The sequence below is a fragment of the Aeromicrobium sp. UC242_57 genome, from assembly GCF_044452305.1.
Lineage (GTDB): Bacteria > Actinomycetota > Actinomycetes > Propionibacteriales > Nocardioidaceae > Aeromicrobium.
On record NZ_JBIOAM010000001.1, the window covers coordinates 598,198 to 645,451 of the forward strand.

Here is a 47,254-nt window from a genome sequence, read left to right on the forward strand (position 1 = left end):
GCATCCTCCGTCAATGCGATGCACTCGCCGCACGCCGGCATGTCGCCACGAGGTTCGATCGGCGGGTGATGACCGGTTGCCGACACGCCATCGATTAGGACGCCACAGATGGAACGGATGCTGTGGTGATCAGGGGAGACGGCATGGATGATCAGACTCATGATGCGATCGCTTTCTGGGTGAGGCGACGGAGATAGTCGAGGGCTGTAGGGACGGGCTTGTCGGCGTGGGATGTGCAGGTCGACGACGGGAGCCACCTGCTGCGATAACGCCAGACACGACAGCCGCACGGATGGTTGAAGGAGTTGAGGCGGCGGGTCATGCTGGGATCGGGATTCTGATGTGACCGCCAGCACGGGAGACTGCGGGGAGTCGGATCAGGTCGCGACCCTCACGCCACGCGTTCCATGCCCGGAAGACGAGCGACACCTGAGCCTCTGCGTCGAGCTTGCTTGCGCAAAGTGCCGTTGCCCGATCGCACCAGCAACCGCTTGTGCAGCGCCATGATCGGCGAGCCTTCGGGGAGCGCGGTCAATTCCTTGAGCGAGGTGAAGAACTGCGTGGCGTCGGCCTCGTCGATCTCAGTCAGGCGCCAGGTGCAGTAGTCGTAGACGCGCGGCGTCATCCCCGTGCCGTTCCACCGAGCGCCGTTGGACTCGACGCACTTGAGGATCAACGGATTCTTGTCGAGGTACTCGAACAGCTCAGCGGTCGAGACCTTCTCGTTGTCGACCTTGTCTTCGATGATGAGGGCGAAGCGAGCAACGGCGGTTGCTCGGCCAGCATGGTTGCCGCGACCCGCGAGCGAGTAGGCATCTGCCGCCGATCTGCGAGAGCCGGTGTCCATCGTGTGCTGCGACTCGGCAGACACTCCTCGGATGACGAGGAACGGGATCGCGCACTTCGCCTTCGCGATCGCAGCGAGACGGTGCTGCCCGTCCAGAAGAGTTCCGTCTGCTGCGAACACGATCGGCGCTCCATTGAACGTCCACCGACCAGCCGCCATGTCGCGAGCAAGGGAGGTGACGTGCGGGGCGCGGATGTTGCGGTTGTGGGTGTTGAACTCGTCGAGCCACGCCTGAGCGGTCTTGGCGTCGATCTTGACCATCTGCGTGTCGATCGTCTTCTTGGCGTTCTTCGTGATCGGGGTAGCCATTGGTATTCTCCTTGTGAGTTGTGAAGCGACGTCTGGTTTGGTGACTAGGGCGTCGCTTCGCTTTTGAGGGCCGTGCTGAATTGCGCGATCAACTCCATAGACCGGTTGATCTGTCCGCCCGCCTGTTGCGAGATGGCGGTGCGGTTGTCCTTGAAGCGGTCGTCGGCGAGTACGCGTGACAGCCGCTCGGCGACCTTGAGTAGGTCGGTGCTGGCGTCGAACGCGAAGTCCGTCAGCGGTGCGCGTCGGGTGGCGCGCTGGGGCGCTGGCTCCTTGCGGTAGTCGCCGGAACCGGCGCTTGTCGCTGTGCGCGACCTGCCGCCCGTTTCGATGATCTGGTCCGGAAGGTCGTAGCCCCGAGCTTCCAAAACTGGAAGGTCGTTGTGGACCGTGCTCTTGGAGACGCCGATCCCCGACGCGATGGTCGTCGTACTCATTCCCGCCTGCCGCATCTCGGCGACGATCTCCAGTCGCTGTTCGCGGTCGAGGCGCACCATGCGGGCTTCGTTGAACTCGCCAGCGCAATAGGCGTCCCATGTCGCGTAGCCGAGAGCGGACCAAGCCCTACCCTGGAAGGCTCGGATGATCAGGTCGTGGCCGACTCGAAGTGTCTGACGGATCTGATCGGTCAGGATGCGGGCATCCTCGGCGCTCAGGCTCTCGTCGAACTCGGCGTCCAGAATCTCGCCAGTTGCGAGGTTGACGCTCATGCCGACCGCCTCGTCGTGCGACCCCACGAGTCCTGGGCCATCTGACGGACGCGGATGCGCTGCTCGATGGTCTCGATGTCCTCGTCAGAAAAGCGCCAAGTGTCGGCCTTGCGGCTGACAGGTCTCATGTGCGGCCACGGCGAGATCGAGCTGGAGCATTTTCTGACGACTTGCTCACGAGTGAGGCCGAAATGCTCCGCAACGTCCTCGATGGTGTGCAGCTTGTTCATGCGGCTCTCCTTGTCCTTGCGGCAGCGACTTGCTCGCGGTGGCAGGTCCGGCAATCGCGCCCGCCCTGTCGGCGCTTTCGGATGTACGTGTTCTCCGGCGTGAACTCGTGGCCATTTTACGCAGTGCGAGATCCCCGTAAAGCGGCAGCCGCGCGAACTGTTCTCTTCGCGGGTGACGGCCTCAAGATGTTCCGGATTGACGCATCGCGTGACTCGGCACAGGTGGTCGATTGTCAGTTCATCTGGGATGGGGCCATGAAGCGCCTCCCATGCCCATCGGTGCGCTAGCACCCGTTGACCGCGCCGAGCGAATAGGCCGTACCGCTTTGCTCGCCCGCTCCCGGTTCCGGTCCAGAGCCAACAGGATGCGGTCTTCTGGACCTGCGGCCAGAACAGATCAGCGTCGGTGACGCTCATGCTGACATCCTCCGCGTTTCGCTGACGGACTGTACGCGAACTGCGGACGGCGACTCGACGAAAAGAATCGACAAGGGGACCTCGAGTGCCTCCGCGATGTTCTCGGCGAGCAAGGGCGAGCAGCTCGCCTTCCGCCCTGAGGTGAGGTGGCTGATGAACGATTTAGAGCATCCGGCGTATCGGGCCATGCGCTCGTAGCTGAAGTTCTTCTGATCCATCAGCGCCTTGAGTGTGTCGGGCGACGTGAGTTTCATCCAGGCTCCTTGGGGCCAGCGCTTGCGGCGAGCGGCCATTTCTGGTTCTCCTATCTTTGTTGGTAGACGTCTTGGTGTCAACCATCTGCGGACAACAATGCCGCGCATGGTAGACGACTGTCAACCCCCAAAATGGAATTGCCGCTCACCTATTCGGGGGAATCGGGGGATTGCAGTAACTTTCTGGTAGACGATTTCTTCTGACAGAACGTCTGCGGCTGATAGACGACAGGGTTTACGGGGTGGTTGCCTGCCCCGAGCCGCCTCGGGAAGGTTGTCCATGTGAGTGAACTCAAGAAGATCGTCAGGGCCTTCATGGCTGCTGACGATCGCCCAGAGGCGTGGGTGGCAAGGGAGATGGGAATCTCTCGTTCGGCCCTCAATGGGTGGTGGACTCGGGGCCGAACCTCGGCGCCATCCTCCGACCTCTTGCGAGCGATGGCGCGAGTCACAAGGACTCCGTATCGCAGCGTTCTTGATGCAGCTCTTCTGGATTTTGGATACCTACCGGAAGAAGGTCAGGCGCATGGTCAACCGCCAGCTGAGAAGAGTCCCGACGATGGGGAGGGTGGCTCGGTCACCGAACTGAAGCCGAGGGAGGCGACGCCCCCCACCGCCCCAGCCTCAACCAAGAAGGCCGCCCGCAAGGGCAAGTCCCAGGGTCGCGCGCTTCGCAAGGAGCTCGACAAGGTCGGCGAAGAGTCCCAGGAGCATCCCAACGCGGATCCGGGTGGGGCATGAGCCTTATGCCTAGGGGGAATCCTCAGATACCCTTTGGGCATGAAGTGGCAGCCGGCATGGATGATCGCGATGGGACTGTTCGCCATCGCGACGCCGCCGCTCGCCCCGCTGTACATGGCGGGCGCCATCGCCGCCCTCGTATCGGGCATAGTCGACGAATACGACAGGCGCACTGATGGGCAAGGGTGGCAGGCTGCGTCGCAAGCGCGAGGAAAAGTACCGCCAGAGAGGTGAGCCTGCAAGCATGGCGGCCTACTGTGCGACATGCAACCTCATATCCTCGGCACCCTGGACGGCCGCAGTACTGCAACTCGAGTACGCCGATATCGAGACGGGCGAGAAGTCGAAGGTCGCGGTGCCGGTCCAGGAGGCGGCCCTAGAGTGTGCGGGCTGCGGGGTTATCGTCCCGGTGATCAACGCGTTCGACGTTCCGAACGCGGTGGGTGCCGTCACAGTCTTTGGGATCAGCCCCTACGAGCGAGAGGCCGCGATCGAGCTCGCTAACGAGATAGCGGCATCTTCGGGTATGACGGCCTCCGAGGTTGCCGACGAAATCGAGAGGCGCGCGCCCTGGCTATCTCGCTTAGCCCGACAGATCCGGGATGACCCCAGTGCTGGAATGGCGACAGGGATTAGCGTCGCGGGGCTTGCGGCTACCGTGATCTTCGGCATCATCACCACCATTGATCCCGGCAGTGGAATCACGCCGGAGCAATTGGACGAGATCCTGGAGCGACACACACCTGCCGATCCAACAGGCCTGCCTAAGCCTGCACGTGTCACCGATCCTGGGGATTCTGTCAGCCCGCCCCGCTAGCGTCGCGGGATCATGTCATTCCACCCCTGGCGCTTGTTGCGCAGCCTCCCGCAGATTGATCTGCAGTGGCAGGACTCCGACGAGGAGATGGGATGCTACGACTTCGCTTGCCAGCGAGTCACGATCACGACAGGCATGACCCAGGCCGAGCGACGGTCGACACTCACGCACGAGTTGATCCACCACGAGCGCGGACCGTGCTCGCCGGGATCTGAGGATCGCGAAGAGTTGATCGTGGATCGCGAGGCCGCGCGTCGGCTCATCGACATCCGCAAGCTCGGCGAGACGTTGGCATGGGCTGGCAGCCACGAGGAAGCCGCTGACGAGCTCTGGGTGGACGTACCGACACTGATGACCCGCCTGGCTGCGCTGCATCCTGCCGAGCGCGCCTACCTGAAGCAGCGGCTCGCGCATCTCGGCGACGATTCGCAGTGACCCGACCACCCGCACTAGAAGGAGATTCTCAGCATGGCTGACGATGACGAGATCCTGGCAGGACTTTCCGAGCAGCACCCCGACCTGACCTTCACGAAAGTCCCAGGAGTCGATTCCTGGATCGGGGTCGACGCTGACGGCAACTTCAGAATGAGAGCCTGTGGGCGCTACGAGCCCGACCCGGTGACGGCCGCCCAGGATGCGATCGAGACTGGATCTCAGGTTGTCGGCGCTGACGACGAGTGGGCCTAGTCGCTCGGTTGGGGCGCGATCGCCAGGCCGCCCATGTCGTCGCCAGCAAGCAGGCCCTCGAAGGACTCAAGCCCTTTGTCGGAGACGTCGGCGATCAGTGAGCCGTAGACGCGGATCGTAGTAGTGATGTCTTCGTGCCCCATGCGCTTCTGCACGGCTGCCATGGTCTCGCCGGACAAGAGCATGAGGACCGCGTGTGTATGTCGCAGCATGTGGAGCTCGACGTCACGCGCCAGGCCGAGTCGCTTGGCGACCTCGGGAATCCGCTCGCGATTGGGTGCCGCATCTCGGCCATTGACGGGGCGAGACCAGTAGCGCGAGAGGAAGCCGGTGTAGTACCACTTGCGCCCCGCGTCGTTGGTGAACAGTAGATCGTCGGGGGGAGAGGTTGGCGCGGCGTCTGCGGATCATTGCGGCTGCGTCGGACGGCATCTTGATCCGTCGCATTCCGGCGATCGATTTGGCCTCGTCTTCGACTATCTCAAAGCGCCCGCCGGCTCCACGTCGCATGACACGTCCCATCGTGACCCAGACGCCTGCATCACCGTAGTCATCGACGTCGATTGAACGAACGGCAGCGGCTTCGGACCAACGCCATCCAGACGAGACGAAGAACAGCAATAGGTCGGCGGCGTTGGAGCTCACCTCGGTGGCGGCTTGATGCAGGATCTTCCATTCGGAAGGGCGCAAACCTTTGGCGACGTTCTTCTTTCGCTTCGGTAGCACCGTCTCGGTGCAAGGATCCGTGATCGCGAGCCCTTGCGCTTTCATGCCAGCCCACTTGTAGATGCCGTGGAGAACGGAGTGAGCATCGGCGACGGTCTTGGCAGCGAGCGTGTCGGAGAGAAGGTCAACCCATTCCTGCACGTCGCTGTGGCTGATGAGGTTCAGTGGATGCTTGCCGAGATGTGGAAGGATCTGGTTGCGGACGAGCTGGCCGTACCTGTCGGTCGTGTACGTGGACGAGTGGCGCAGGGGGGTGCCATCCGGTCTCGTCGCACCCTTCCACGCGAGCCACTTGGCGGCCACGTCGCGGAGGAGGATGTCGGTGACGGCGGATGCCTCTGTTTCGTTCATGATCGCGCGCGCCTTGCCGCCCCCGTGCGGCTTCGATCATCTTGCAGAAGCGGTCTGCGTCGCGCTTCGTAGCGAAAGTCTCGGTAGTGCCTGCGGTTCCGATGCGAAAACGCACTCGCCAGGTGGTCGTTCCATCTTTGGCGACGTGCGGCTTAGGCGTGGGCATGACATCAGTCTAAGCGAGACATTGGTGTACACCGTGTGTAAACGGTGTCACTCCTCGTGTTTCACCCTTGGAATCACGGTCAAATCTGGGTGCCGAGTGCGGGACTCGAACCCGCACGCCCTTTCGGACAATGGTTTTTGAGACCATCGCGTCTACCATTCCGCCAACTCGGCATGCTCAAAGCGAGCCGTATAACCTTCTCATGTGAATGTTGTGGAGTCGTCATCGGGATCCCGTCCAGCACCGCGTGTCGTGATCGCCGAGGACGAGGCGTTGATCCGACTGGATCTCGCCGAGATGCTCCAGGACGAGGGCTATGACGTCGTGGCCCAGGCCTCCGACGGGCAGGCTGCTGTCGAGCCGTCATGAAGCACCGCCCCGACCTGGTCGTGATGGACATCAAGATGCCCAAGCTTGACGGGATCGCCGCCGCCGCACAGATCGCGCAGGCACGCATCGCACCCGTGGTGATGCTCACGGCGTTCAGCCAGCGCGACCTGGTCGAACGAGCCCGAGAGGCCGGAGCGATGGCCTACCTCGTCAAGCCGTTCTCCCAGTCCGACCTGGTGCCGGCGATCGAGATGGCGCGAAGCCGCTTCGCCGAGATCGTCGCGCTCGAGCAGGAGGTCGGCGACCTGACGGGGCAGCGGCCACCCGCAAGGTCATCGAGCGGGCCAAGGGACTGCTCCAGGAGGCGCTCGACATCAACGAGGCCGAGGCGTTCGGCTGGATCCAGCGCACGGCCATGGACCTGCGGCTCACGATGCAGCAGGTCGCCCAGGCCGTCATAGATCATGGTCCGGCGCTCGGAAAACAGGGCGAATAACGCCACCATCGTGGCTGGGGCGCGTCAACTGGGTTACAAAACGGCTACTTAACCAGTCCGCCACAGAACCTTGACCCATTTGACGCCGCAAAAGACTAAGTTCGGTCCTACGCAAGAACTGTGGCCTGAGCCACAGTCTCTCGACCCATCCGGAGGATTGATGAAACGCAGTTCCACAACGATTCGCCTGGCCGCTGTCGCGGCCGCGAGTGCACTCGTTCTCGCTGCCTGTGGTGGTAGCGACAGCGACGGCGGCGGCGACAAGGACTCGGACGCCCCGCCCGCAGCCAAGGGTGACGGCACGCTGACCATCGGTTCACTCCTGCCGGCCACCGGCAGCCTCGCCTTCCTCGGCCCGCCGGAGTTCGCAGGTGTCGACCTGGCCATCAAGGACATCAACGCCGCTGGTGGCGTCAACGGCAAGGACGTCGTCGGCGTCAAGGCCGACTCGGGTGACACCGACTCGGGCATCGCCCCGGCCGAGACCGACAAGCTGCTCAAGGCCAAGGCCGACGTCATCGTCGGTGCAGCGTCCTCGGGTGTCTCGTTCACCGTCATCGACAAGATCATGTCGGCTGGCACGGTCATGTACTCGCCGGCCAACACGTCGACCGACTTCGACCTGAAGGCGCCGTACGACAAGCCCGATCTCTACTTCCGCACGGCACCGTCCGACATCCTGCAGGGCGCGGTGCTCGCCAACCTGCTGGTCAAGGACGGACGTCAGAACGTCGCGATCCTGGCCCGCCAGGATGCTTACGGCGAGACGCTGGCCAAGGAGGTGACCAAGAACCTCGAGAACGCCGGTTCGAAGGTTGCCGCCTCGGTGCTGTACAGCGAGAAGGCCGGACCGGGCGACTCGCAGATCACCGAGATCGCCAACGCCAAGGCCGACGCCGTGGTCCTGATCGCGTTCGAAGAGACCACGACGATCGTTCCCAAGCTGATCCAGGCTGGCGCCGGCCCGACCGACGTCCCGACGTACTTCGTCGACGGCAACACGGCCAACTACGACAAGGACGCCACCGCGTCCCTGCCGGCAGGCAGCCTGACCGGCACCAAGGGCACGATCCCGGGTGCTGACGCCGGCGACGCGTTCAAGAAGCGTCTGCTCGAGGTCGATCCCGAGCTGAAGGACTACACCTACTCGGCTGAGTCCTACGACGCAGTGGTCACCTCGGCGCTCGCAGCGATCGTCGCTGCGGACGACTCGGGAGCGGCTATCGCCAAGGCACTGCCCGACGTCACCCGTGGTGGCGAGAAGTGCGACTCGTTCGAGAAGTGCGCCGAGCTGCTCAAGGCTGATCCCAAGGCCGACATCGACTACGACGGTGTCTCCGGTCCGATCGAGCTGAGCGACCTTGGCAGCCCGACGGCCGCGTCGATCGGTATCTACGAGTACGACAAGGACAACAAGATCTCGCCGATCGAGTTCATCGCCGGCAACATCTGACAGCTCCACATGACGACGCCCCCGGCCAGCTGGCCGGGGGCGTCGCCGTCTGTCGGTGGCCCTGCCTAGTGGCGGTGCGAACCGAGCTTCAGCACCTGCAGCTGCCGATCGGCTGCGGTCCTTCTGCGCCGAGCACGAACGCATCCGTCGTGACGTACAGCTTGCTGTGATGCCGCGAACCCACCCACTCGAGTGCGCCCGGCGACGTCAGCGCCAGTGACTTGCGGTACGACGACCACGGCTTGATCAGCGTCACCTGGCCGGCTCCGGTCGCTCCGCCGAACATCTCGGCGACGGCGATCGTCCCGTCCGGGCCCAGCGCCAGGTTGGTGGCACCCACGAACCCGCCTGCGACGAGCCGCACCTTGCCGCTGTCAGGGTTGATCTTGTAGACGGCACCGCGTGCGCCCCAGGCTCGCGTCCTCGGGACCGCCGGGCAATGACGTGACGTACAGCTTCCCGTCACCGCCCTTCTCGACGTCGGTCGGCACGAACTCGAAGCGGTACTTGTAGCCCGCCGCGCACGCCGGCAGTCCCTGTGCGGCGAGCGCCTCGGCGCTGACCGTGGTGCTGACTGCTGGCAGCGTCGCCACGACCTTGGGCTTGGCGTGACGCTTGTCGGTGCGCACCGACAAGATCGCGTTCGCGCCCGCATCGGCCACGAACACCTTGTTCCGTGCCGCGTACGAGGCATACGGGTGGCTGTCGACGAGACCCGTGTACGAGGCTGGGTTGTCGGCCGGGAACTGGTCGGCGCACGACTGCGGCAGGTTCTTGAATCCGTAGGTCGTGCGCTGGTCGGGGTTCTTGGCCTCCTCGAATGCCCGCAGGTCCGCGATCTGCCGAGGCTGTCCTCCCTTGCGTTGCGACCACAGCGCAGCCGCTGGCGCCGCGGGATCCTGGCCTGTCGTGGCCCAGTAGATCGTCTTGCCGCGGTTGGACACCGCCCCGACCTCCTGGCCCGGTGAGGTCACGAGCGTGGTCCTCGTGCCGTCGGGTCCGATACGGAGCAACTCGCCCCAGGAAGTTCTGCGAGACCAGTGCGCGTCCGTGGTCGTCGATCGACAGGCTCAACGGAGTGAACAAGCCGTCGGCGAGCGTTCGCGGTGTCGCGGAGACGGATCCTCGCCACCTGCGGTGGCGGGACCCGACGTGACGACGCCGCCGATCAGCAAAGTTGCTGCTGCGGCGACGAGTAGCTTCGGAGTTCGATTCATGACAGTGCCTTTCACGTGCTCGAAGTGATCGTCCTCTTTCCTCCCCCTCGGCGAAACTAACGCCGCAGGTCGCCGAAAGTCGCCGCGATGCGGAAAGCGTGCGGCAGCCCGCAAGGCCTGTGGGCGCGGCACGGACCACGAAGGCTCCGGCTGCTGGTGCAGCCCGGAGCCTTCGTGGTTGGTCCCGCTGGGGGACCTGGTGTCAGTCGGTGTTCTGGCCCAAGGTGCCGAGGTAGAGCTCGATGACCTTGGGATCGTTCGACAGCGAGCGACCGGTGCCGGAGTAGGCCGTCGTGCCGTGGTCGAGCACGTAGCCACGATCACAGATCTGCAGGCAGCGGCGAGCGTTCTGCTCGACCATGATGACCGAGACGCCGGCCTTGTTGATGTTGCGGGTCTGCACGAAGACCTCGTCCTGCAGGACGGGGACAGGCCGGCGGACGGCTCGTCGAGCAGCAGCACCGACGGGTCCATCATGAGTGCCCGGCCCATCGCGACCATCTGCCGCTCACCACCGGACAGCTGTCCGGCCCGCTTGCGCCGTTCGCCGAGACGCGGGAACAGGTCGGTGACGAACTGGAACCGCTCGGCGAACCGCTTGGGGTCTTGGTAGCAGCCCGATCTCGAGGTTCTCCTCGATCGTCAGGCTCGGGAAGACGTTCTCGGTCTGCGGAACGAACCCGATGCCCTTCGACAGACGGCTGATCGGCTCGCTGGTTGGTGATCTCGTCACCTTTGAGCCGCACGGTGCCCTCGTGGATCTTGACCAGGCCGAACAGCGACTTGAGCAGCGTCGACTTGCCGGCGCCGTTGGGCCCGATGATCCCGACGAGCTCACCTGGCTGGCAGTACAGGTCGGCGCCGTTGAGGATGTTGACCCCGGGCAGGTAGCCCGCGATCAGGCTGTCGGCCCTCAGCACAGCCCCGTCGGCGTTGGCGAGATGCTTCTCGCGCTCGGACTGGATCGGCGTCTCGGTCATGACTGTGTCTCCTCAGCCTCGGCGTCGAGCTCGGCCTCGGCGGCCTGCTCGAGCTGTTCGAGATCGATCTCGCTGATGTCCTCGTCGTGGTGCGCGCCGAGATAGGCGTCGATGACCCGCTGGTCGGCCATGACCGACTGGGGCGTGCCTTCGGCGACGATCTGTCCTTGGGCCATGACGATGACCCAGTCGGAGATGTCGCGCACCATGTCCATGTCGTGCTCGACGAACAGGACGGTGCGTCCCTCGTCTCGCAGCGACTTGACGTGCCCGAGCAGTGACTGCTTGAGCGCCGGGTTGACGCCTGCCATGGGCTCGTCGAGCATGATCAGCTCGGGGTCGACCATCAGGGCGCGTGCCATCTCGAGCAGCTTGCGCTGGCCGCCTGACATCGTGCCGGCGAAGTCCTCGCGCTTGGCGTCGAGCTTGAACCGGGCCAGCAGCTCGTCGGCGCGGGCCGTGTTGGCGTCCTCCTGCGACTTCCACAACGACTTGAAGATCGCTGACCAGAACTTCTCGCCCTTCTGGCCTGTGGCGCCGAGGCGCATGTTCTCGATCACCGTGAGCTTGGACAGCACCTTGGTGAGCTGGAACGTGCGGACCATGCCGAGGCGGGCGACCTTGTAGGCCGGCACCTTGCCGAGCGACTTGCCGTTGAAGGACCAGTCGCCTTCATCGGGCTCGTCGAATCCGGTCAGCAGGTTGAACAGCGTCGTCTTGCCGGCGCCGTCGGGACCGATCAGCGCGGTGATGACACCACGCTGGATCTCGATGTGCTCGACATCGACGGCCTTGAGTCCGCCGAAGGTCCGGGTGATGTTGCTTCCCTTGACGATCGGGTCGGGCTTGGCGGCACCTGGTTCGTTGGAGACTCCTGCGAGTGCTGCGCGGGCGTCACTGAGTTCAGCGGCCATCGATTGCAATCTCCCTTCGGTCTCCGAAGATTCCTTGTGGTCTGAAGATCATCAGCAGCATGAGCCCGAGTCCGAGCAGGATCAGGCGCACCAGGCTGGACTGGGTCTGGGTCATGATCCAGTCGGGGATCAGCGGATCGGTTCCCTTGGTCGCCTCGCCGAAGAACGATCCGATTCCGGCGATGAGGAACCAGAAGATCATCGAGCCGACGACGGGTCCGAGGACTCGTGCGGCTCCACCGATCAGCAGTGCGGCGTAGGCGTAGAACGTGAACGTCGTGTTGAAGTCGGACGGCACGGCTGATGCCTGCTTGAGGATGTGGAAGACGCCGGCCAGACCGCCGAAGATGCCACCCAGGACGAGTGCCTGCATCTTGTAGGCGAAGACGTTCTTGCCCAGCGAGCGGACGGCGTCCTCGTCCTCACGGATCGAGCGCAGCACGCGTCCCCAGGGGCTGCGCATCAGCGCCCACACCAGCAGGCAGCTGAGTGCGACGAGCGTCCATCCGACGGTGATCGACCACAGGTCGTTGCGGCTGAACGAGACGACGCCGAGGTCGAGGCCGCTGTTGAACGGGTTGAGGTCCTGGTAGGGCCGGGCGAAGCCGGTCAGACCGTTGGATCCGCCGAAGGTGTCCTTGAACTCGACGGCGCCGAAGACGAGGCGCAGGATCTCTGAGGTCGCGATCGTCGCGATGGCCAGGTAGTCGGCGCGCAGACGTAGCGTCGGGACGCCGAGCACGAGCGCGAGCAGCACCGCCGCGAGCATCGAGATGACCAGTCCGGCCCAGAACGGCAGGTCCCAGGTGACGACGCTGACCGCGAGCCCGAAGGCTGCGATCGACATGAATCCGGCCTGGCCGAAGTTCGAGCAGCCCGGTGTAGCCGAAGTGGACGTTGAGTCCGATCGCGGCGAGCGCGAACACGATGGCCTGGGGGCCGAGGGCCGCTGAGAGCGCGGCGTCGATGACTGTTCCGAAGTCCATGATTCCCCCTTAACCGATCCGTTGGGCTCGGCCGAGCAGGCCTTGCGGTCTGATGAGCAGGATCAGGATCAGCACGATGAGAGCACCGACCTCCTTGATCGAGGCGGGAACGCCGAAGACGGGACCGAGCTCGACCATCAGGCCGATGACGAGTGAGCCGAGCAGTGCGCCCCAGATCGTGCCGAGGCCGCCGAGGGTCACACCGGCGAACACGAGCAGCAGCAAGCTTGAAGCCCATCTGGAAGTTCACTTGGTCTTGGAGGGCCAGCAGGACACCGGCCAGGCCGGTCAACGCGGTGCCGAGGATCCAGACCGACGAGATGACGCCGTCGACGCGCATGCCGGACGATGCCGACAGTGCGGGGTTGTCGGACACGGCGCGCATCGCCTTGCCGAGCCTGGTGCGCATCAGGGCGATGCAGGTGATGGCGATCGTGAGGATCGAGATCACGAAGATCGCGATCTCCTTGTTCGACAGGTCGACCGGCCCGTAGCTGTGACGCGCTTGGGGCGACGTACTCGGGACAGGGTCTTGGTCGAGCCGCCGAAGAAGTACTGGAAGATGCTGCGCAGCAGCAGGGCGAAGCCGATCGAGACGATCATCATCGCGATCAGGCCGGTGCCGCGGTGCCGCAGAGGCCGCCACAGCCCACGGTCCTGCACCCCAGCCGAAGATCGCTGCGGCGATGACCGCCAGGATGCCGGCGACGACGACGGGAAGGCCGAAGGTCTGGTTGAAGACGTAGGTCGCGATGCCGCCGAACGTGATCAGCTCGCCGTGCGCGAAGTTGGTCAGGCCCGTCGTGCCGAAGATCAGCGACAGGCCCAACGCGGCGAGCGCGATGATGAGGCCGTACTTGAGGCCGTCGCGGGTGCCGTCGATGACCTTGCTCGCAAGGGACGCCTCCTGCACCACGACCGCGCCGATCTGGAACTGCACGAACGTGGGGCCGGCGATCTTGACCTGGACGGTCTTGGTCGTCTCGGCGCCGCCGCTCAGCTTGACGCCGTCGGGCAACGTGTCGGGGTCGAGGCTCGACGACGAAGGTGCCGTTGCCGGGGATGCCGATGCTGACCCGACCATTGGCGTCGGTGACCTGGCTGCCGAGCCGGTGCCGGTCTTGCTGTCCTGGAGCACCGTCGGCTTGACCCCGGGGACCGGAGCCGCTTGCCCTTGCCGCCTTTGAGGTCGTTCAGGGGGACCGTGATGTTCGGTCCGTCGACCAACGGATTCTCTGCTGGGGCCGTGCTACCCGTGGCGGGAGTGGGGGTTGGAGTGGTCTGGGCCGTTGCTGTGCCTGGGGCGATGAGGACCAGTGTCCCCAGCGCCACGGCAAGTAGGGCCGCGATTCGCAATCGCACGCATGTACTCCTGTCGGCATACCGCTAGGTGGTCTTCGGACTATAGCCACAGGAAGGTTCGTTGTGCGCGCTCGACGAACCCTCATCAGGTAACAGTTGGGTTTCGGCCGCGTGGGGGTCAGTGGATCGCGATGGCGAGCTGGCACAGCAGCGGCGCGAGGATCAGCGCCGGCAGGAGGTCGGCCACCGCGACGACCTTCAGGTCCAGCAACCGCAGGGCCACGCCGACCAGGATGAGTCCGCCCGTCGCGGTCAGCGCGAGCAGGTGCGCCTCGGGCAGGAAGGAGCCGAGCAGCGCGCCGAGCAGTGTCAGGGAGCCTTGGATGACGCCCACCGAGACGGCGGAGGCCATGACGCCGATGCCGAACGAGGCGGCGAACGCGAGTGCGGCGAACCCGTCCAGCGTGGCTTTCAGGAGCAGCTGGTCGGCGCCGTTGCCGAGACCTTCGTTGATCGACCCGAGGATCGTCAGGGGGCCGACGCAGAACACCAGCGGCTGATGACGAACCCTTCGATGAACCGGTCGCGGCTGACGTCTGCACTGTCGCCGCGGGTCAGCCGGCTCTGGAGCCAGCCGCCGAACGTCTCGATCCGCTGCTCGAGGTGCAGCAGCGATCCGATGATTCCGCCCAGGACCAGCGCACCCAGCACGATCAGCATGGGTGCACTGTCGCCGACCGCGGCACTCAGGGTGTCGTCGGAGACCGCCATCGCGCCTTGGGCGGCGATCAGCAGGGTCACGAGCCCCAGGGCCGCGGTCACGGTGGTGCGCACGTTCAGGGCCAGACGATGTCCGATCAGCAGGCCGAGACCTGAGCCGACGACCACGGTCAGCACGTTGGTGACAGTGCCGATACCGACGAACATGTAAAGTCTCCTTGGACGATTGACCGTTCAACTGGACTCTAGACTCGGGCCCAGCGCGTAGTGTGTCATCTGGATTCTCCCGGTTCTGCGGGGCATCCCGTACCAGAGAGCAGGACCGGCATGTCAGCCCGACCCCACGTCACCCTCCGGGACGCCACCCGCGAGGACGCAGCGGCCCTCGTGGTGCTGTGGGCCGAGTGCGCCGGTGCGAGCAAGGACGAAGGCTCCGAGGCCTTCACGCAGCAGTCGCTGTGGCGCGAGCCCGGACTGGCCGAGGCGGAGTCCGCGCTCGAGCCGACCTTGAGCCGTCCCGACCGCCGGGTCATCGTCGCTGTCGTCGATGACGAGATCGTCGGAGCGACGGTGTGCGACATCAGCACCATCACCCCGATCAACCTGACCCGCATCCTGCTCGTCACCGAGATCCAGGTGTCGCCGAGGTTCCGCCGCAAGTCGGTCGCGTCCACGTTGTTGTCGGCGGCCGCCAGCCATGGCGAGGACCACAACTGCGAGATCGTCGTCGCTGCCATCCCGGTGCACTCGAAAGAGCCTCATCGCTACCTGACGAAGATCGGGTTCAACCAGATCGCGGTGCTGCGGGCCATCCAGTCCAGCAAGCTGCGGGCCCGCCTGACGACCAAGGCGACCAACTCGCGCGACACCGGCAAGCTCATCGCGGTGCGCCGCACCTTGCGACGTCGCCAGGCCGACCCGCGCGCCCTGCGGCCCTGAGCATCTGGTCCTGACGATTCGGTCCGACTCGCCGACTAGAGTCGTACCCGTGGACCGCCTCTTGCTGATCGATGGCCATTCTGTGGCCTATCGCGCCTTCTCGCCCTGCCCGTCGACAACTTCGCGACGACCACCGGACAGCACACGAACGCTGTGTTCGGCTTCACGTCGATGCTCATCAACGTGCTGCGCGACGAGCAGCCGACCCACGTCGCGGTGGCCTTCGACGTCTCACGGCAGACGTTCCGGCTCGACCAGTACCCCGAGTACAAGGGCAACCGGTCCAAGTCTCCGGCCGAGTTCACGGGTCAGATCCCGTTGATCAAGCAGGTGCTCGACGCCCTCAACATCCAGACGTTCGAGAAGGACGGCTTCGAGGCCGACGACATCATCGGCACCTTGGCGACACAGGCCGAGGCGGCGGGCATGGAGGTCCTGATCTGCACAGGCGATCGTGACGCCCTGCGGCTCGTGACCGAGACGACCACGGTGCTGTACCCGCGCAAGGGCGTGTCCGACCTGGCGCGCATGACCCCCACCGCGGTGCACGACAAGTACGGCGTGATGCCGGTCAACTATCCCGACATCGCCGCGATGGTCGGCGAGACCAGCGACAACTTGCCGGGCGTGCCGGGCGTCGGCCCCAAGACCGCTGCCAAGTGGCTGGGCCAGTTCGGCTCGCTCGACGAGATCATCGCCAAGGTCGACCAGATTCCCGGCAAGGCCGGCGAGTCGATGCGAGCCCACCTCGATGACGTCATCCGCAACCGCAGCATCAACGCGCTGATCCGCGACCTCGACCTGCCCGCAGGTCCGACCGACCTGGCCTTCAGCACCGAGTGGGACCGCGATGCGATCCACTCGGTGTTCGACGCGCTGGAGTTCGCGGCACTGCGCACTCGGCTGTTCGAGTACCTCGGCGGCGGTGACGAGCACATCGAGGCTGGAGCGGGCGTGGCCGTCGAGATCGCGCTGGTTCCCCACGACGGGCTGGCGGCCTGGTTGGCCGACGTCGCCGGCACCGATCTGGTGGGTCTCGAGGTCACGGGCGTCACCTCCCCGGTCAACGCCCGGGCCGACGAGATCACGATCGCGACGGCGGCAGGCCCGGCGGCCTACATCAGCGTCGAGGGCCTGAGCGCAGCCGATGACGCGGCTCTGGCGAGCTGGCTGAGCGACACCGACCGGCCGAAGGTGCTGCACGACTCCAAGGGGCAGTCGCACGCCTTGGCAGCCCACGGGTGGACCCTGGCCGGTGTCGTCGCCGACACCGCGCTCGCGACCTACTTGCTCAAGCCCGATCAGCGTTCCTACGACCTGGGCGATCTGGCGATGCGGTACCTCAAGCGCGAGATCGCGGTCACCGACAGCTCCGGACAGCTGGCCTTCGACGACGACTCCGCGGGTGCCGAGGGCGCCGCTCAACGAGCACGCGCGACGCTCGACCTGTGGGCCGTGCTCGAGGGTGAGCTGACCCAGCTGGAGTCGCTCGACCTGATGCGCGACCTCGAGCTTCCGCTCATCGACGTGCTGGCCCGCATGGAGGCTCGGGGCATCGCCGTCGACGGCGAGCACCTCGACGCCTTGCACGCCGAGTTCACCGAGCGGATGCTGGCGGCTGCGCAGGAGGCCTACGACGCGATTGGCCGTGAGGTCAACCTCGGTTCGCCCAAGCAGCTGCAAGAAGTGCTGTTCGACCAGCTCGAGATGCCCAAGACCAAGAAGACCAAGACCGGGTACACGACCGACGCCGAAGCCCTGCAACAGCTGTTCGCCAAGACCGAGCACCCCTTCCTCGCGGCGCTGCTGGCTCACCGCGACGTCACCCGGCTGCGCCAGACCGTCGAGGGCCTGCAGAAGACCGTGCAGCCCGATGGCCGCATCCACACGACATACGCGCAGACCATCGCAGCCACGGGCCGACTCAGCTCGGCCGATCCGAACCTGCAGAACATCCCGATCCGTACCGCATCGGGTCGTCGCATCCGCGAGGCCTTCTGCGTCGGCGAGGGCTTCGAGACCCTCGTGACCGCCGACTACAGCCAGATCGAGATGCGCATCATGGCGCACATGTCCGAAGACGCCGACCTGATCGCGGCCTTCAACTCGGGGCGAAGACTTCCACACCGTCATGGCGGCGAAGGTCTTCGCCAAGGCTCCCGACGAGATCACCGGTGAGCTGCGAGCCAAGATCAAGGCCATGAACTACGGCCTGGCGTACGGCCTGTCGCCGTACGGTCTGGGCCAGCAGCTCAACATCTCGCCGGGCGAGGCGCAGGTGCTCATGGACGACTACTTCCAGCGCTTCGGCGGGGTGCGCGACTACCTGCGCGGGCTCGTCGACGAAGCTCGCCAGACGGGCTTCACCGAGACGATCCTGGGCCGCCGACGCTATCTGCCCGATCTGCAGAGCGACAACCGTCAGCGCCGCGAGATGGCCGAGCGGATGGCTCTCAATGCGCCGATCCAGGGCTCGGCAGCCGACATCATCAAGGTCGCGATGCTGGGTGTCGAGCGAGCAGTCGACGAGGCCGGACTCGGCTCACGCATGCTGCTGCAGGTGCACGACGAGCTCGTGCTCGAAGTGACGGCTGGCGAGAAGGAGCAGGTCATCGAGCTGCTGAAGACCGAGATGGCCCGTGCGGCCGATCTGTCGGTTCCTCTCGACGTCTCTGTCGGCGTCGGTCGCACGTGGCACGAGGCCGGCCACTAGCAGCACGGCTCGTCGGTCAGGTGGGTTCGGTCGACGGCCGAGGGGCCAGGTAGACGACGATGGCCAGCACGGCGGCGACGATCGCCACGGTCACGACCAAGCCGGTGATCCCCACGCCGAGGCCGTAGGCCGACGCGGCGACCGCCACGACGGCCGCCCAGATCATCACGACGATGCCGTGGGCATGACGGGCCAGCGCGTCGAACACGAGCAGGTGCACGATGGCCAGCGCTGACCCAGCCACGGCGAAGAGCCACAGCCGGTCGGTGATCTCGGCGTAGTCGTCGCCTCCGACCAGGATCAGCGCAAGCTGCCGGGAGGGCCGCTGTGGCAGCTACGGCGAGTGCGCCGAAGGCAGCCACGAGCGACACCGCGCGCAGCCTGGCGTGGTGAGTCGTGGCCCGAGCGAGATGGGGGAACAGCACGACGCTGACGAACTGGGGGAAGAACAGCGCCGCCTTGGCCAGGATCAGGCCGGAGGCGTACAGGCCGCTGTCATGCTCGTCGAACCGGTTGCGGGCGATCAGCGAGTCCATGTTGCTCAGCACGAAGTAGGCAAGAAGGGCGTGGGTCGACAGCAGCGCCTCGCGCAGCAGTGGACGTCGGCTGACCGGGTGCTCGCCGTGCGTGTGTCCACGAGCAGCTTGGCACCGGCGAGAACGGGCAGCCACGACCCGATGGCCAGCCCGATCATGGCCGAGGTCGGGGTGGCGGAGATCGCGAGCGCCGTGGTGCCGCCGATCAGGCGTCCGAAGCCGTTGCCGAGGTAGATCGCCGTGAGGGAGCCCCAGCGTTCTTGTCCTTGGGCTATGCCGCACTGCGCTCCCATGATCGTCAGCGGCACCAGCGCAGCGCCGCACAGGACCACGGGCCAGTAGGAGCCGAGCTTGAGAGCCGGGGTCAGCACGACCGTCGAGGCCGCGACGGCGAGGCCGACGGCGACAGCCACCATGACGGTGACCCGTACGGTCGCACTGATGATCTCGTCGGCGTGCTCGGGATCGACGGCGAGGCGTCTGGCGGTGACGGCCTGGAGGCCCAAGGCGGTCACGGTGCCGACCAAGATGATGCCGAACAACGCGGTGAGGGCGCCGAACTCCTTCGGCACGAGCATCCGGGCCGCCAGGACGTTGAAGCCGTAGATGGCGATGTTGGTGCCCATCATGCCGGCCGCCACGAGGGTTCCGCCGGTCATGGTCGTACGTGCGGTCCTCACCACGGCACAATAGCCGGGAGCAAGGTCCGACACGATCAGGGGGCGAACATCAGGCGGTGGGCACAGATCGATCTGCGTCGATTCGCGGTGCCTGCCTGGTCCGCCTTCCTGGTGCTGCTGATCGGCGCGCCGTGGCTCGGCGGCGGTTACCTGCTGTCGTACGACATGGTCTGGGTGCCGCTGCTCGACCTCTCCCGACCGGAGCTGTGGGGACTCGGCTCCGGCCTGCCCCGTGCGGTCCCGTCGGATGCTGTCGTGGCTCTGGCGGGAAGCGTCCTGCCCGCAGCCGTGGTGCAGCGCATCGTCCTGCTGGGAGCCTTGTTCCTGCTGCCGCTGGGGGTAGCGAGGCTGCTTCGCTCCCGCACGCTGCCGGCGCAGCTCGCGGCTGCGACCTTCGCGGTGTGGAACCCGTACGTCGCCGAGCGGCTCGTCCTGGGGCAGTGGCCCGTCCTGGTGGCGATAGCAGCCTTCCCCTGGCTCGTCGGAGCACTGTGCTCGGATCGAGACCCGCGGTGGGCGGTCGTGACGTTGACGCTCGCTGCCACGGCGTTGTCACCAGTCACCGGGATCATGGGTCTGGTGCTCGCCTTGTGCGTGGGTTGGCGCTCGGGCGCAATGCGACTGATCCTGCTCGCTGGCCTCGTCAACGCGCCATGGATTGTCTCAGGCCTGCTGCATGCATCGATCGCCAAGACCGATCCCACGGCTGTCAGCTTCTTCGAGCTCCAGGGCGAGGGGGCGTTCGGTCGTCTCGGGTCGGCGTTGACACTGGGCGGGATCTGGAACACCGAGGTGGTTCCGACGTCCCGCACCCTGGTGCTGGCACTGGTGTTCGCCGTCGCGATGGCGGCGGTCATGCTGCTCGGGCTCGTCCGCTTGCGGCGCGAAGGACCGTGACCTCCTGGTCGCGGCTCGCCGTCACCGGTGGCGTGGGGCTGCTCATCGCCCTGGCGGGCTGGCTGGCGCCCCGATCTGGTCGCGCGTGTCGTGCAGGACGTGCCGGCCGGCGGCATGGTGCGCGACGGCACCCGCTGGCTGGCTCTGCTGCTGCCGCTGGAGGCCGTCGCGTTCGGTGTCGGTGTCGGTGTGGTGCACGAGCGGGCCACGCTCACCTCGTGGCCGGACCCACCGTGGTGCTGGCGATGCTCGTGCCGATCGCCGCCCTGCCGGATCTCACGTGGGGAGTCGCGGGTCGGGTCGTGCCGGCGAGCGCCCGGCCGTGTGCGGCCGACGCCCGCCGGGTCATCGACAAGACGACGGTCGCTGGCGACATCGTGGTGCTGCCCTTCTCGTCGTACCGTGCGCCGGAGTGGAACGGCGATCAGGCCGGTGCTCGATCCGGCCGGCCGGTTCTTCGGCCGCACGACCGTCACCAACGACGCGCTCATCGTGTCCGGCACCGAGATCGCTGGCGAGGATCCGCGGGCTGCCCGTGTCGGCCGCATCCTGGCTGGTGGCGACGACGTCCCGCAGCGGCTCGCCGACGAGGGCATCGGGATCGTTGTGGTCGCACGGGCGCTCCCCGGGGCAGACCGGGCTGTCACACCGTTCGCGGAGTCCGTGAGTACGAGCTGGCGGGCGACGGCCTGCGGGTCTTCGCGCTCGCCGGCGCCACCCCTGTGGTCACCCAGCAGGCCGACCGCTCCGTCATGACGGCCGCCTGGGCGGTCAGCGCGCTGACGATCCTGCTGGCACTGTGGGCGTCGTGCGCTCGGCAGCGCCGCGACTGCGACTACACCGGAAGTCGACGAAACAAGGCGCGCGGGACATGCCGCAACCCTGACATGACGACTCGCATCGTCCCGGGGCACCCAGATCTGCTCCTTGCCGTCGCGCACCGCGTCGACGACCGCCGACGCCACGGCCTCCGGCGTCGTCGCCAGGGGAGCGGCCTCGAGACCGTCGGTCATCTTGGACCGGACGAATCCTGGTCGGACCACGAGCACTCGGCCGCCGAGCTCGCGCACGGCCTCACCGAGGCCCGTGTAGAACGCGTCCATGCCTGCCTTGGTCGAGCCGTACACGAAGTTGGACCGACGCGGGCGTTCGCCGGCCACGCTCGACAGGGCCACGATGACACCATGGCCCTGCGCTCGGATGCGCGCGCCGAGTGCCACGCCGGTGGTGACGGCCCCGACGTAGTTGACGGCAGCCAGCTCGCGGGCGACCTCGAGATCGGTCCAGGCCTGCTCAGGGTCGCCCAGCAGGCCGAACGCCACGACCGCGACGTCGATGTCTCCGTCCACGCCCTCGACCAGCGCGCCGTGGGATGAGGTGTCGAGGGCGTCGAAGTCGCGCACGTCGACGAGGCAGCCCTGGGCGCCAAGACGGGTCACAGCGGCGTCGCGGCGCTCACCGGGCCGTGCGGCGAGGGTGACGCGCAGGCCGGGAGCCTGCGTCGCATAGGCCTGCGCGATGGACAGCGCGATGTCGGACGTGCCGCCGAGCAGCAGGACGTGCTGGGGGATTCCTACGGAGTTGATCATGCAGCAGACCTCACAGGTCGAGTCGTCGGGAAAGATCAGAATGGAACAATCCGCCGGGATCGACCTGTCGACGGATGGACTGCAAGCTCCGCGAGCCGGGGGTACATCTGGTGGATCGTCTCGGACGAGGCGCGGGAGTCCTTGGCCAGGTAGATGCGGCCGCCGGCCTCGGCGACCAGGGCGTCGAGGCGCGACAGCAACTCGCTGAGCCCGGCCTTGACGGGCAGGTCGACCGCGAGGGTCCACCCCGGCATCGGGAACGACATCGGCGCGGGGCTCGCGTCGCCGAAGCGCTTGAGCACGTTGAGGGACGAGATGTGACCAGACGCCGCGATCTGCTCGACGGCCAGGGTGAAGGCCTCGCGTGCGGTCTCGGGCACGACGAACTGGTACTGGCAGAAGCCGTGCGGGCCGTAGAGCCGGTTCCAGTCGCCGATGATGTCGAGCGGGTGGAAGAACTGGGTGATGTCCTGCACCTCGCCGATCCGCTGCTGGGGGGCCTTGGCGTACCAGAGGGCGTTGAAGGCCCGTGCGGTCCAGCGATTGACCATGCTGAGCGGCAGGTCGACGGGAACTCGTCCACGTTGTGGTGCGGCGAAGTCGAGTGCCCGCGCCTGGAGGCTCGGGTCGAGGTCGCTGAGGAGAGCAGAACGGCCACGCGTGATGACCGAGCGTCCCAGCGACGCGCCGGTTGTCGCGGTGTCGAACCATGCGACGGAGTAGGGATAGGCATCGTCCCCGGAGGAGAGACGATCCAGCAAGGACGCGAGATCGGGGGTGCGTTCGGTGTCGACGAGGAAGTACGAGGTCTCGACCCGCTTGAGCCGGATCGTGGCCTCCACGACGATGCCGGTCAGTCCCATCGACCCGACCGTCGCCCAGAACAGTCGGACTCGTCGCCGTCGGGCGTCACGGTCAGGACGTCACCGCTGGCGAGCAGGAGGTCCATCGAAGCGAGGTGCTGCCCGAAGCTGCCGTCGAGGTGGTGGTTCTTGCCGTGCACGTCGGCGGCGACTGCTCCTCCGACGGTCACCTGCCGGGTGCCGGGGACGACCGGGAGCCACAGGCCGAACGGCAGCAGGGCCCGCAGCAGCCGGTCGAGGCTGATCCGGCCTGCACCCGGACCGTGGGCGCCTGCAGGTCGAGGTCGAGGACCTTGTCCCAGGCAGTCAGGTCGACGACGGTTCCGCCAGCGTTCTGGGCGGGATCACCGTAGCTGCGGCCGAGACCTCGGGCGATCAGCCCGCGCGGACCGGCCGCCGAGAGCGTGCGTCTCAGGGCGTCGAGGTCGGCCGGTCTCGACACGTCGGCGGCGCTCGGGCTCGTGCTGCCCCAGCCTGACAGGACGGTGCGAGTCATGAGGAGTACACCCCGATCGCGAAGACGACGAGCCAGGTGACGCCGATGATCTGCAGGATCGGGTCGCGCAGCACGGCCTCTTCGGGCTCTCCGGCGAGCCCGCGGTCGACGTCGACGGCGTAGCGCAGCAATCCGATGACGAAGGGCGCGATCGACACGGCCTGCCAGTTGACGTCGCCCGCGCTGGTGATCTCGAAGGCCCACAAGCTGTAGGCGGTGATCGTGATGGCGGCCGCGAGGCTCCAGACGAAGCGCAGGTACGACTCAGAGTAGGCCTCGAGCGTCTTGCGGGTGCCCGCCGCCGCGCCGATGCTGCGCAGCTCGGAGTAGCGCTTGCCGGCGACCATGAACAGTGAGCCGAACGAGGCCACGAGCAGGAACCACTGAGACAGCGGGACGTCGACGGCCACGCCGCCGGCAATCGCACGCAGGAGGAACCCTGAAGCCACGATGGCCAGGTCGATCACGGCCTGGCGCTTGAGCCACAGGGCGTACGTGATCTGCAGGACGACGTAGATGCCGAGGGTCGCTGCGAGCCTCGGCGCGATGACGTAGCCGATGCCGACGCCCAAGCCGACGCACATCCCTGAGCAGAACAGGGCAGTCGGGGCAGCCAGCAGTCCGGCAGCGACCGGGCGGGTGCGCTTGCGGGGGTGCTTGCGGTCGGCCTCGGCGTCGATGACGTCGTTCAGCAGGTAGATCGCTGAAGCGGCGAGGGTGAACGCGATGAACGTCCCGACGACGTCGAGAATCGTGCCGCGAGTCCACACCACGCCGGCCGCCAGGGGAGCCGCCAGCACCAGCACGTTCTTGGTCCACTGCCTCGGACGCATCGTCGTGATGACGGCGCGAGCCGTTCGCGCAGGGCTGGTCATGATGGTCATCAGGGTAACCGTGCCGCAGGTCGCGCGGGTATTCCAACTCGTAACACGGTTGAATGTGGGCACCGCGACAGTTTCACTGCTACGATTCCAGCAGATTGAGGGAGGGACTCAACGTGGGAACAATCACAGGCGGAATCGTCGCTTTCATTGCTGGTCTGGCCTTGGCCGGTGCCACCGTCGTCGGTGTCGTGCAGTCGCAGCAGAATGCTGGGACCTCGCCGATCAAGACTTCCAATGTGAGCTACGGCTCGAACAACTGACGTTCGGCACTCCAGCGCCGGCTTCGACAGCAGGGCGGTCTCCCTCGGGAGGCCGCCCTGCTGCGTGTCCGGTGCGGGTCTACGGTCCGGGGACGACACGTGACGTCGGGTGCGAGTCGGCTGTCGACAGCTCGACACCTTCGGCCGGGAGGTGCAGGTAGGCGGCCTTGAGGACGCGGGCGAACGCCTGCTGGGAGGTCTCCCACGTGAACGTGTGCGACTTGGCCAACGCTCCTCGGCCGAGGAAGGCCCGCCACTCCTGATCGTCGAGGAGCTCGCGCAGAGCAGACGTGAAGTCGTCGTGGCTCTCGGCCAGCACGCCAGAGCTCTTGTGGTCGATCGACTCGGCGGTGCCGCCGGCCGAGCGATACGCCACGGTCGGGACGACATGGCTTCCGGCCTCGCCGATGACCAGGCCCCAGCCCTCCTTGAGCGAGGGGAGCGCCATGATCCAGGACTGGGCGAGCAGCTCGTGCTTGGCGGTGTCGTCGACGAAGCCGTGGAAGACGACCCGGTCGGCGATCCCCGCCCGTGCGGCGTGCGCGCGCAGCTCGTCCTCCACCAGCCCTCACCCACGACGTCGAGCACCAGGTCGGGGCGATCGGGCAGCAGCCGGGCGACGGCGTCGATCGCGTGCTCGACCTGCTTGTGCGGCACGAGCCGGCCGAGCACGATGATGCGCGGTGACGCTGACCGCTTCGACGTCACAAACGGGGCCGGAGCGTTGCCGTTGTGCACGACGGTGATCCGCTCGCGGGCGACACCGAGCTCGATCAGCTCGAGCTTCGTGGACATCGACACCGCGACGTAGCGGCTACGTCGGTACATCCGAGGTGCCAGGACGCTCTCGATCCACCACCCGACCCGACCGACCAGGCCGGGGTAGACGACCGGCCACTGCTCACGATGGACGTGGTGCACCAGAACGACGACCGGGGCACGGGTGGCGAGCCGGGTGAAGAACGGCAGTCCGTTCTGGACGTCGACCACGACGTCGACGGTGCCGAACCGGCCGAGCACGATGGCCAGGAAGGTGCGCAGGTACACGTCGAGCTTGGTGCCGCGGCGCACGAACCGGACTCCGTCGATGGTCTCCTCGCGGCAAGCCCCTGGGTAGCTCGCGCAGGCGATCGTCACCTGGTGGCCGTCGGCGACCAGCCCGCGTGCCATGTTCTCGACATAGCGCTCCGAGCCGCCACCCTCTGGATTCTGGGTGTCCCGCCAGTTGCAGAAAAGAATGTTCATGGTGATGCCCGGCTGGTGCCGGAGCCCCCTTTGTCACCGGTCACGTACCCCGGTTGCTCACACCGACACATCCCTCAATGCGCGGTACCGGGTCCCTCAACCCGACAATCGCAGAGTAACAGGGAACTGGGGCGTTACTCGGGTATCGTGCACGGGTGCCTGAGACCGCCTTTCGTCCGACGCTGCGGCGATCCTGGAAGCTGTTTCGGGCGTTCGGAGTCGAGCAGACCGATCCCGACCACTTCTACGGGACGTTGGCACGTGACTCGGTCGCCCAGATCAGCACGTACGGCTCGCTCGATGGCCAGTGGACGCTCGACGTGGGCGGCGGACCAGGCTACTTCGCCGATGCTTTCCGGGCTGCCGGTGCGACGTACACGGCTCTCGACGCCGACCTCGGAGAGCTGTCGGGGCTGGGCGACCCGATGCCGGGCACCGTCCTCGGCAGCGGGATGCAGCTGCCGTTCGCCGACGACAGCTTCGGTGTCACCTACTCGTCCAACGTCCTCGAACATGTCAGTGCACCGTGGACGATGGCCGACGAGATGGTCCGGGTGACCAGACCCGGTGGACTCGTCTTCATCTCGTACACGTTGTGGTTCGGACCCTGGGGTGGCCACGAGACGGCACCCTGGCACTTCCTGGGCGGGCACCGCGCGGCCCGGCGCTACGAGAAGAAGCATGGTCATCCACCCAAGAACGTCTTCGGCACGTCGCTGTTCGCGGTGACGGCTGCTGCCGGGATCGACTGGGCCAGGAGCCAGGACACCGCAGACGTGGTGGCGGTGATTCCTCGCTACCTGCCGCGATGGGCCTGGTGGGTGCTTCGGGTGCCGGGGCTGCGCGAGGTGGTGACATGGAATCTCGCGATCGTCCTGAGGAAGCGGTGACGCAGGCGCGCGCGACCTTGGCGTGGAGACTGCGACTGGCGGCTGCCAGCCTCGCATTGGCCGCGCTGACGTTCATCGCCAAGCCGGGCCAGATCGTCGGCGACACCAAGGCCGACCTGGTGCTGGCACCCGGTTCGTTCCTCGAGCGTGCGCTGCACCTGTGGGACCCCGCTGGCGCCTTCGGCCAGGTGCAGAACCAGGCCTACGGCTACCTGTTCCCGATGGGTCCCTTCTTCTGGCTCGGCAACCTGGCCTCGATCGACCCCTGGATCATCCAGCGGCTGTGGTGGTCGGTGCTGCTGGTCGTGGCGTTCCTGGGAATGGTCAAGCTGTGTGGGGCGCTGGGCCTGGGGTCGCCGGCCGCGCGTCTGATCGGCGGCATCGCCTATGCGCTGTCGCCCCGCATCCTGAGCCTGCTGGGCGCGAGCTCGGTCGAGGTGTGGCCTTCGGCGCTCGCGCCCTGGGTCCTGGTGCCGCTCGTCATCGGGCTGACTCGGGGCAGCACCCGGTATCTTGCGGCGCTCAGCGCACTGGCCGTCGCCTGCGTCGGCGGGGTGAACGCGGCCGCGACCTTCGCCGTGATTCCTCTGGGCGCCGTCTGGCTGCTGCTGGCCGCGCCGAGCAGCCGCCGTCGTTCCTTGATGATCTGGTGGCCGGTCTTCGTGGCCTTGGGGACGGTGTGGTGGCTCGGCCCCTTGGCCCTTCTGGGGCAGTACAGTCCGCCGTTCCTCGACTTCATCGAGAGTGCGAGCACCACGACCTTTGCCGCGACGGCCTTCGACGCGCTGCGCGGCACGACCAACTGGATCCCGTACCTCGACGGCACGATGGTCAGCGGTCATGCGCTGATCTCCAATCCGACGATCATCATCAACAGCACGGTCCTGCTGGTCCTCGGGCTGTGGGGCATCGCGCGACGAGACAATCCCGTGGGACGATTCCTCATCACGTCCGTGGCGCTGGGGCTGGTGCTGGTGACTCTCGGGCACGCGGGCACCAATCGGGGTCCGCGACGGCCCAGGGCCTGCTCGACGGCGTGCTGTCGCCGTTGCGCAACACCCACAAGTTCGACCCGCTGATCCGGATCCCGATGGTCCTGGGCCTCGTGCACCTGATGACGGCGCTGTCTCGCCGACCGGTCGAGGGCAGCACGGTCAAGAAGCGATCTGCGCTGGCCACCTCCGGCGCCTTGATCCTCGCCGCAGCGGCCGTCCTGGGTTCGACAGTTCCGGCGTGGACCGCCGATCTGGCCAACCGGGGCACCTACACGGCTGTCCCGGCCTACTGGACCGACACGACGACGTGGTTGAACGCGAACGCCGCAGACCAGAACAGCCTGCTGCTGCCGGGGGCACCGTTCGGCGAGTACCTGTGGGGCAGTCCTCGTGACGAGGTCGTCCAGCCGTACCTGCGGGCGCCCTGGTCGGTACGCAACGCTGTACCGCTGGCACCTGCGGGCTCGATCAGGACGTTGGACTCGCTCGAGTCGGCCTTCGGCTCTGGGCTGGGCTCTCCGGCGCTGCGGGACCAGCTGATCCGATCGGGAATTCGCTACCTGGTGGTGCGGCACGACCTGGCCAACGATGCGACGCACGACCCCGAGCCGTCCACTCGACGCTCCTGACGACACCCGGCGTCGTCCTGGCCCAGACCTTCGGCCCGTTGGTCGGCAACCCGCCCTCGCAGGAGACCGATGACGGAGAAGTCATCTTCGTCAACGCGGGTCGTCAGTCCCGGCACCACGCGGTCGAGATATTCGAGGTGGACGGCGTCGACTCCTCTCAGGCGACAGCTCAGCCCTGGGGTCGAGACTCCGGTCGTGATCGGATCGCCGCAGGCCCTGCTGGTCCAGGACGACCTGTTCGGCCCGTCGACCGACACCGTGCTGGTCGCAGACCACGGTGAGTCGCCGCCGAACGGCCCCGTCGTGCTGACCGACACCGACCGGCTGCAGGAGGTCGCCTTCGGACGGGTGGTGGCCAACCGGACGGCCACGTTGACGAGGGTCGATCCGTTCCGCATCGACCGACCGGTGCACGACTACGTCACGGCCGGTGGTGACCGCTGGAAGACCGTGGCAGAGCTCGTCGGTGCCCGCCAGATCTCAGCCTCCTCCTCGGCGTCCGACGTCACGGAGGCGAGGATCGAGCCGTCCAGGCAGCCGTGGTCGGCGTTCGACGGTGATCGCACGACCCGATGGGTCGCCGGGTCGTCAGCCGACACGGCTTGGCTGGAGGTCGAGCTCGACGAACCGACGTCGGTCGCTGGACTCGACGTGCGGCTGTCGAAAGGGCAGCCCAGACGCGACCTGCGGGTCACGACCGACAGCGGCTCGAAGTCGACCTCCGCCCGCCCCGGTGCCGTGACCTCGCTCGCGACGCCTGTCGGCCTGACCCGCACCGTCAGGATCTCTGGTCCTTCGACGGGGCTCGAGCCCCTCGCGATCGACGAGATCGAGATCCCCGGGGTCGACCTCTCCAGACCGTTGCGGCTGCCCGCTCTGCCGGCCAGCTGGGATGCGCCCGACGACATCGTGCTGACTGCCGAGGACGGCCCGGCCGTGTGCCGCACCGTGGAGACGGTGACGCGCTGCGCCGCCGGTCGTGACGGGCTGGGCGAGGACGGCCGCACGATCGATCGCCTGTTCGCCTTGCCGCAGGACGCTGCGTACGCGATGGGGGTGAGCGTGCGGGCCCAGGACTCGCGCGAGCTCACCGACTACTTGAGCGGGGATGTCCGGCTCAGGGCTTCCTCGACCGGCAGCAGCCAGGCGACGGCGGGACTGCTGGCCACGATCGACGGCGACCCGCAGACCGGGTGGATCGCTGCCCTGCGCGACGTGACCCCCACGGTCACGATCGACTTCGGCGCTGATCGCGAGGTCGACGAGCTGGTGCTGCGGACCGATCCGACGTTGGCGGCGTCCGCGCCGCGTCGGGCCCGGGTGACCACCGATACTGGCAAGACGTTCGAGGTACGGTTCGACGCCGATGGCCGGGGCAAGCTGCCCGCCGTGACGTCGTCGCGGCTCAGCGTCGAGATCACCGCAGCCTACGTCCGATCGAGCCTCTCGTTCGACGGCACCGGTAGCGGTCTCCCGCTGGGCATCAGCGAGATCGAGGTGCCGGGGCGGACCGAAGCTGTCGGCCAGCGCGAGCAGAGTGGTCGACCTTCCATGCGGTTCGGGTCCTCGCGTCGAGATCGACGGCGCGCAGTTCGAGACCTCGCTGCGGACCAGCCGCATTGCCGTGCTGTCGCGTCGGACCATCAGCAGCACGGTCTGCGATCTTCCTGGTGCGCAAGCTCGATGCCGGTGAGCACCGCGTCACGGTGCGAGCAAGCGAGGCCTTCCGTCCCAGCAGCGTGCGACTCAGCCGTCCGGGTGCGACGTTCGCCGAGGGCGTCTCGGTTCCCACGACGCGCGAAGGTCGCAACGAGATCGTCGTGCCCGGGCTCCCCGGATCGGGGGAGCGACTCGTCACCCTGCCGCAGAACGTCAATCGCGGCTGGACTGCGTCGGGAGCGCAGCCGCAGACGGTCAACGGCTGGCAGCAGGGCTGGGTGACGTCAGGTGACGAGCTGGTCGCCTCGTTCGGTCCAGGACGGATCTACCTCGGCATGCTGCTGATCGGGCTGCTCGCAGCCGCCGGCCTGCTGGTGGCCGTGGTGCGTCTGCGTCGCGCGGCACCGGACGCCGACGTGTCACGGGCGCCCCGCACTCATCTTCGCGCCCTCGTCGGCGTCGCGCTAGCAACGGTGACGACCGTGCTGGTCGGTGGGCCCGTGGGGCTGTCGTCGCGGTCGCGGCCGTGCTGGCCGGCGTCGTGCTCGGTCGCCGCTGGGACGTCTCGTGGCTCGCCTCGGTCGGCATCCTCGTCGCCGGCGTGGCCTACCTCCTACGTCCTTGGACGAGCCCAGCTGGCTGGGCCGGATCGCAGGACTGGGTTCAGTGGTGCGTCGTGGCGTCGGTGGCCGCTGCCGCCGCGTGTGTCTTCGACCGTGAGATCCGCAGGTTCTTCAACCGCATGCTCGGGCGTTCGACGACCCGGTAGGCGATCTCCGACAGCACCAGGGTCACGGCGAGGGTCGCGCCGAACAGCTGCCAGCCGTTGCCCTGGAACACCGGCAGGTCGAGCTGGCTCGACACTGCGTGCAAGACGATCAGGTGCAGGCAGAAGATCCCGTACGAGATGTGCCCCACGTGCCGCAGCACCCGGTTGCCCATGAGCCTGGCGTAGCGGGTTCCGGTGGTCGGACCGAGCACGGAAGGCAGCACGATGAGGCCCGCGATGACCGCGTAGAGCAGGTTCTTGCTGACGGCCTCGGTGTGGGTCGGTGCCTGCAGCAGGATCGGGCCTCCGATCGGGGTGGCGGCGATCGCGAAGAGGGCCAGCGCGAGCACCCAGCATGTACCGGGCATGGCTGCCAAGGTCGTCCAGAACTGGTAGCGGTCGCGACCGCCGGGTCGCCGACGTTCGATCGTCATGACGGCATAGGCAAGGCCGACGCTGAACCACGACAGGTACGCCGGCAGCCACTGGCCGGCGCCGATGCGGTGCGGAGCGACCTCGACGAGCCACACGACGTTGACCACGCACAGCGCTGCGAGCGCGAGGTAGATCCCGCGAGGATTCCAGCCCCGGCGGCAGAGCAGCCGCGCGAAGGCCCACATCAGGATCGGCAGCACGAGGTAGAACGCGATCTCGGTGGCCAGGCTCCACATGTGGGTCAGCCCGGCCGGCAGGGTGCCGTCGATGTAGAGCGCGGTGAGCGTCAGGTTGCGCACCCAGGTTCCGAGCGTGGCGCCAGCATTGTCGTCGAGCAGGGCTAGTGCTGCGACGGTCACGATGACGGCCAACGGCACGATGCGGAGTGCGCGCTTCCACAGGTAGCGACCTGTCGCTGGAAGCTGGCGCTGCTCGGCCATGGCCAGCAAGAAGGGGTGGCCGAGCAAGAACCCGGACAGCACGAAGAAGAACGCCACACCGAGGTCGAGCCGCGACGTCATGGCGCCGAGGATTCCGTGGGTGTAGTGCCCGGCCCAGAACGCGACATGGGTGCCGACGACCATGATGGCCGCGATACCGCGCAGCGAGTCGAGCCCCGGATAGGTCTCGTGATCGGTCGTCAGCTCGGTCACGACAGGGACACCGGCTCCAGCTGTCCGACGTTGACGTGGTCGACGCACAGGCTGACGCCCGCGCCTGGAGCGATCGTGACCGAGTCGTACGCGCCGGTGGTCTGGATCAGCAAGGTGTGCAGACCTTGCTCGACCGGTACCTCGACCGTCGTCTCGCCTGCGGTGATCGTTGCCGTTCCGTCGCTGCCGCTGAGGTAGTTGATGCTCAACCAGAACGAGAAGTTGATGACCGGCACGATGTCGATCGAGCGAGGGCGGCCCGACACGGCATAGCCGCATCCTTCTTCGGGTCCGGGCTCGGACCGCGGCTCTCCCGGGATCGCCGCAGCGACTGGCCGACCGTCGGGGCCGATGATCTTGAGGTCGTTGCCGGCCGTCACCGTCGTGAACCGGTCACCCAAGGGCGACAGGAGACGGGACACCAGGTTGGCGGGGAACGCCGCCGACCACAGGACGTTGTCGGGGACCGTGGTGTCGGCCAGGACCATGCGCTGCTTGCTCAGCGCATCGCGGGCATTGTCGACGTACGCCTGCTGCGGCATCTTGTCGGCATCGTGCCACGGACGTGCGTAGCTGACTGATGACACCAAGGAACCGACCAGGAACACCACCGCCCCTGCGACCAGCGCGCGGCGGGGAAGTGCCACGGTCAGGACGGCGGGATCGCGCGGCTCGATGCTGCGCACGGCTCCGATGACCGGCATCGTGGCCAGGCCGAGGCACAGGGCGACGACTCCGGAGAGATCTGCCAGGTAGCGCAGCTCGAGGGCGGCCGGTCCCACGCCGAAGGCCTCCGATCGTCCCGACGAGACGAGGTAGCCGCTCAGCAGCAGGTAGGGGGCGAGGACCAACACGGCCCACCACGCACGGCGATAGCGCAGGCACTGGTAGGCCAGCAGCAGTGCGATCACGATCCAGGCTGCAGCGATCAGCGCCAGGGGAGTAGCCACGAAGAGTCGTGGGCCGACACCTCCGGGCTGGCCCAGCGCGTCCCAGTTCCAGGGGCCCCCGAGCAGGGCGGGCCCGAAGGACTTCACGACGCTCAGGTCAAGGGTGTCGGTCAGGCTCTGCCAACCGGGCCAGGACGATCGTGGGACGGTCGAGAGGTAGATCGCGAGGTATCCGATCGTCAGCACGCCGTAGACGGCCCAGGCGTGCCAGAACTGCACGGCGGCCGTGCGGAGACGGGGCAGCAAGCTTGCCACCGGCGAAGTAGACGAGCGTCAGCGTCACGAGCAGAACCGGGAGCAGCAGCGTCTTGGTGTACGCTCGCATAGCCGAGCAGCAGGAACAGCCCGGCCAGCACTGCGCGACTGGGGTGGCGGGTGCGCAGATAGGTCACGTGCGCTGCTACGGCCCCGAACAGTGCGATCTGGTGTGGCAGCTGGTTGAGGGAGGCCGACCACCAGACGACGGACGGGAACGACATGGGTGCGAACAGGTAGAACGCCAGTGCCACCAGGACTCCGCGTCGGTTGCCGAACAGCGTGCGCAGCATCCACCAGCAGCTCAGGCTCGCCAAGGCCTGCAGGAGCAGGATCTGCGTCGCTGCGAGGAGCCAGCTGAACGTGCCGATGTTCCCGACCCACGTCGACAACCACAGTCCGAGCGGCATCAGGTGGATGTTGTGCGGAGCGAACAGCCAGTCGAGGTCGGCCTGTCCGCTAGCCGTCGTCCCGATGAAGATGAAGTCGTCGGAGTAGAACCAGCTGCCGGCCGTGGCCCAGCCGCGCAGGACCAGCTGCGCCACGATGAGGCCGAGTGCGATCAGGGCAAGGCGTTCTGCCGGAGTGAAGCGTCGCGAGTCGTTCATGGTGTCCTGTCCTTGACCTTCGGCTCGATGCCGCCCACGTGGACATTGTCCACGCACAGTGAGATTTCGCTGCTCGTGCGGAGCAGAACTTCGTCGTAGGCTCCGGTGGTTGCCAAGAACATCGAGTGCAGGCCCTTCTCCACCGCGATCTTCTGGACGTCGTTGCCGGCCCGGACGAACACCGTGCCGTCGTCTCCGGCGAGATAGTCGATGCGGACCCACCACGGGGCGTCGGCCACAGGCGCGATGGGGATGCGCGACGTACGGTCCTGGACGAGGTAGCCGCATCCTTCGACCGGCCCAGGATCGGCGCGAGGAGCTCTTCTGGTACCCAGGCGGCCTTGATCCGTCCTGCGTCGTCGAGTATCGACAGGTCGGTGCCGGCTCGTACAGCCTGCAGCTCTGGGCGAGCGGTGCCAGCTTGCGCGACGGGAGGTTGTACGGATAGATGACCGGGTTCGCCACCACGATCGGCAATGGGACGTCGGCGATCTGCACCGGCAGATCACGGGCCTCGGTGACCTGTGTCATGACTTCCTTGACGAAGACGCGTTCGGGGAAACGGGTGGCATCGCGGGTCTCGTGCCACGGCGAGACATAGCCGATGCTGGACCACAACGATCCGACGAGATAGAGGCTGCAGACGATCGCAAGAGCACGTCGGGGCACACGTACCAGAAGGTATGGCCGTTCTCGACTTGCACGAACGTTCTGGCCCCCGCCACCGGCATGAGAGCTGTTGCCAGCGCGAGTGCACCGATCGCAGCGAGGTCTGAGAAGTAGCGGATTTCGCGTGCGCTCACCTGACTGCCGAACGTCCCGGCTCGACCGATGTAGATCAGACCTGCGGACAACACGACATACGGTACGACGAACCACCACGCCATGAGCGCGTTGCGGTGGCGGCTCCAACGGTAGGTCGCAAGACTCACGAGCAGGATCCACGCGACGACGATCCCGATCAACGGCGGCGACAGCAGCGATTGCGGCGCCCCGCCCACGACGAGGTTCGGATCGCCCCGATACACCTGCGGGACACACCGCGATGCGGCGATGAACGGGTCGATTCCGCCGGACCAGAGCTTCCAGTTCCAGGGCCCGCCGGCTATGCCGGTGCCGACACTCTCGAGGATCGAGGTCTTGAGCGCTTCGGGAAGCTCACACGACTGACGCGGGGCCGAGGCGGTCTGCTGGCTCCGCCAAATGAGCAGGTAGCCGACGAGCGTGCAGGTGTACAGGAGCCACGCGGGCCACCATGCCACCAGCGAACGTAGCCGCGTCGTCAAGCGGCCGCTTGTGAACCACATGAGGGTCAAGACGGCCAGGATGAGAACGATCAGGGGCGCCTTGATGTAGCTGCCCAGCCCAAGGACCAGGAAGGTCCAGGCCAGGACGAGATGGCGCCAACGGCCAGTCCGCAGGTAGGTCACGTGGGCGGCAACGGCGCCAAAGATCGCGATGTGGTGCGGCAGCTGGTTGATCGCCACTGACCACCACACCGAGGAGGGCATCGTTAGTGGGCTGGCCAGGTAGAACACCAACGGAACCAGGATCAGCCGGCGATCGCCGAACAGCGTACGCAGCATCCACCAGCACGAGATGCTGGCCACCAGCTGGAGCCCGAGCATCTGGGTTGCGATGAGGCCCCATGAGAAGCCCGCACCGCCGACGATTTTGACCAGCAGGAACGAGACCGGCATGAATAGGCTGAAGTGGCTGTGAAACAGCCAGGCCACATCATCTTCTCCCAATGCGACGTTGGACAGGAAGATGTAGTCGTCCCACATGAACGAGCTGCCAGCCGTCGCCCAGGCGCGGAAAGCCAGCTGACCAAGGATCAGGCCGAAGGCGATCAGCGTGATGCGTTGCGGGCCTGACAAACGCCGACGCACGGTTCCCGCAGCCCTGCGCGCGAGCAAGGCGATCGGGTCAGGGGGTTGCTCGGTGCCGCCCTCGCGGAGAGCTGCCGTCGGGCTGCAGAGCGGTGCTCATGGCGAGTCCGGATTCTTGAGGACGCCGATACGCACCGACTTCACACAGATCGCTTGCTCGACGAGGGGGCGGATCTGGAGCCGGTCGTACGCACCGTTTGTGGCGACCAGCAGGCGGTGCTCGCCTTGCTCGATAGGCACCGATCTTTGCTCGCCGGCGACCGTGAGCACGACATCGCCTGAGAAGGTAGCCGAGTAGTCGATCGCCATCCAGAGCGGGACGTTGAGGACCGGGACGAACCTGATGGTCTTGACCTTGTCTGCTACCCGGATGGGGCACGGCTTGGTCGGGTCGGCTCGTGTGCGGGGACCAGCATCAACATCCGCCGCGACGATATCTCCGCGGATGTTGAGCACTTGCAGGTCGGTGCCGACGTCACGGATGTCGAGCTCGTCTCCAAGTGGCGCAAAGTAGTTGGCGATGCGGTTCTCCGGAGCAAGAATTGGGTTGAAGGCATCTTCGGGGACGATTCCGTCAGCCAGGACAGGCTTGACCTGACGTATCTGATTGATGGCGTTTGTGGTGAAGGCACGTTCGACGAAGTCGTTGCTCCATGGAGAGGCGTATCCCGACGAGGAGAAAATTCCGCCGATCAGCACAGCAAGGGCGATCCCCCCGACGAGTAGATGTGGAAGCCTGACGGTGACCAGAGGCGTGGTGCGCGGTTCAGAGGATCCGGTGGCGCCGGGAATCGCCAAGAACATGGCTCCCGTTGCCACAGCGATGACGGGGGCTGCGTCGGAGATGTACTGGAGGTGCTGTGCGACCTGTCTGCCTCCGAGCAGCCCCAAGGCAAATGCGCGACCTGACCACACCAGGGCGATCGAGGCGGCGATGTATATGCCGGGGAGCCACAGTGCACGCAAGGTGCGGACGCGGGTTACCCAAAGCCAGACGACGGTGGCGACGATCAATAGCCAGGCCAGCACGATCAATAGGTCTGACGTGTTGGTGTAGCTGATCGGGCCACGACCGAACAGACGCCACTGCCACGGACCCCCGACGAGAGCCGTGCCGAAAGTTTCCAGCACAGTTCGCTCGGTGAGAGGTGGCAGTGCTGACAGGGATGAAGCCGAAGTCGAGGGCGCAGCGGCGACGTATCCAGCGATGAAAACCACAGTGACGGCACCGTAGGCGAGCCAGGCACCCAGGTGGTCGCGCAGGCTCGCCAAGGCGCGCTGGACACCGTGCCCACGGCCGAACCAGGCAAGGGTCATGACCACCAGGAGGACGGGGACGAGCAGCGTCTTTGCGTAGGTGGCATATCCCAGGCATAGGAAGAGAGTCGTCAGTGCGACATGTCGCCAGCTGCCAGATCGCAGGTAGAGCACGTGTGCGCCGAGCGCACCGCACAAGGCGATCTGATGAGGCAGCTGGTTGATGGCGACGGCCCACCACATGATCGACGGCATCGTCAGTGCTGAGAACAGGTAGAACGCGAGGAACGGAAGCACGCGCCACGATCGTCCGAAGATCGTGCGCAGCATCCACCAGAAGGTCAAGCTTGCCGCCGCCTGCAAGACCATGATCTGAATCGCAACCGCGGTCCAGTTGAACGCTCCGAACAAGCTCGCGATCTTCACCAGGAGGAAGGACAAGGGCATGAAGTGCCCCTGATGGATGCGGGTGTACCACTCCCAGTCGTCCTTGCCCAGCGCAATGTCCTGAAGGAATCTGAAGTCGTCGAGCAAGAACCAGCTCTGCGATACCCACACGCCTCGCAGCACCAGCTGGGCAACGATCATCAGCATCGCAACACCTGTCACCCACCGCGTGAGGGGGACAGCGCGGAGCCGGGCCACGACGCGCTTGCGCACCTGGGGCGTTGGGTTGGATGTCACGGGGTTTGATGCTGCCACACCCCGGGGCCGATAGGGACCAAGGCAGCGGTGTCGAACGCGCCCAAACGTTGCAATGTGATGTAGCACGCCAAATGAGCCCCGGCGATGCTACTTTCAAGTAATTAATTCCTGGAGGGGAGCCCACAGTGGGAAGAAAATTGGGGACAGTTGCGCTGTTCCTCGGCGCATTCTTGGTGGCACTGGCCGCTTTGTCGAAGTTCTACATGTACGACCGACTGGCCGTCGTGCCACTGAACCAGGACACGACGAGCATTTCTCAGACGGCCCCGGGAGCGGACGCTGAGTATCTCGACGTCGCGGCCGGACTGAAGATCGCCAACGGGCCCCTCAAGAACGTCAAGGTCGTCCGTGGCGACATCGAGGCGAGCAAGCAGGCGAGCGACGATCTCGACAAGGACATCGCGGTCTGGAACATCTACGACGCCACCGACACGACCGACTTCGACTTCTCCAGCGGCGAGACGGCGCTGTCGGCCACCGACGACACGGTGGCGTTCGACCGCAACACCGGTGAGGCGGTCGCCTGGAAGGGCACCCAGTCCACCGGAGACGGCGAGACGATCGAGCCGGGCGACTTCGAGGGCCTGTACTTCAAGTTCCCCTTCGACTCCAAGAAGAAGACCTACCAGTACTGGGACGGCACGCTGCGCAAGGCGACTCCGGCGACGTACATCGGCGAGGGCAAGATCAAGGGCCTGAAGGTGTACAAGTACCGCCAGACGATCGAGCCGATCAAGACCGGCACGATCGACGTTCCCGGTGACCTGGTCGGGTCCGACGAAGACACCGTGACGGCAGATCGCATCTACTCCAGCGTCACCAACTACAACGTCGAGCCGGTCACAGGTGTCGTGATCAAGGGCGAGACGGCGCAGGACAGCTTCTTGGAGCTCGACGGCGAACGCGTGCTGACGACGACCAAGGCGACGCTCGGCTACACCGACGCCAACATCGCCCAGACGGTCGACGACTACAAGGGCAAGGCCAAGCTGCTGACCTTGATCAAGACGTGGATCCCGATCGGCGGCCTGGTCCTGGGCCTCCTCCTGATCGGTGCAGGTCTGCTGACCCGTCGTGGCGGTAGCGGCGGATCGCAGGGGCACCGCAAGGACGTCAAGGACGATCCAGCGCTGGCCGGATCGCGCTAGTTCTCGACACGCTCACTGGCGTCGCCCATCCAGGGGCGGCGCCAGTGGCGTGTCCGTAGGATGAGCCGCATGACGATTGCTGCGGCTGAGGCGCTGTGCGCCTTCATCGACGCTTCCCCGACGCCGTTCCACGTCTGCCGCACCGTGGCGGCCGAGCTGGAGGCGGTCGGCTACGAGCGGGTCGACGAGCGCGCCAGCTGGCCGGCCGAGCCGGGTCGGTACTACGTCGTCCGCGGTGGATCCCTGGTCGCCTGGTCGAGCGAGACCAGCACCGCTGCTGCCGATGCCTTCCGTGTCGTCGGCGGTCACACCGACAGCCCCAACCTGCGGCTCAAGCAGCATCACGACATCTCGCCCGAGGGCCTCGGCGTCGTCGCGCTCGAACCGTACGGCGGGGCGTGGTTGAACTCCTGGCTGGATCGCGATCTCGGCATCGCCGGGCGGCTGGCTCTGCGCGACGGGACCGACGTCCTGGTCCACGTCGACGAGCCGGTGCTGAGGGTCCCGCAGCTCGCGATCCACCTGTCGGCAGAGCGCAAGCTCGACGTAGATCCGCAGCGCCACCTCAACGCGATCTGGTCGACGTCGTCGGGCGCCTTCCTCGACCTCGTGGCCGATCGCGCCGGCGTCCGGGCCGGTGACATCCTCGGCTTCGAGCTGATGACCCACGACACGGCCCCGAGCGCGCTCACGGGCGCGCACCGCGAGCTCGTCAGCGCGCCGCGCCTCGACAACCAGGTGACCTGCTTCGCCGGCACCCGAGCCCTGGTCAACGCTTCGCCGGTGGCAGGCACGCGCCCCGTCCTGGCGCTGTTCGATCACGAAGAGGTCGGCAGCACGTCCGAGCGTGGTGCGCAGTCAGATCTGCTCGCGACGGTCCTCGAACGCATCGTCTTGGCCGCAGGTGGCACGCGCGACGACTACCACCGGGCCATCGCGGCCTCGGTGTGCGCATCCGGCGACATGGCACACGCGACCCACCCGAATCATCCAGACCGGCACGAGCCCTTGCACCACATCGTCCTGGGCGGTGGCCCGGTCCTGAAGCTGCACCCCAACCTCCGATACGCCACCGACGCGACCGGCACTGCGCACTTCGAGCGGGCCTGCGAGCAGGCCGGTGTCCCGTTGCAGCGCTACGAGCATCGAGCCGACCTGCCGTGCGGCTCGACGATCGGCCCGTTGAGCGCCGCTCGCACCGGCATGCTGACCGTCGACGTCGGAGCGCCCCAGCTGGCGATGCACTCGGCGCGTGAAGTCATGGCTGCGGCCGACGTCGATCCGTACGCGCGCGCTCTCTCGGCCTTCTTCGCTCCGGCGTGACCCCGCTCTACCGCATCACGGGGAGTCGCGTAGCATAGTTGCTGCGCTGGCTGCCTGTGCGTACCTCGGACGTAGCAGGCCCGCACTCGTGTCATGTCGGGCGAATCTCCCCGACATTCTCATGATCAAAGGGCTGTCTGGCGTGCCCGACAATTCCACCCATCCATCGGAGCAACTCCTATATGACTAGCAGTATCGCCCACGTGGCACCCCAGGTCGCGATCAATGACATCGGCTCTGAGGCAGACTTCCTCGCCGCCATCGATCTGACCATCAAGTACTTCAACGACGGCGACATCGTCGAAGGCATCATCGTCAAGGTCGATCGTGACGAGGTTCTCCTCGACATCGGCTACAAGACCGAAGGTGTCATCCCCTCGCGCGAGCTGTCCATCAAGCACGACGTCGACCCCAACGAGGTCGTTTCCGTCGGTGACAGCGTCGAAGCACTTGTTCTCCAGAAGGAGGACAAGGAAGGCCGTCTGATCCTGTCGAAGAAGCGCGCACAGTACGAGCGCGCTTGGGGCGACATCGAGAAGATCAAGGCCGAGGACGGCGTCGTCGAGGGCACCGTCATCGAGGTCGTCAAGGGCGGCCTCATCATGGACATCGGTCTTCGCGGCTTCCTGCCGGCGTCGCTGGTCGAGATGCGTCGTGTGCGCGACCTCGATCCCTACATCGGCCAGAAGATCGAAGCCAAGATCATCGAGCTCGACAAGAACCGCAACAACGTGGTCCTGTCGCGCCGTGCCTGGCTCGAGCAGACTCAGTCGGCCGTTCGCCAGAACTTCCTCACCGAGCTCCAGAAGGGGCAGGTCCGCAAGGGCGTCATCTCCTCGATCGTCAACTTCGGCGCCTTCGTCGATCTTGGCGGCGTCGACGGACTCGTCCACGTCTCCGAGCTGTCCTGGAAGCACATCGACCACCCGAACGAAGTCGTTCAGGTCGGCGACGAGGTCACGGTCGAGGTTCTCGACGTCGACATGGACCGCGAGCGCGTCTCGCTGTCGCTCAAGGCCACGCAGGAAGATCCCTGGCAGCACTTCGCTCGTACGCACCAGATCGGTCAGATCGTGCCGGGCAAGGCAACCAAGCTCGTTCCGTTCGGTGCGTTCGTTCGCGTCGAAGAGGGCATCGAGGGCCTGGTCCACATCTCCGAGCTCGCCCAGCGTCACGTCGAGATCCCCGAGCAGGTCGTCCAGATCGGCGACTCGGTCATGGTCAAGATCATCGACATCGACCTCGAGCGTCGTCGTATCTCGCTGTCGCTCAAGCAGGCCAACGAGACCGAGGCTTCGGCCACGGACGACTTCGACCCGACGCTGTACGGCATGACGTCGTCGTACGACGAGCAGGGCAACTACATCTACCCGAAGGTTTCGATCCCGAGACCGGCGAGTGGCAGGAAGGCTTCGACGAAGCCCGCACCACGTGGGAGAAGCAGTACGCCGAGGCGCACGAGCGCTGGGAAGCCCACAAGAAGCAGATCGAAGAGGCCGAGAAGGCTGGCATCGAGGCTGCTGAGGCGTCCAACTACTCGTCGGACACCGCAGCTGACACCGACGCACCGGTCGAGGGCTCGCTGGCCTCCGACGAGGCGCTGCAGGCGCTGCGTGAGAAGCTCACGGGCGGCGACGCGTAAGCATCGTCTTGACGTACAGAACCCCCGGTCCCTTGTGGGCCGGGGGTTCTGTCGTCGTGCTGCGGGTTCACCGCAGCTGGCGGTGGTCGGTGTAGCCGACGTGGCTGCGAGGCGCGGGCAAGGTGCCGTAGCCGTCGCGGAGGATCGTCCGGGCGAGGACGATCGTGGTGGCAGTGATCAGGAGCCCGATCGCGGCGATCAGCAGAATCATCATGGCTTGAATTCTTCTCCTATCGAGATCCTGCCACCAGTGGCAGAAAGGCCACAAGGCATTGAGTTACTGCCATCTGGCTGTCATGATGAACCGATGAAGACTGTCGCGGTGGTCGTGCAGGACGGGGCCGAACCCTTCGGCCTGGGTTCCCTCGTCGAGGTGTGGGGCGAGCCGTACCACCCCGATGACGACAATCCGGTCTTCGACTTCCGCGTGTGCACGCCTCGCCCCGGTCGGGTGCGCGGCTCGTCAGGGTTCGACCTGCACGTCGACCTCGGGCTCGACGCGATCGACGACGCCGACCTGGTGTGCTTCTCGCCGCGGCGCGAGTACGACGTGTTCGACCCGATGGTCCTCGACGCCGCCAGATCGGCCTACGAGCGTGGCGCGATGGTCTACACGCACTGCTCCGGGACGTTCATGCTGGCCGAGGCCGGCCTTCTCGACGGTCGAGAGTGCACGACGCACTGGCGCTACGGCGCCAAGCTGGCGGCGAGGTATCCGCGGGTGATCGTGCGTCCCGACGTGCTGTACGTCCAGGCCGACAACATCGTGACCGGCGCCGGCTCGGCAGCCAGCATCGACGCATCGCTGCACCTCATGCGCCAACAGTTCGGTTCGAAGGTCGCCACGACGACAGCGCGCCGCATCGTCGTCCCGCCACACCGCGACGGCGGCCAGGCGCAGTTCGTGCGCACGCCCATGGGGCAGACCGAGGCCGACACGTTGGCTCCCTTGCTCGCCTGGGCCTCCGACCGGCTCGACGAGTCCCTGCCTGTCGAGCGCATGGCACGAGAGGCACACATGTCGGCGCGCACCTTTGCGCGGCGCTTCCGCGACGAGACCGGCACGACGCCCTTGCAATGGGTCACCAACCAGCGGCTCGCACTGGCCGAGGAGATGCTGGAGAACTCGATGCTCTCGGTCGAGCAGATCGCCGTACGCGTCGGGTTCGGCAGCGCGGCAGCACTGCGGCACCACTTCTCGGCCGCACGCGGCACGACGCCCCTGCAGTACCGCAAGACGTTCGCCTGCGTCGACGCCGTGGGCTAGAGCAGCTCGGTCCTGCGGACCTTGCCGGTCGCAGTGCGGGGAGCAGTTGATGACGTTGGTAGGTCTTGGGCCGCTTGGGCGGCGCCAGTCGCTCAGCAGCCAGCGCACGCAGGACTGCTTCGTCGACGTCGCCGACATAGGCAGCACAGACACGCTGGCCCCACTGGGCGTCGGTGCGGCCGAACACGGCCAGGTCGCGCAGCCCCTCGGCGTCCTGCAGAGCAGCCTCGACCTCGGCGGGATAGACGTTGACGCCGCCGCTGATGATGAGGTCCTCGCGGCGCGAGCTCAGGTAGACGTGTCCGTCCTCGAGATGACCGAGGTCCCCGACGGTGAAGGCTGGGCCGTCGGCGGTCTCTTCCACGCCGCAGTGGTCTTCTCCGGAGCGTTCCAGTACGTGAACCGCGCCCACGGCGGCACCGCACACCACAGCTGACCGTCGTCGTCCGCCGTCATGACTCGGCCGTCCCGAGCCCCGGCCGAGCGTCCCGGGACGCTCGACCCACTCGGCAGCCGGACAGGCCGTGAACTGGCCTTCTGTAGATCCGTAGAACTCCAGACCGTCTCGATGCCAAAGGTGTCGTGCGTGCGTCGCCGCACAGGCTCCGGGCAGGCTGCACCGGCGTGGGCAAGGAGCCGGAGCGACGACGAGTCGAGCTGCGTCCCGGTCTCGTCGAGCCAGGCGAACAGGCGCTGCAGGTGCACCGGCACGCAGAACATCGTGGTCGGTCGCAGGCTGTCGATGGCAGCGGCCAGCGCGGCGGGATCGAAGGAGGGCAGGGCGGTGACCGATCCTCCGGCCAGGAGTGTCCCCATCGCGAATCGCAGGGGAGCGGAGTGGTAGATCGGCGAGACAATGAGGTTCAGATCGGTCGGGGCGAAGCTCCACAAGCGACGTTCTTCCAGGGCCAGCGACTGCGCGTCGGACTCGTCCAGCAGCCCGGACCACACCCCTTTGGGACGTCCCGTGGTGCCTGAGGTGAAGTGCATGGGTCGGCATCGTGGAAAGGGCGCCAGGGCGTGCTCCGGACCAGCGAGCAAGGCGCTCAGCTGGGTGTCGTCATCGATCACCAAGGCAGGCGACACGTCGCCGATGATCGCGTCACGCTCATGCGGTGTCAGCCGTGGGTCGAGCGGGACGGGGACGACTCCTGACCGGGTCGCACCCAGCACAGCGCTGACGTACTGCGTGCTGCCTGCCAGCGAGAGGACGACCCGGTCACCGGCAACGATGCCACGTGCAGCGAGGGAGCCGGCGAACCGTTGCTGCTGGTCGTGGCTCTGCTCGGCCGTCAAGATCGTGGACACCGTGAAATCCTTGAAATGATGAGATCTGGGTCACGTCGATACGCTGAAAATGACGCCCCGGCGTGATCTGGTCGTCACAGTATGCTTGACTCGGACGCTGAGCCAGATTTTGCCTATGCACAAGGTGGTCATCCGTGGCAGATTCACGCCACAAGCACGCCGCACCGAAAGCACGCACCCGTCGCACCCGTCCGACCAGGGTCATCCTGCCTGCAGCCGGGCTGCTCGCACTCGGTGGAGTCGTCGCCGGAGTCGTCGTGCAGGACCCCGGTGCTGGTGACCGCACGGCCGCCGTCAGCAAAGATCGCTTCGCCGCCTCCGCCTCCGTCATGACCGGCACTGTGCCAGCCAAGGTCAGCCGCAGCGCCGAACGGCCACCGTTGCCCAACGTCGCCGACGTCGAGGAGCAGATCGAGGGCCTGCGCTATGCCGTGGTCGCCCTCGAGATCCATGCGGCTGCCAAGAAGTCCTCGCCCGTGCTGGCCAAGGTCGCCTCGGGTGACACCGTCGACATCACTGGCAAGAACAAGGGCGACTGGGCGCAGATCATGCACAAGGGCCTGCCGCGCTGGGTCAAGGCCGACGGCCTGGCCAAGGAGATGCCGCTCGGAACCTCGCCCTGCGCTTCTGGCTCGGGACCCGAAAGTGGTCTGCTGCCCGACACGATCAAGGTCCACCGGGCTGTGTGTGCCAAGTTCCCCTCGATCGTCAGCTACGGCGGCGTCGCAGGACGCGGTGAGCACGCCACCGGTCACTCGCTCGACATCATCGTCTCCAGCGATCTCGGCAACGAGATCGCCGCGTTCCTGCAAGAGAATCGAGCCGAGCTCGGCATCGAGTACCTCATCTGGCGTCAGCGCATCTGGCGTCCGGCGACCTCGGCGAGCTGGCGCGGCATGAGCAGCCGAGGCGGCGCTACGGCCAATCACATGGACCACGTCCACGTCACGACGTACGGCAGCTGCAGCCACCCGCTAGATTGACCGCATGCTGAAGGTCGGCCTCACAGGCGGAATCGGATCGGGCAAGAGCACGGTCAGTGCACTGCTCGCCGAACGCGGAGCTGTCGTGATCGACTACGACCAGCTGGCGCGCGAGATCGTCGAGCCCGGAAGCCCGGCGCTGCTCGACATCGCTCGACGTTTCGGCGAGCACCTCGTCGGCAGCGACGGAACCTTGGACCGTCCCGCCCTCGGTGCCATCGTGTTCGCCGACCCTGACGCACTGGCGGACCTCAACGCCATCACCCACCCGGCGATCCGGCGCCTCGGTGAGAGGCGCGAAGCCGCAGCAGCACCCGACGCGATCGTCGTCCACGACAATCCGCTGCTGGTCGAGATGGGAGCTGACGCCTTCTGCGATGTCGTGGTCGTGGTCGACCTTCCCGTCGAGGTCCAGGTCGACAGGCTGACGACGGTCAGAGGAATGACAGAGGCCGATGCGCGGGCGCGTATCGCGGCGCAGGCATCACGCGCACAAAGAACCGGTGCCGCCGATCTGGTGATCGACAACACCGGCTCTCCAGAGGCAGCTCATCCGCATCGTCGGGGGTCTCTGGGACGAGCTCCTGGTCAGGGCCTCCGCGCTGGCAGGCTAGGCAGCGAGGTCCGGATCTGCGATCCGGCGCAGTGTCGCGAGTGCCTCGCGCTCGGCTGGCGGACGCGTTCTGCTGAGATGCCGTGACGCTTGCCGATGTCGGCGAGCTTCTGCTGGCGACCGTCGAGCAGCCCGTAACGAGCGCGGACGATGTCGGCCTCGCGCTCGCCGAGGTGGTCGACCAGCTCGGCGATCAGGTGACGCGACTCGTGGCTCAGCATCGCGAGGTCGGGACCCGGCTGGGTCTCGCGCGCGATCAGGTCGCCCAGTGAGGTGTCACCGTCTTCGTCGACGGGGGAGTCGAGGCTGACGTGATCGCGTCCCCACGCCATCAGGTCGATGACCCGGTCGACGTCCATCCCGAGCTCCAGTGCGATCTCCGCCGGCTCGGGGTCGTAGCCCAGCTGGCGCTCGAGGTTGCGGCGTGCGGCCGTGACCTGGTCGAGCTCCTCGACGACGTGCACGGGGAGGCGGACGACCCGAGCCTGCTGCGCGATGCCGCGGGTGATGGCCTGACGTACCCACCAGGTGGCATAGGTCGAGAACTTGAAGCCCTTGGCGTAGTCCGAACTTCTCCACGGCCCGGATCAGGCCGGTGTTGCCTTCCTGCACCAGGTCGAGCATCGGCATCGCGGAGCGTCCGTACTCGCGGGCGATCGAGACGACGAGTCGCAGGTTGGCCTGGATAAATGTCTGCACGGCACGTTCGCCCTCTTCGACGAGCCAGGTGAGCTCTTCTTCAGTGGCCCACTTGGGTGCGCCGCCCTTCTTGCGACCTACGCGTCCTTCGTCGAGGAGGTGCTGGGCGAACAGACCTACTTCGACGGTCTTGCTGAGCTCGACTTCCTGCGCGGCGTCGAGCAGGGGGGTGCGTGCGATCTCAGCGAGGTACATGCCCACGCTGTCCTTGCCCTCGACGTTGGTGTTGCCGATCCTGGTGCTCACGATGCGCCTCCCGCTGTATCTGCTTGTACACGTTCCAACGCACGGCCCCCGCAAGGATTCCGCTCTCAGTCGCTTCTTAGCCTCCTCGTGACACGGCTCGGGACGCATACCATCAGTCGGGGGGTCCGCCGTGCCACCTTGAGCCGCGCTCACCGAGATTTCAACCAATCTTGAACGTGTGATGTGGGCCATATGAACGCGATTTGACGGGGGGGGAACACCCCCGTAACGTTCTTCTTGTTGGACAGCACGGCGGAGCGAAAGACACCTACGGGTCGGTCGCTCGGGGCTTCCAGCCAGGTCTCATCGAAGCAGTCAACGGCACGGGTGCGTATGCGCCCGGAGACGGACTGCGAGTAGATGAGATGTTTGACCAGCAGCCCCGAGGCTGAGACCAGATCATGGTCGAAGGTTTCGGTGAGCGTCTGATCCTTGAGAACTCAACAGTGTGCCAAAAGTCGACGAGATTAATTAGTAGTACCCCGTCGGATGTCTGGTGGATCCCTTTGGGGGTTTGCTGGTTTTTGATGGATATCAATTCGGACAATTTATTTGTCAGCAAAATAGTTTGTC

The 47,254-nt window shown here is 66.3% G+C and carries 43 protein-coding genes, 1 tRNA gene and 12 pseudogenes (1 of these 56 cut by a window edge); 18 read left to right on the forward strand and 38 right to left on the reverse strand.

The window, feature by feature from the left end; all coding sequences use genetic code 11:
- From ACHMWU_RS04070 to ACHMWU_RS04090, 5 genes are all read right to left on the reverse strand, one after another.
- Nucleotides 1–161, reverse strand: partial view of a hypothetical protein gene (locus tag ACHMWU_RS04070; RefSeq protein WP_396041755.1) — the 5' portion only. It extends 160 nt beyond the left edge of the window; 161 of the gene's 321 nt are visible here — the first part of the coding sequence; it begins with the start codon at nucleotides 159–161; its stop codon lies beyond the left edge, outside the window.
- Between the two features lie 230 nt (nucleotides 162–391).
- Complete coding sequence (locus tag ACHMWU_RS04075; RefSeq protein ID WP_396041756.1) at nucleotides 392–1,156, reverse strand: hypothetical protein; 765 nt, start codon at nucleotides 1,154–1,156, stop codon at nucleotides 392–394.
- Between the two features lie 44 nt (nucleotides 1,157–1,200).
- On the reverse strand, nucleotides 1,201–1,866 hold the full coding sequence (locus ACHMWU_RS04080; RefSeq protein ID WP_396041757.1) for a hypothetical protein: 666 nt from the start codon (nucleotides 1,864–1,866) through the stop codon (nucleotides 1,201–1,203).
- Nucleotides 1,863–2,513, reverse strand: coding sequence for an HNH endonuclease signature motif containing protein (locus tag ACHMWU_RS04085; RefSeq protein ID WP_396041758.1), 651 nt, complete (start codon nucleotides 2,511–2,513; stop codon nucleotides 1,863–1,865). Before ACHMWU_RS04085 ends, ACHMWU_RS04080 begins: the two co-directional genes overlap by 4 nt.
- Nucleotides 2,510–2,767, reverse strand: a complete 258-nt coding sequence (locus ACHMWU_RS04090; RefSeq protein WP_396041759.1) for a helix-turn-helix domain-containing protein — start codon at nucleotides 2,765–2,767, stop codon at nucleotides 2,510–2,512. The genes ACHMWU_RS04085 and ACHMWU_RS04090 overlap by 4 nt, the downstream gene beginning before the upstream one ends.
- A gap of 916 nt (nucleotides 2,768–3,683) precedes the next feature.
- On the opposite strand from ACHMWU_RS04090, the gene ACHMWU_RS04095 reads away from it, so the two are divergent.
- The 3 genes from ACHMWU_RS04095 to ACHMWU_RS04105 all read left to right on the forward strand — a co-directional run bounded on the left by ACHMWU_RS04095 (nucleotide 3,684) and on the right by ACHMWU_RS04105 (nucleotide 5,012).
- Nucleotides 3,684–4,325: a hypothetical protein gene (locus ACHMWU_RS04095; protein ID WP_396041760.1), complete on the forward strand. Its 642-nt coding sequence runs from the start codon at nucleotides 3,684–3,686 to the stop codon at nucleotides 4,323–4,325.
- Nucleotides 4,326–4,460: 135 nt separating this feature from the next.
- Entirely contained in the window at nucleotides 4,461–4,760 is a 300-nt protein-coding gene (locus ACHMWU_RS04100) for a hypothetical protein (protein ID WP_396041761.1), read from the forward strand.
- 33 nt (nucleotides 4,761–4,793) lie between these two features.
- Nucleotides 4,794–5,012, forward strand: coding sequence for a hypothetical protein (locus tag ACHMWU_RS04105; RefSeq protein WP_396041762.1), 219 nt, complete (start codon nucleotides 4,794–4,796; stop codon nucleotides 5,010–5,012).
- On the opposite strand, the gene ACHMWU_RS04110 is transcribed toward ACHMWU_RS04105, so the two are convergent.
- The 3 genes from ACHMWU_RS04110 to ACHMWU_RS04120 all read right to left on the reverse strand — a co-directional run bounded on the left by ACHMWU_RS04110 (nucleotide 5,009) and on the right by ACHMWU_RS04120 (nucleotide 6,428).
- On the reverse strand, nucleotides 5,009–5,224 hold the full coding sequence (locus ACHMWU_RS04110) for a hypothetical protein (protein WP_396041763.1): 216 nt from the start codon (nucleotides 5,222–5,224) through the stop codon (nucleotides 5,009–5,011). The genes ACHMWU_RS04105 and ACHMWU_RS04110 overlap by 4 nt on opposite strands.
- A gap of 13 nt (nucleotides 5,225–5,237) precedes the next feature.
- Nucleotides 5,238–6,089: a hypothetical protein gene (locus ACHMWU_RS04115; protein WP_396041764.1), complete on the reverse strand. Its 852-nt coding sequence runs from the start codon at nucleotides 6,087–6,089 to the stop codon at nucleotides 5,238–5,240.
- Between the two features lie 256 nt (nucleotides 6,090–6,345).
- Nucleotides 6,346–6,428 (reverse strand) — tRNA-Leu (locus ACHMWU_RS04120).
- Between the two features lie 31 nt (nucleotides 6,429–6,459).
- Between ACHMWU_RS04120 and ACHMWU_RS04125 the strand changes: the two are divergent.
- Together ACHMWU_RS04125 and ACHMWU_RS04130 are read left to right on the forward strand one after the other, a co-directional pair.
- Nucleotides 6,460–7,081: pseudogene (locus ACHMWU_RS04125) on the forward strand (ANTAR domain-containing response regulator).
- Between the two features lie 160 nt (nucleotides 7,082–7,241).
- On the forward strand, nucleotides 7,242–8,534 hold the full coding sequence (locus ACHMWU_RS04130) for an ABC transporter substrate-binding protein (protein ID WP_396041765.1): 1,293 nt from the start codon (nucleotides 7,242–7,244) through the stop codon (nucleotides 8,532–8,534).
- Between the two features lie 88 nt (nucleotides 8,535–8,622).
- Here the strand turns inward: ACHMWU_RS04130 and ACHMWU_RS04135 are convergent, their stop codons facing one another.
- The 11 genes and pseudogenes from ACHMWU_RS04135 to ACHMWU_RS04185 all read right to left on the reverse strand — a co-directional run bounded on the left by ACHMWU_RS04135 (nucleotide 8,623) and on the right by ACHMWU_RS04185 (nucleotide 14,860).
- On the reverse strand, nucleotides 8,623–8,898 hold the full coding sequence (locus ACHMWU_RS04135; RefSeq protein WP_396041766.1) for a hypothetical protein: 276 nt from the start codon (nucleotides 8,896–8,898) through the stop codon (nucleotides 8,623–8,625).
- Between the two features lie 10 nt (nucleotides 8,899–8,908).
- Entirely contained in the window at nucleotides 8,909–9,547 is a 639-nt protein-coding gene (locus ACHMWU_RS04140) for a ScyD/ScyE family protein (protein WP_396041767.1), read from the reverse strand.
- A gap of 57 nt (nucleotides 9,548–9,604) precedes the next feature.
- A complete protein-coding gene (locus ACHMWU_RS04145; protein WP_396041866.1) occupies nucleotides 9,605–9,751 on the reverse strand; it encodes a hypothetical protein in 147 nt (48 codons plus the stop codon).
- Between the two features lie 202 nt (nucleotides 9,752–9,953).
- Nucleotides 9,954–10,154, reverse strand: coding sequence for a hypothetical protein (locus ACHMWU_RS04150; protein WP_396041867.1), 201 nt, complete (start codon nucleotides 10,152–10,154; stop codon nucleotides 9,954–9,956).
- A 352-nt stretch (nucleotides 10,155–10,506) separates the two neighbouring features.
- Nucleotides 10,507–10,731, reverse strand: a pseudogene (locus tag ACHMWU_RS04155) (ATP-binding cassette domain-containing protein); the annotation flags it as partial.
- Nucleotides 10,728–11,645, reverse strand: a complete 918-nt coding sequence (locus tag ACHMWU_RS04160; RefSeq protein WP_396041768.1) for an ABC transporter ATP-binding protein — start codon at nucleotides 11,643–11,645, stop codon at nucleotides 10,728–10,730. The gene ACHMWU_RS04160 and the pseudogene ACHMWU_RS04155, both read right to left, overlap by 4 nt.
- Nucleotides 11,635–12,492: a branched-chain amino acid ABC transporter permease gene (locus ACHMWU_RS04165; RefSeq protein ID WP_396041769.1), complete on the reverse strand. Its 858-nt coding sequence runs from the start codon at nucleotides 12,490–12,492 to the stop codon at nucleotides 11,635–11,637. The genes ACHMWU_RS04160 and ACHMWU_RS04165 overlap by 11 nt, the downstream gene beginning before the upstream one ends.
- Nucleotides 12,493–12,640: 148 nt before the next feature.
- On the reverse strand, nucleotides 12,641–12,856 hold the full coding sequence (locus ACHMWU_RS04170) for a hypothetical protein (RefSeq protein ID WP_396041868.1): 216 nt from the start codon (nucleotides 12,854–12,856) through the stop codon (nucleotides 12,641–12,643).
- A gap of 58 nt (nucleotides 12,857–12,914) precedes the next feature.
- Nucleotides 12,915–13,715, reverse strand: a pseudogene (locus ACHMWU_RS04175) (branched-chain amino acid ABC transporter permease); the annotation flags it as partial.
- A gap of 396 nt (nucleotides 13,716–14,111) precedes the next feature.
- Nucleotides 14,112–14,483 carry a DUF554 family protein gene (locus ACHMWU_RS04180; RefSeq protein ID WP_396041770.1) on the reverse strand — a complete coding sequence of 124 codons (372 nt, stop codon included), beginning with the start codon at nucleotides 14,481–14,483 and terminating at the stop codon, nucleotides 14,112–14,114.
- The gene (locus tag ACHMWU_RS04185; RefSeq protein WP_396041771.1) at nucleotides 14,462–14,860 is read right to left on the reverse strand and encodes a DUF554 family protein; all 399 of its coding nucleotides are present in this window, start codon (nucleotides 14,858–14,860) and stop codon (nucleotides 14,462–14,464) included. Before ACHMWU_RS04185 ends, ACHMWU_RS04180 begins: the two co-directional genes overlap by 22 nt.
- Nucleotides 14,861–14,980: 120 nt before the next feature.
- Here ACHMWU_RS04185 and ACHMWU_RS04190 point away from each other — a divergent pair, with 120 nt between their 5' ends.
- Nucleotides 14,981–15,592 carry a GNAT family N-acetyltransferase gene (locus ACHMWU_RS04190; RefSeq protein ID WP_396041772.1) on the forward strand — a complete coding sequence of 204 codons (612 nt, stop codon included), beginning with the start codon at nucleotides 14,981–14,983 and terminating at the stop codon, nucleotides 15,590–15,592.
- A gap of 49 nt (nucleotides 15,593–15,641) precedes the next feature.
- A pseudogene (gene polA / locus ACHMWU_RS04195) lies at nucleotides 15,642–18,305 on the forward strand (DNA polymerase I).
- 16 nt (nucleotides 18,306–18,321) lie between these two features.
- On the opposite strand, the gene ACHMWU_RS04200 reads toward polA, so the two are convergent.
- Both ACHMWU_RS04200 and ACHMWU_RS04205 read right to left on the reverse strand, forming a co-directional pair.
- The gene (locus ACHMWU_RS04200; RefSeq protein WP_396041773.1) at nucleotides 18,322–18,549 is read right to left on the reverse strand and encodes a hypothetical protein; all 228 of its coding nucleotides are present in this window, start codon (nucleotides 18,547–18,549) and stop codon (nucleotides 18,322–18,324) included.
- A 297-nt stretch (nucleotides 18,550–18,846) separates the two neighbouring features.
- On the reverse strand, nucleotides 18,847–19,500 hold the full coding sequence (locus ACHMWU_RS04205) for a hypothetical protein (RefSeq protein WP_396041774.1): 654 nt from the start codon (nucleotides 19,498–19,500) through the stop codon (nucleotides 18,847–18,849).
- Nucleotides 19,501–19,608: 108 nt separating this feature from the next.
- Between ACHMWU_RS04205 and ACHMWU_RS04210 the strand changes: the two genes are divergently transcribed.
- Nucleotides 19,609–20,418, forward strand: a complete 810-nt coding sequence (locus ACHMWU_RS04210; RefSeq protein WP_396041869.1) for a hypothetical protein — start codon at nucleotides 19,609–19,611, stop codon at nucleotides 20,416–20,418.
- A gap of 42 nt (nucleotides 20,419–20,460) precedes the next feature.
- Here the strand turns inward: ACHMWU_RS04210 and ACHMWU_RS04215 are convergent, their stop codons facing one another.
- The 5 genes and pseudogenes from ACHMWU_RS04215 to ACHMWU_RS04235 form a co-directional block, all read right to left on the reverse strand.
- Entirely contained in the window at nucleotides 20,461–20,616 is a 156-nt protein-coding gene (locus tag ACHMWU_RS04215; RefSeq protein ID WP_396041870.1) for a hypothetical protein, read from the reverse strand.
- A gap of 767 nt (nucleotides 20,617–21,383) precedes the next feature.
- A pseudogene (locus ACHMWU_RS04220) lies at nucleotides 21,384–22,007 on the reverse strand (decaprenylphospho-beta-D-erythro-pentofuranosid-2-ulose 2-reductase); the annotation flags it as partial.
- 35 nt (nucleotides 22,008–22,042) lie between these two features.
- The gene (locus tag ACHMWU_RS04225) at nucleotides 22,043–22,870 is read right to left on the reverse strand and encodes a hypothetical protein (protein WP_396041775.1); all 828 of its coding nucleotides are present in this window, start codon (nucleotides 22,868–22,870) and stop codon (nucleotides 22,043–22,045) included.
- Nucleotides 22,861–23,366: pseudogene (locus ACHMWU_RS04230) on the reverse strand (FAD-dependent oxidoreductase). The gene ACHMWU_RS04225 and the pseudogene ACHMWU_RS04230 overlap by 10 nt, the downstream one beginning before the upstream one ends.
- Nucleotides 23,363–24,241 (reverse strand): decaprenyl-phosphate phosphoribosyltransferase, encoded by an 879-nt coding sequence (locus tag ACHMWU_RS04235; protein WP_396041776.1) that lies wholly within the window; start codon nucleotides 24,239–24,241, stop codon nucleotides 23,363–23,365. The pseudogene ACHMWU_RS04230 and the gene ACHMWU_RS04235 overlap by 4 nt, the downstream one beginning before the upstream one ends.
- Before the next feature lie 122 nt (nucleotides 24,242–24,363).
- On the opposite strand from ACHMWU_RS04235, the gene ACHMWU_RS04240 reads away from it, so the two are divergent.
- The gene (locus ACHMWU_RS04240; protein WP_396041777.1) at nucleotides 24,364–24,510 is read left to right on the forward strand and encodes a hypothetical protein; all 147 of its coding nucleotides are present in this window, start codon (nucleotides 24,364–24,366) and stop codon (nucleotides 24,508–24,510) included.
- Between the two features lie 79 nt (nucleotides 24,511–24,589).
- Here the strand turns inward: ACHMWU_RS04240 and ACHMWU_RS04245 are convergent, their stop codons facing one another.
- The gene (locus tag ACHMWU_RS04245) at nucleotides 24,590–25,072 is read right to left on the reverse strand and encodes a glycosyltransferase family 4 protein (protein ID WP_396041778.1); all 483 of its coding nucleotides are present in this window, start codon (nucleotides 25,070–25,072) and stop codon (nucleotides 24,590–24,592) included.
- 224 nt (nucleotides 25,073–25,296) lie between these two features.
- A pseudogene (locus ACHMWU_RS04250) lies at nucleotides 25,297–25,755 on the reverse strand (glycosyltransferase); the annotation flags it as partial.
- 155 nt (nucleotides 25,756–25,910) lie between these two features.
- Here ACHMWU_RS04250 and ACHMWU_RS04255 point away from each other — a divergent pair.
- From ACHMWU_RS04255 to ACHMWU_RS04265, 3 genes and pseudogenes are all read left to right on the forward strand, one after another.
- Nucleotides 25,911–26,645, forward strand: coding sequence for a class I SAM-dependent methyltransferase (locus ACHMWU_RS04255; protein ID WP_396041779.1), 735 nt, complete (start codon nucleotides 25,911–25,913; stop codon nucleotides 26,643–26,645).
- A pseudogene (locus ACHMWU_RS04260) lies at nucleotides 26,612–28,269 on the forward strand (alpha-(1->3)-arabinofuranosyltransferase family protein). Before ACHMWU_RS04255 ends, ACHMWU_RS04260 begins: the two are co-directional and overlap by 34 nt.
- A 195-nt stretch (nucleotides 28,270–28,464) precedes the next feature.
- Nucleotides 28,465–30,210, forward strand: coding sequence for a discoidin domain-containing protein (locus ACHMWU_RS04265; protein ID WP_396041780.1), 1,746 nt, complete (start codon nucleotides 28,465–28,467; stop codon nucleotides 30,208–30,210).
- Between the two features lie 381 nt (nucleotides 30,211–30,591).
- Here the strand turns inward: ACHMWU_RS04265 and ACHMWU_RS04270 are convergent, their stop codons facing one another.
- The 6 genes from ACHMWU_RS04270 to ACHMWU_RS04295 form a co-directional block, all read right to left on the reverse strand.
- Nucleotides 30,592–31,785 carry an acyltransferase family protein gene (locus tag ACHMWU_RS04270; protein WP_396041781.1) on the reverse strand — a complete coding sequence of 398 codons (1,194 nt, stop codon included), beginning with the start codon at nucleotides 31,783–31,785 and terminating at the stop codon, nucleotides 30,592–30,594.
- On the reverse strand, nucleotides 31,782–32,981 hold the full coding sequence (locus ACHMWU_RS04275; protein WP_396041782.1) for a hypothetical protein: 1,200 nt from the start codon (nucleotides 32,979–32,981) through the stop codon (nucleotides 31,782–31,784). Before ACHMWU_RS04275 ends, ACHMWU_RS04270 begins: the two co-directional genes overlap by 4 nt.
- Nucleotides 32,915–33,598: a hypothetical protein gene (locus ACHMWU_RS04280; protein WP_396041783.1), complete on the reverse strand. Its 684-nt coding sequence runs from the start codon at nucleotides 33,596–33,598 to the stop codon at nucleotides 32,915–32,917. The genes ACHMWU_RS04275 and ACHMWU_RS04280 overlap by 67 nt, the downstream gene beginning before the upstream one ends.
- On the reverse strand, nucleotides 33,595–33,837 hold the full coding sequence (locus tag ACHMWU_RS04285) for a hypothetical protein (protein WP_396041784.1): 243 nt from the start codon (nucleotides 33,835–33,837) through the stop codon (nucleotides 33,595–33,597). The genes ACHMWU_RS04280 and ACHMWU_RS04285 overlap by 4 nt, the downstream gene beginning before the upstream one ends.
- 288 nt (nucleotides 33,838–34,125) lie before the next feature.
- Nucleotides 34,126–35,490: a hypothetical protein gene (locus tag ACHMWU_RS04290; protein ID WP_396041785.1), complete on the reverse strand. Its 1,365-nt coding sequence runs from the start codon at nucleotides 35,488–35,490 to the stop codon at nucleotides 34,126–34,128.
- A 96-nt stretch (nucleotides 35,491–35,586) separates the two neighbouring features.
- Nucleotides 35,587–37,431: a hypothetical protein gene (locus tag ACHMWU_RS04295; RefSeq protein ID WP_396041786.1), complete on the reverse strand. Its 1,845-nt coding sequence runs from the start codon at nucleotides 37,429–37,431 to the stop codon at nucleotides 35,587–35,589.
- A gap of 146 nt (nucleotides 37,432–37,577) precedes the next feature.
- On the opposite strand from ACHMWU_RS04295, the gene ACHMWU_RS04300 reads away from it, so the two are divergent.
- The 3 genes and pseudogenes from ACHMWU_RS04300 (at nucleotide 37,578) to rpsA (ending at nucleotide 41,565) form a co-directional block, all read left to right on the forward strand.
- Nucleotides 37,578–38,600 (forward strand): DUF3068 domain-containing protein, encoded by a 1,023-nt coding sequence (locus ACHMWU_RS04300; RefSeq protein WP_396041787.1) that lies wholly within the window; start codon nucleotides 37,578–37,580, stop codon nucleotides 38,598–38,600.
- Nucleotides 38,601–38,669: 69 nt separating this feature from the next.
- On the forward strand, nucleotides 38,670–39,923 hold the full coding sequence (locus ACHMWU_RS04305; protein WP_396041788.1) for a M18 family aminopeptidase: 1,254 nt from the start codon (nucleotides 38,670–38,672) through the stop codon (nucleotides 39,921–39,923).
- Between the two features lie 182 nt (nucleotides 39,924–40,105).
- A pseudogene (rpsA, locus tag ACHMWU_RS04310) lies at nucleotides 40,106–41,565 on the forward strand (30S ribosomal protein S1).
- A gap of 67 nt (nucleotides 41,566–41,632) precedes the next feature.
- On the opposite strand, the gene ACHMWU_RS04315 reads toward rpsA, so the two are convergent.
- Nucleotides 41,633–41,779, reverse strand: coding sequence for a hypothetical protein (locus ACHMWU_RS04315; RefSeq protein ID WP_396041789.1), 147 nt, complete (start codon nucleotides 41,777–41,779; stop codon nucleotides 41,633–41,635).
- Between the two features lie 93 nt (nucleotides 41,780–41,872).
- Here ACHMWU_RS04315 and ACHMWU_RS04320 point away from each other — a divergent pair, with 93 nt between their 5' ends.
- Nucleotides 41,873–42,832: a GlxA family transcriptional regulator gene (locus ACHMWU_RS04320; protein WP_396041790.1), complete on the forward strand. Its 960-nt coding sequence runs from the start codon at nucleotides 41,873–41,875 to the stop codon at nucleotides 42,830–42,832.
- Nucleotides 42,833–42,929: 97 nt separating this feature from the next.
- Here ACHMWU_RS04320 and ACHMWU_RS04325 read toward each other — a convergent pair.
- Nucleotides 42,930–43,196, reverse strand: a pseudogene (locus ACHMWU_RS04325) (AMP-dependent synthetase); the annotation flags it as partial.
- A complete protein-coding gene (locus ACHMWU_RS04330; RefSeq protein WP_396041791.1) occupies nucleotides 43,121–44,140 on the reverse strand; it encodes a class I adenylate-forming enzyme family protein in 1,020 nt (339 codons plus the stop codon). The pseudogene ACHMWU_RS04325 and the gene ACHMWU_RS04330, both read right to left, overlap by 76 nt.
- A 134-nt stretch (nucleotides 44,141–44,274) precedes the next feature.
- Between ACHMWU_RS04330 and ACHMWU_RS04335 the strand changes: the two genes are divergently transcribed.
- Both ACHMWU_RS04335 and coaE read left to right on the forward strand, forming a co-directional pair.
- Entirely contained in the window at nucleotides 44,275–45,123 is an 849-nt protein-coding gene (locus tag ACHMWU_RS04335) for an SH3 domain-containing protein (protein ID WP_396041792.1), read from the forward strand.
- 4 nt (nucleotides 45,124–45,127) lie between these two features.
- A pseudogene (gene coaE, locus ACHMWU_RS04340) lies at nucleotides 45,128–45,616 on the forward strand (dephospho-CoA kinase); the annotation flags it as partial.
- A 117-nt stretch (nucleotides 45,617–45,733) separates the two neighbouring features.
- On the opposite strand, the pseudogene ACHMWU_RS04345 reads toward coaE, so the two are convergent.
- Nucleotides 45,734–46,630: pseudogene (locus ACHMWU_RS04345) on the reverse strand (RNA polymerase sigma factor RpoD/SigA).
- Nucleotides 46,631–47,254 lie beyond the last annotated feature (624 nt).

Excerpts from the sequence above, each read along its gene's own strand:
- ACHMWU_RS04075 (WP_396041756.1), bottom strand. The coding sequence starts at position 1,156 with ATGGCTACCCCGATCACGAAGAACGCCAAGAAGACGATCGACACGCAG.
- ACHMWU_RS04080 (WP_396041757.1), bottom strand. The coding sequence starts at position 1,866 with ATGAGCGTCAACCTCGCAACTGGCGAGATTCTGGACGCCGAGTTCGAC.
- ACHMWU_RS04085 (WP_396041758.1), bottom strand. The coding sequence starts at position 2,513 with ATGAGCGTCACCGACGCTGATCTGTTCTGGCCGCAGGTCCAGAAGACC.
- ACHMWU_RS04090 (WP_396041759.1), bottom strand. The coding sequence starts at position 2,767 with ATGAAACTCACGTCGCCCGACACACTCAAGGCGCTGATGGATCAGAAG.
- ACHMWU_RS04095 (WP_396041760.1), top strand. The coding sequence starts at position 3,684 with ATGGGCAAGGGTGGCAGGCTGCGTCGCAAGCGCGAGGAAAAGTACCGC.
- ACHMWU_RS04100 (WP_396041761.1), top strand. The coding sequence starts at position 4,461 with ATGACCCAGGCCGAGCGACGGTCGACACTCACGCACGAGTTGATCCAC.
- ACHMWU_RS04105 (WP_396041762.1), top strand. The coding sequence starts at position 4,794 with ATGGCTGACGATGACGAGATCCTGGCAGGACTTTCCGAGCAGCACCCC.
- ACHMWU_RS04110 (WP_396041763.1), bottom strand. The coding sequence starts at position 5,224 with ATGCTGCGACATACACACGCGGTCCTCATGCTCTTGTCCGGCGAGACC.
- ACHMWU_RS04115 (WP_396041764.1), bottom strand. The coding sequence starts at position 6,089 with ATGAACGAAACAGAGGCATCCGCCGTCACCGACATCCTCCTCCGCGAC.
- ACHMWU_RS04130 (WP_396041765.1), top strand. The coding sequence starts at position 7,242 with ATGAAACGCAGTTCCACAACGATTCGCCTGGCCGCTGTCGCGGCCGCG.
- ACHMWU_RS04145 (WP_396041866.1), bottom strand. The coding sequence starts at position 9,751 with ATGAATCGAACTCCGAAGCTACTCGTCGCCGCAGCAGCAACTTTGCTG.
- ACHMWU_RS04160 (WP_396041768.1), bottom strand. The coding sequence starts at position 11,645 with ATGGCCGCTGAACTCAGTGACGCCCGCGCAGCACTCGCAGGAGTCTCC.
- ACHMWU_RS04165 (WP_396041769.1), bottom strand. The coding sequence starts at position 12,492 with ATGTCGATCGCAGCCTTCGGGCTCGCGGTCAGCGTCGTCACCTGGGAC.
- ACHMWU_RS04185 (WP_396041771.1), bottom strand. The coding sequence starts at position 14,860 with ATGTTCGTCGGTATCGGCACTGTCACCAACGTGCTGACCGTGGTCGTC.
- ACHMWU_RS04190 (WP_396041772.1), top strand. The coding sequence starts at position 14,981 with ATGTCAGCCCGACCCCACGTCACCCTCCGGGACGCCACCCGCGAGGAC.
- ACHMWU_RS04205 (WP_396041774.1), bottom strand. The coding sequence starts at position 19,500 with ATGACCGGCGGAACCCTCGTGGCGGCCGGCATGATGGGCACCAACATC.
- ACHMWU_RS04225 (WP_396041775.1), bottom strand. The coding sequence starts at position 22,870 with ATGGGACTGACCGGCATCGTCGTGGAGGCCACGATCCGGCTCAAGCGG.
- ACHMWU_RS04235 (WP_396041776.1), bottom strand. The coding sequence starts at position 24,241 with ATGACCAGCCCTGCGCGAACGGCTCGCGCCGTCATCACGACGATGCGT.
- ACHMWU_RS04280 (WP_396041783.1), bottom strand. The coding sequence starts at position 33,598 with ATGAACGACTCGCGACGCTTCACTCCGGCAGAACGCCTTGCCCTGATC.
- ACHMWU_RS04305 (WP_396041788.1), top strand. The coding sequence starts at position 38,670 with ATGACGATTGCTGCGGCTGAGGCGCTGTGCGCCTTCATCGACGCTTCC.
- ACHMWU_RS04315 (WP_396041789.1), bottom strand. The coding sequence starts at position 41,779 with ATGATGATTCTGCTGATCGCCGCGATCGGGCTCCTGATCACTGCCACC.
- ACHMWU_RS04320 (WP_396041790.1), top strand. The coding sequence starts at position 41,873 with ATGAAGACTGTCGCGGTGGTCGTGCAGGACGGGGCCGAACCCTTCGGC.